This is a genomic window from Microbispora catharanthi, from assembly GCF_006334915.2.
Taxonomy (GTDB): Bacteria; Actinomycetota; Actinomycetes; order Streptosporangiales; family Streptosporangiaceae; genus Microbispora; species Microbispora catharanthi.
The window spans coordinates 401,283-458,256 of the sequence record NZ_VDMA02000003.1 but is presented as its reverse complement, the minus strand read 5'-3'; the positions used below and the strand labels follow the sequence as shown (position 1 = coordinate 458,256).

Below are 56,974 nucleotides of genomic sequence, written 5' to 3'. Positions count from 1 at the left end.
CCGGTAATCCTTGATGTAGTCCTTCGTGGCGGTCGTGCCGGGCACCTGGATGAGCCCGAACTTGGCGGTGATCTCCTCCACGCCGCCGTTGCGCAGCCCGCCCGGCGCGCGGAAGAGCTTCGGCGTCTTGCCCGTCGTCTTCTGGATCAGCCGCTGGGTGTCGCCGATCTTCTTGTTGATCTGGGCGTACGTCAGCTGGGTCAGATAGCTGGCGTCCCACGAGTGGTTGCCGATCTCGTGGCCCGACTTGGCGATCTGCTGAGCGAGCTTCGGGTGCTTCTTCACCTCGGTGCCGATGAGGAAGAACGTCGCCTTCGCCTTGTAGGTGGTGAGGGTCTTCAGCAGGGTCTGCAGGTACGGCCCCGGACCGTCGTCGAAGGTCAGGGCGATGCATTTGTGGGTCGCGCAGTACGGTTCATCGGTCCCGCGAGCCTGCGCAGGGGTGGCGGCGGCCGCGGCGAGGGCGCACGCGACGGCCAGAGGGATCAGACGACGTACAGCCATGGGGTACTCCTCGGGGGGATCTATAACGCGGCATCGTAACGTGCTCCGCGTAACTTCCTCCTCTTCAGTCCGGTTTCGTACTGACCGCAAACCTTCGTCCACCTGGGACGGGAGCGATTAAACCTTCGGCCAAGGAAGGGACTAAGGCCGCCCCCTCGCGAGTGCGGTTCGCGATGCTGGGCCGGTCGGAAGAGGAACCGGGCAGCGTGAGGAGGGCGGGTGACGCGAACCGCCACCCGGTCGGCGTGGGGGACGTGGATCGGGTTCGAGTCCTGTCCCGCGCTGCTCGGCCGCCTCGTCGAGGGCTTCGCCGGTCCCTGGATCCCGCTGGAGGACGTTCCCGTCCCCGATCTCTCGACAGCTCCGGTGGGCGACGCCGACGCGAGCCCGGAAGCGGCGGCGGCGGCGGAGGCGGGGCGGGACGCGGCGCCGGACGGAACCGGCGCGGCCGGATGCGTCGTGCTCGCCGCGCGGTCGCCGGCCGACCTGCGCAGGGCGGTACCGCTGCGCGGCCTGCTGCCCACCACGACGCGGGTGCGCGTCGCCGTCGCCGACGTGCCGCCCTGGGCGGCCCAGCCGCTGCCTGTCGCCGCTCCGGGCGCCTGCTGGCGGCACCTGACCGAGATGCGGGTCTCCCGCCGGGGCCGCGGCTGGCATCTGGAGGCCGCCTTCACCGAGCCGGTGCCGGCCGGTGACGTCGTGGCCCACGTCGCGAACGGCCTGTTCGGCGGATGTGAGGCGGCCACTCCTGTGGCGGGTCTGGAGGGCGGCGTCACGGCCGACTGGCGGCCCGGCGACCCCAACGTGACGCTGTCGCCGCCCGGCGGGCCGGTGCCGGACCGCCGCGACGCCCCGGGCTGCGACCTGCCGCTGCGCCGGGCGGAGGCGGACGGCCCTGTGATCGCCGGCTCTGTTGTCGCCGGCTCCGACGGCTTGCTGCCGCCGCTGGACGAGGCCGTGGTCAACCCCATCGGATTCCGCCAGCATCCCTCGCAGGGGATGGCGGCGCTCGCCGCGCACCGGGACGGGTTCGTCGTCACCCTCGGCGGGAACAGGCTCGTACGGCTTCCGGCCTCCGGACGGGTCACGGACGTGGACGTCGCCCGCCTGCGGGACGTGCGCGGGATCGAGGTGCCCGCGCTCGACCCACAGGCAGGGGAGGGGCGGACGAGTGAGGTCGCCCGCGTCGTGGCCGCCCTCTCGGCCGCCGGGATCCCGGTGCTCGCCGCGCCCGATCCCGCCCGCGACCGGGCGCTGGGCCCCGCGCTCGCCGCCGCGCTCGCCGCCGTGACCGACCAGGCGCTCGTGTCCGACCTGCGCCGCGAGGAGCTGAGCATCCGGCTGCGCAGGGCCGCGCTGTGCGAGCACGGAGCCGTCGCCCGCTGGCGGCGTCTGGCCCTGGCCGCCGGCCTGCCGGTGCCGCCGGACCCGAGGGTCTCGATCCTGCTGTGCACGCGCCGCCCGGAGATGGTGCCGTTCGCGGTCGAGCAGATGGAGCGCCAGCGCGGCGTGAGCGCCGAGCTGATCCTGGGGCTCCACGGCTTCACCGCGCGGGAGGCGGCGATCCCCCGCACACGGCTGCCGGTCACCGTGATCGAGGCTCCCGCCGCGACGCCGTTCGGGGAGGTCCTGAACCGGACGGCGGCCGTCGCCTCCGGGTCGTACCTCGCCAAGGTGGACGACGACGACTGGTACGGGCCCGACCACCTCGCCGACCTCCTGCTCGCCCGGCGCTACAGCGGCGCCGACCTCGTCGGCTCGGCCGCGGAGTTCGTCTACCTGGAGCCGCTCGACGTGACGATCAGGAGGTGCATCGGCACCGAGCGGTTCGCGCCGCTGGTGGCCGGGGGCACGATGCTGGTCACACGGGCGGCGTTCGAGGCGGCCGGCGGCTTCCGGCCCCTGGCGAGGACCGTGGACGGTCAGTTGCTGCAGGCGGTGGAGGCCGTCGGCGGCCGGATCTACCGCACCCACGGCCTCGGCTACGTGCTGCGCCGCCGCAGCGCGTACGGCCACACCTGGCGTCAGCCCGTGCAGTCGTTCCTCGCGTCCTACCAGGAGCAGTGGCGCGGGCTGGTCTTCAACGAACTGATGGAGGACGGTGCCCGATGGCGGGCGGAGGTGAGGACGTGACGGGGGCTACGCGCATCCCGCTCAACGACTACGGGGTGCTCGGAGAGCCGCCCGCGCCGGGGGAGTGGGCCCCCACGCTCACGGTGAGCGTGGTGATCCCCGCATACCGCGCGGAGCGCACGCTGCCGCTGACGCTGGCCAGCCTGGCCCGGCAGACCTACCCGGCGCACCTCATGGAGGTCGTGGTGGTGGACGACGGCGAGCGGCCCATGGAGCCGCCGTCCGAGTCGTCGGCCGGGCCGCTGCCGGATCGGCTGCGGGTGGTACGCCCGCGCGGCGGGACGTGGGGGAGGGCGAGCGCCTGCGCGGCGGGGGCGGAGGCGGCCGAGGGCGAGGTGATCCTCTACCTGGACGCCGACCTCGTGCTGTTCCCCGAGCACGTGGAGGCCCAGATGCGCTGGCACCACCTGGCCGACTACCTGGTCGTGCTCGGGCACCTGCGCTTCGTGCCCGGCCTCGACGAGGTCCCGGCGAGCGAGGTGCTCGCGGCAGTCGAGGCGGATGCGGTGCCCAAGCTCTTCGCCGAGGAGGACGCCACGCCGCAGTGGACCGAGCGGCGCTGGGACCAGACCGACGACCTGCGGGCGGCCGGTTTCAGCGCGTTCTCCGTCATGGTCGGGGCCACCGCGTCGCTGCCCGCCCGCCTGCTGCGCGCCGCAGGAGGGCTGGACGCCTCGCTGGTCCTCGGCGAGGACACCGAGCTCGGCTACCGGCTGGCCCAGGCGGGGGCCGTGTTCGTGCCCGACCGCCGCAGCCGGTGCTGGCACCTCGGCCGGTCCACCGTCATGCGCCGAGAGCCCGACGTGAAGCGGCACAACTGGCCCCACCTCGCCGAGCGCGTCCCGAGCTTCCGGTGGCTGCGCAGGCACCCCCACCGCACCTACCTCGTGCCGTACGTCGAGGTCGTGGTCGAGGTGGGAGACGCGTCGTTCGAGGAGGTCAGGGCGACCGTCGACGCCGTGCTCGCCGGGCGGCTGCCCGACGTGCGGGTGACGGTCGTCGGGCCGTGGGGACGGCTCGGCGGCGGGCGGCGGGACCCGCTCGGCGACCCCTCGCTCGACCTGCGCCTGGTGCTCGCGTGCTACCAGGGTGAGCCGCGCGTGCGGTTCCGCGAGGCCGTGCCGGACGACTGCTTCCCCGTGCCGTTCCGCTTCCACTGCCCGCCCGGCTGGGTGCCGTCGCGCGGCACGATCGGCTCGGTGGTCAAGCACGCCGACCGGCAGCGGCTCGGGATCGTCTCGCTCGCGCTGGACGAGCGCGAGGACGGCCGCGTCGTGCACGCCCGCCTGGAGCGGACCGCCGCGATGAGCCGCGCCCGCCACTGCGCGGGGCCGGGGGACGACCTCGGCGACCTGGTCCACGAGATGTACGGCACGGTGTGGGACGCGGGCGACAAATGGGGGTTCCTGCCCGCCGCGCTCGCCGCGACGACCGCCCCGCCGCTGCCCGGCCGCGCCTGGACGGACACCCCCGGAGAGGCCGGGGCCGCGAGGGCGCTCCGCAGTCCCCGCCACCAGGGCCGGCTGAGCCTGTCCGGGCCCAGGCGGCTGCGCCGCACCGCCCGGCTGCTCCGCAGGCGCCTGCGCGCGCTCGTGCGCCCGGCCTGAGCCGCGCGTGTTTCCCGCTTCGCCGACCCTAAGGACCGCCCGTGCCCCGCCTCAGCGTGATCGTTCCGATCTACGACGTGGAACCGTACGTCGCCGGCTGCCTGGCCTCGGTCGCCGCGCAGACCTGGCAGGACATCGAGGTCGTCATGGTCGACGACGGCTCGCCGGACGGCAGCGCCGAGATCGCCGCCGGCTTCGCGGCGCGCGACGGCAGGTTCCGGCTGGTCCGCCAGGCCAACGCGGGGCTCGGGGCGGCGCGCAACACGGGTGTGCGGCACGCGACCGGGGAGCACCTGATGTTCCTCGACGGCGACGACCTGCTGCCGGCGCACGCCCTCGAATGCCTCCTGGCGTCCCTGCAGCGGTCGGGATCGGACCTCGCCACGGGCAACGTGCTGCGCCTCGACGGGCGCGGCGCCCGCCAGTCGGCCATGCACCGGGCCGTCTTCGCCGACGCCGCCGCGGCCACCCACATCACCCGGGCGCACGCGCTCCTGCGCGATCGGCTGGTCACCAACAAGCTGTGGCGCCGCTCGTTCTGGGACGCCCACGGGTTCGCCTTCCCCGAAGGCGTGCTCTACGAGGACATCGCGGTGGCCCTGCGCGCCCACTTCCTGGCGCGGGCCGTGGACGTGCTGCCCGCGCCGGTCTACCTGTGGCGGCGGCGCGAGGGCGGCGGCCGCTCGATCACGCAGGACAAGACACAGGTCGCGCATCTGAAGGACCGGTTCGCCGCCGTCACCGAGGTCCGCCGCTTCCTCAGCGAGCACAACTTCACCGCGCACATCCACGCCTGGGACCACGCCGTGCTCGACGGCGACCTCACGAACTTCCTCGACGTGCTCGACCAGGCCTCCCCGGCGTTCCGGGAGCGCTTCCTCGACCTCGCCGGACTGTACCTGGAGGACGTGGCGCCGCCCGTGCTCGACGGGCTCCCCGCGCTGCGGCGGCTGCAGTGGCATCTGGTGCGCCTGCGCCGCCTGGCCGACCTGCTGGAGGTCCTGGCCTGGGACCGGGAGGTGAAACCCGACCGGCGGCTCGTCCGCAGGATGGGCGGCCACCACCTGAACGTGCCCCTCGCCCGCTCCGCCGACCGAGAGATCCCCGCCACCGTGACCCGGGCCAGGGACGAACTCGTCCCGCGTCACCGCATCGACGCGGTCCGCTGGGAGAACGGCGTGCTCGTGGTGGAGGGACGCGCGGCCCCGCCGTACCTGCGTCCCACCCGGCGGGTCCACCAGCAGGTCTTCGCCGCCCTCGTTCACGAGCGGACCGGGCGGCGTGTCCGGGTGCCGGCCTCGGTCACCAGGGCCCGGGTGTCCACGAAGTCGAAGGAGCGCGACTGGGGCGGCTTCCGGCTCGCCATCGACCCCGCGACCCTGGCCAGGCCCGGCCGGCTCGGGCGGTGGCACGTCGAGCTGCGCGTGCTCCACCGGGGCGTCCTGCGGCGCGGACGGCTGACCGACCCGCGCGCCACCGCCTCGACCGTCGAGCAGGCGGGGTATCGCACCGTGGGCCCCGACCACTACGTCGCGCCGCTGCTCGGGGAGACCGGCGCCCTCGTGCTGCGGGCCGAGCGGGAGACCGCCCGGGTCGTCACGCGGGAGGTGCGCGACGGCCGCCTGCGCCTGGTGGGCCACGTCGTCAACGACCTCGGCCCCAGCCCGGTGCTCCAGGTCACGCGGCGCCCCGGAGGCGTCCCCCGCGCCTATCCCGTGCACGTCGACCGGCGTACGTTCGAGGCCGTCGTCGACCTGCGGGACCTGCTGCCCGCGTCCCGGACTCCGCCGATCGCCGTGCCGGCGGAGGTCGCCGCGCCCGAGGCGTGGTGGGAGGTCGAGGTGCGGGCCGCCGACGGCACCGTGACGCCCGTGACCGTCGCCGAGGACGTGCCCACCGGCCGCTACGGCCTGGCCGGCCGTGAGATCGTCGTGACCCGCGACCGCACCGGCGGCCTGGTGCTAAGGGACCAGCCCGTCGCGGCGTACGCCGACCTCGCCGAATGGCTGCCCGCGCGCCGAGGGGGAGGCGGCGAGTTGCTCGTCGAGGGCGGCCTCGCGGTGCCGCACGAGATGTCGGCGCTGGTGGTGGCCGCCCTCGACCACGTCGCACCCGCCACGCACGGCACCCGCACGACCCCCCGGCGCGGGGAGTGGCTGCTGCCGATCGAGGGAGCGGGAACCCGCTTCCGGGCGCGGCTGACGCCCGAGCAGGTCGGCTCGCCCGCCGGGCCGCTGCCGCTGCCGCGCGGCCGCTACGCCCTGGCGATCCGGGCACGTGCCGCCGGAGGAGAGTGGACGGACCTGCCGCTGGAGTTCGACACGGACGTGCCGGCGGCCCACCAGACGGCCCGCCGTACGTTCGGGATCGTCACGTCGGGTCCGGGCCGGGCCGTGCTGACCGTGAGCGGCGACCTGACCGCCGACGAGCGTGGCAAGAAGGCCCAGCGGGTGCTGCGCACGAGGACCTATCCCCAGATGAGGGACAGGCCGCTGCGGGACGCCGTCCTGTTCGACGGCGGCGCGGGCACCCGCTTCGGCGGCAGCCCGAGGGCGGTCTGCGAGGAACTGCGCCGCCGGGGGACCGACCTGCCGCTGCTGTGGAACGTGCGGGACGGCCAGGTCGCACTGCCCGGCGACGTCGAACCGGTGCGCACGCTGGGACGGGAACACTACGAGGCCCTCGCCCGGTGCCGTTACGTCGTCACCGACGCGCCGCTGCCGCCGTGGTTCGAGCGCAGGCCCGGCCAGGTGGTCGTGCAGACCTGGCAGCAGCCCGTGTACACGTCGGAGGACGCCGCCGGCGGTTCCGGGGCGGGTCAGTGGACCCACCTCGTCTCCGCGGGCCCGTGGTGGACGCCGCTGCTGCGGCGGACGTTCGGCTTCGAGGGAGAGGTGCTGGAGACCGGCCTGCCCTGCGACGACCTGCTGACCGGACCCGGCGCCCGGGAGCGCGCCGCCGAGGTGCGGCGCCGCCTCGGCCTGCCGGAGCGCGCCCACGTCCTGCTCTACGTCGCGGGGGAGCACGACACGCTCGACGCCGGACGCCTGGCGGCGCGACTGACCGGCGACCACGTCCTGTTGGTCCGTCACCCGGCGTGGGCCGGGACGGACGGCGTCCGCCTGCGGGACGTGAGCGGCCATCCGGACCCGCACGAGTTGTACCTCGCCGCCGACGTCCTGATCGCCGGGGACGTGGCGGCGGTGTTCGACTTCGCCGTGACGGGACGCCCGGTGCTCCTGCACGCCGGCCGGCCGCGGGACCTGTGGCTCCTGCCCGAGGCCCCGGGGCCGGTGCTGCACGGTAACGCCGGGGGTGGCGCCGGGGGAGAGGACGAGGTGCTCGACGCGCTCGCGCACCTCGGCGAGGTCGCGGACAAGCACCGGAACGCGTACGCCGCGTTCCTGGCGAGGTATCGCCCGATGGCCGACGGGCAGGCCGCCCGCCGGGTGGTGGACGCCCTGTTCATCTGACCGCCGCGACGTGTGTGCCGCCGATCAGGTGACGGCGGCGGCGAGCATGACGAGGCCGATCGCGAGGAAGACGCAACCGGCGATCACCAGTCCCACCGATCCGGTCAGGCCGCGCCCCGACGAGGTGTCCATCCGCGCCTTGCGCGGGTCGTCCGGGTCGTACAGCACGACGACCTGTCGGCCCGTGAGGTTGAAGATCTCGAAGGAGCCGCCCCTGGTCTGGCCGACGGTCTCGATCTCGGCGCCGTCGAGCGTGCGGAAGCGCAGGATCGGAAAGTACTCGTGGGAGTCGGTCCTCCATACCCGGTGGCTGCCGACGACGATCCCCGGCACCCGGTGTGCCGAGGCGAGGAACGCCCGGCCGCTCCGGAACCGGTGAATCCCGCCGGCGATGAACGCCACGCCGAACGCCAGGGCGAAAATGCCGAACACCGGTCGCGACCTCCCCTGCGATGCGGACGGCGGCGCCTCCGGCCGCCCAGGCCCGATCCCCCTCGCCGGAATCTACCGGGCCCTGCCGAGCCCGGAAAGATCGGTTGACGATCAGGGGTCGAAGACGTCGATCGCGCCCATGGCGATCCTGGCCCGCACGTCCTCCACCGTCATCGACTGTCCCGAGGCGCCGCGCACCAGCACCGGCCAGTGCGCCGCGGCGGCCTCCACCAGTTCGGCCGCCAGCACCTGCGATCCGGGCGTCTCGAACACCTCCAGCAGCACGCAGGTGCCGGGGGCTTCTCCGAGCGTTTCGCGGGTGACCGAGGCGGGTCCGGGCGGGGTGGCCCGCGCGTCGGCCAGCTGAACCCAGACCCGGGCGGGCCCGCGTTCCAGCAGCGCGTCCGCCTCCTCGCCATCGCCCGCCAGGCCGCCCAGTGACCGGACGAGCCGTTCGACGTGCCGGGGCGTCACATCAGGGGGGAGCGCCATCGTCACGAGGGCGACCCGGCCACGGCGCGCCGCGGCGGGGGACGGGTCGTGCCATGTCGCGGCGTCGAAGAAGCCCGCCCGCCGCTTCGCCAGCCGCCGGTGGAACCGCTCGACGGTGAGGATCTCGCCGCCGAGATCCCTGACGAGCAGCGGCCAGCGATCGGCGGCCGCCAGCACGATCTCGGCCGCGAGCCACTGGCTCCCGGGCTCGCCGGTCATCTCGAGGACCAGGGCGGACCGGGGCGGCAGGTCCAGCGCGGATTCGTACGCGGCCCGGAGATCCTCGTAGCGGAGCAGGTCCGGGTCGAGCCGTGTCCAGACGGTCCCTCCTCCGCGTTCGAGTACCACGTCGTAGTGCTCGGGCGAGCCTTCGCCGGCCTCGCCGCCCAGCGACTCGACCAGTTCCCGTACGTCGCCGGACGTGACGTCCGCACCAAGGACGACGATGACGTTCCTCGACACCCGGTCTCCTTCCCACCGCTCAGTGGATCTCCCGGCCCAGGGCCACGGGTCAAGAGGCTGCAAAGCGACCGTAAGGCAATGGGGATGGGCCGGGTGGCGTGCCGCCGCGCGTCGGCATCCTGACGGCGTGACGGTGTCTGCCAGGCTCTCGGTGGTCGTCCCCCTGCACGGCGGGGAGGAACACGCCGAGGAGTGCCTCGAATCCCTGCGCGACCAGACCCTGGACGACATGGAGGTGATCCTCGTCGGCCGTCCGCGGGGCCTTCGCCCGCCCGACCACAGGTTCACGCTCCTCACGCTCGGCGACGGCGGCGACGACCCCGGCACGGCGCGCAACGCGGGGGCGGCGTTCGCCACCGGGCGCTACCTCGCCTTCGCCGACCCCGGCTCGGTCGTCCCCGCGGACGCCTACCGCGCGCTGGTCGGCGCCCTCGACCGCACCGGGTCCGACCTCGCCTGCGGCCGGATCCGCACCTGGACGCCGTACGCGCCGGACCAGGCGCCCGTCCCGGCGCAGAAGGCCAAGCTGCGCACGCACATCACCCGGCATCAGAAGCTGCTGGACGACCCGCGGGCGGGCGGCACGGTGTTCCGCCGGGAGTTCTGGACCCGGCACGGGTTCGCCTTCCCCGCGGGCCTGGGCGAGGACTTCCCGGTGACGATCCCCGCGCATGTGCTGTCCACCTCGGCCGACGTGCTCGGCGACGTGGTCTGCCTCACGCGAGGGTCCCGGCCGCCGGCCGACCCGCTGCGCCGCCTGGAGGCGATGCTGCAGGTGTCCGACCTGCTCGGACGGCACGCGCCCCAGTTGCGCACGGCCTACGACCTGCGCCTGGCGGAGGGCCCCGACCTCGACGCCGTGCTGGAGGCCGTACGCGACCGGGTTCCCGCCAGGCTCGCCGAGGTCCTGGGCCGCCTGGGCCGCCTGGACCCCGGCGCGGTGGAACGGCTGCCGGTCCTCAGACGGCTCCAGATCCACCTCGCCGCCCACGGCATGACCGGCGAGCTGGCGGAGCTGCGGACGTTCGCCGCGTCGGAGATCAGGCACAGGGGCGTGCTCCGGCGGGGGCTGCGGCCCCGCCGCTGGTATCTCGACTACCCCTTCCGCCGCGACCCCCGGCTCCCGCGCTCGCTGTTCGACGCCACCCGCGACCTGCGGCTCGTCGCCTGCGTGGACGACGTACGCCACGCGGACGACAGGCTCGCCCTGACGGGCCACGCGTACATCGCCCACCTGGACAGCGGACGCAGCCGGATCGAGCTGTGGCTCCAGCGCGGGGAGGAGCGGATCACCCTGCCGGTGCGGCGCACCCGCAGGCCCGACGTGACCGCCGACTCCCGGCAGTCGGTCGCCTGCCACGACGACTCCGGCTTCGAGACCGTGATCGCCCTCGACACCCTGCCCGCCGGCCGGTGGGCGTTGCACGCGCGGGTCCGGGCGCGGGGCGTGACCCGGGCGGGCCGGGCGATCGGAGCCCAGGGCGAGCGCGTCTTCGACGCCGGCAACGTGCGCGTCTCCCTCACCCGCGACCGCGGGCTGACGCTCGGCCCCCGCGCCGGCGGCGGCCCGCATCCCGATCCCGGCGGCCACGTCAGCAGGGTCAGGTGGACGGAGTCCGGCGAGCTGGTCCTGGAGGGGACGGGCCGGTGCCCGGCCGGCCGGATCGTCCTGGAGCGCGGTGCGGAGCGGCACTCCTGGCCGGTCCGACAGGACGAGGAAACGTGGACGGCCGCCGTCGGCAGGACGTCCGAAGGGCTTCCGCTCCGCAGCGGGACCTGGCGGGTGCTCGCCTCGTCACCGGCGGGCGGGGACGCGCGCGTGCGCCTGAGCCCGGCCCTGATCGCCGACCCGCCGCGGCCGCGGGTCACCGGGTTCCACGAGATCTCCGTCCGCACCTCACGCGACGGCGATCTGAGTCTCGCGGTGCGCCCCGCGCTCGGCCCGCACGAGCGTGGGCCGTACGCGACGCGCAGGCGGCGGGCGGCGGCGCCGCGACGCACGATCCTGCGGGACGCGGCGGTGTTCGACAGTTACGGCGGCGGGCAGTACTCGTGCAATCCCCGGGCCGTCTCGGAGGAGCTGGCGCGCCGCCACCCGGACGTGGAGATCGTCTGGGTCACCCGGGACGGGCAGTTCACCGTCCCGCCGGGCGTGCGCCTGGTCCTCTACGGCTCGCGCGAGCACGAGGAGGCGCTGCGCACCAGCCGCTTCGTGGTGGCCAACCGGCGCACGCAGCCGGGGTGGTATCGCAAGCCGCGCGGGCAGACGGTCGTGCAGACCTGGCACGGCACGCCGCTCAAGCGCCTGGGGCTCGACCTTGAGGGCATGCCGTACGCGCAGCGGGTGCCGCGCGACGAACTGGCGCGGCAGGTGGCGACCTGGGACCTGCTGCTGTCGCCGAGCCTCTTCGCCACCTCCGCGCTGCGCGGCGCGTTCGGCTACGAGGGGGAGATCCTCGAGTCGGGCTACCCGCGCAACGACGTGCTGTTCGATCCCGCACGCGCCCGCGCGGCCCGGCGGCGGCTGGGCCTGCCGGACGACCGGCGGATCATCCTGTACGCGCCGACGTGGCGGGACGACACCAACGGACGGCTCGCGCTGGACCCGGTCAGGGCGGCAGGGGCGCTGGGCGACGACGACGTGCTGCTCGTGCGGGCGCACTACCTGGTGGCGCGGGACATGACGATCCCGGACGGCGACCGCATTCGCGATGTCTCCAAATTTCCGGACATGGCGGATCTCTTGGCCGCCGCCGACGTGCTGGTCACCGACTACTCGTCGGCGATGTTCGACTTCGCGTGCACCGGCAGGCCCATGGTGTTCTTCACACACGACCTGGAGCGCTACCGCGACGAGGTGCGCGGCTTCTACTTCGACTTCGAGGCCGAGGCCCCCGGGCCTGTCCTCGGCAGCGCCGACGACGTGCTCGACGTGCTGCGCTACGGCGACCTCGGGCAATTCGCGGCGCGCTACGAGCGGTTCGCCCGCAGATACTGCCCCTGGGACGACGGGCACGCCTCGGCGCGCGTGGTCGCGCGCATGCGGCCATGACCCGCCCGTCCCGGCACGCCGCCGGCCACTCGCCCCGCCGTACGGCCGACGCGCCGTCGCGACGCATCGCGCCCGCGGCCCCCGCGGCGTGCCCGGCCGAGGTGCCCGAGCGGGCCGCCCGACTGGACCTGCCTTCCGTCGTGATCGTCGTGCCTGCCGTTCTCGCGCTGGCCGCCGGGTTGTCGGACCTCGGCGGGCCGCCGCCGTGGCGGGACGAGGCCGCCACCGTCAGCGCGGCCGGCCGCACCCTTCCCCAGCTGGCGCACCTGCTGCAGTCGGTCGACGCGGTGCACGGCCTGTACTACGCGCTGATGCACGTCGTCGCGGAGCTGTCCGGCACCGCCGAGGTGGCGCTGCGGATCCCGTCCGTCGTCGCGGGCGCGCTGGCCGCGGCCGGGACCGGCGCGATCGGCCGCGCGCTCGGCGCCCCTCGGGCGGGACTGTACGGCGGCGTGCTGCTGGCCCTGATGCCCATCTTCTCCAGGTATGTCCAGGAGGCCCGGCCGTACGCGATGACGGCGGCGGCGGCCGTCGGCGTGACCCTGCTGTTCCTGCGCGTGCTGCGGTCGCCCACGTCGGCGGTCCTGGCGGCGTACGCGGCGGCGTTGACCGTGCTGGCCTACCTCAACCTGTTCGCGTTCCTGGTCGTGGGGGCGCACGGCGTCGCGCTGATCCTGTCGAGGGGACCGTTGCTCCGGTGGGCGTGCGCGGCGACGCCGGCGCTGGCCGCCGTGGCGCCGCTGGCCTGGCTCGGCTCCCGGCAGAGCGCGCAGGTGGGCTGGATACCCCGGCCGGGCGTGACCGATGTCGGCAGGCTGGCCGTTCAGCTGTCCGGCGACCTCGGCGGGGCGACGGGACCCGGAGTGGCCCCCCTGACCTGGGCGCTCGCGCTCTTCGGCCTCGCGTATGCCGCGGTCGTGGGCGTCCGCCGCGCTCGCGCGGCCCGTCGCACAAAAGATCCCGCGGAAAAGCCCGCTGAGACGCCGGCCGAAGAGCGTGCCGAGACGCCTGCCGCGCTCGTGCGGCTGGCCCTGCCGTGGCTGCTCGTGCCCGCGCTGGTGCTGCTCACGGTCTCCTGGGCCGTCCATCCCGTGTACGTGTTCCGCTACGTCTTCTGCTGTGTCCCCGCGGCGGCGCTGCTCGCCGGGGCGGGCCTGGCCGCGCTGCCCCCCGGCCTCGCCGCCGCCGTGCTGGCCGCCTGGCTCGGCCTGTCGGTTCCCGGGCAGCTCGCCACGCGCGGCCCGGACGGCAGGCAGGACGACCCGCGGCCGGTCATGGCGCTGCTCGCGGCCGAGGCGCAGCCGGGCGACGGGGTGCTGTTCGTCCCCGCCAAGGTCAGGAAGTACGAAGCGGTCTACCCGTCGGTCTTCGGCAGGCTCCGCGATGTGGCGCTGGCCCGGTCACCCGAGCAGGACGGCAGCTTCCCGGGCCGTGAGGTGGGCACCCGGGTGCTCGCCGCCCGGCTCGACGGGCTGCGCACGCTCTGGGTCGTCGGCCACACGGGCAAGAACGCGATGCCCGCCCGCAGGCGCGCCCTGGTCGCCCGTTCGTTCGCCCCGGCCGGCCGCTGGACCTTCCGCGGCCTGTTCGTGGACAGGTACGTCCTACGGCACGCTCACCGCTCGAACGGCGCCGGGGTGGGGAAGTAGGCATCCAGGAACCGCGCCAGCAGCGCGTCCTGGTCGACGGTCGTGGGGGCGGTGTCGTTGAGGCAGAACACGTCGTGCCTGCGCCGGGCCAGCATGCGGCGCAGCTTGGCCGGCGTCTTCGGCAGCGACAGGTCCACGTAGGTGTAGTCGACCGTGCCGGGGACCGCCCGGCCACTCAGGTAGCCGTAGTAGTGCGCCAGCGAGGACACCACCGAGATGTCCCGCGACGTGCGGAACCTGCTGCGGGCGGTGGCCGCGAACTCCGCCGCGAAACGCCCCTCCAGCTCGTACATGAGCGACCGGCGCAGCGCGTACGGCACGTGCTTGAGCTTCTGCGTGATCGTGCGGCCGGTCAGGTTCTCCAGGATGCGCCGGTTGTTCATGCCCGCGGCGTGGACCGGGGACTCCTCGGTCTCCGGCACGCCGAAGGGCACGTGGACGGTGCTGGGGAAGAAGCGGGTGATCCCGTTGCCCTCGAAGAACGTCCGGGGAGGCAGCGGCCGCCCCAGGAAGAAGTCGTCGTTGAAATACAGGAAGTGCTCGCTGAGCCCGTCGATGTGGTGAAGCTGCGTCTCGATGGCGTGGGAGTTGAACACCGGCAGCATCGACGGGTCGGTGAAGATCTCCTTGTGGTCGACCACCGCGACCATGGGGTGGGTGGTGTCGAGCCACGACGGCGTCTGGCCGTCGGTGACGATCCAGATCCGGTTGATCCAGGGGGCGTACATCAGCAGGGAGCGCAGCGAGTAGCGCAGCTCGTCCCTGCTGGTGAACCGTGCCTCCGTGGTCGCCATCTCGCTCAGCGGGGCGCCGGTGCGCAGCGCCTCGTCGCGCTCGGCCTGGTCGCGGCGCGCCCGCCAGGCCGGGTCGCCGCCGTCGACCCACGTGTAGACGGCGTCGATCGGGAAGTCGATGTCGTCCAGCAGCCGCCGGACGAACTCCGGCCGGGTGCGGTAGGCGCGGGCGCGTCGGGCGGCGCACGCCAGCGGCGTGAACAGCTCCTCGCCGCCGTCCACGTCGGGGCCGTCGGCGGGGACGCGGTCGCAGGCGGGGTTCGGCCTCGGGGCGACCAGCTCGTCGCCCTCCCGGGCCCAGAACTCCAGGTCGCACCCGTTCTCCGGACCGAGCATCAGCGTGCGGGAGGGGCTGGCGAAATACATGGCCAGCCGCACGACCTTGGCGTCGCCGAGCAGCGCCGCCGCCCGCCGCACCGGGCGCATCCGGCCCGCGTCCGCCTGGCGCGCCCGCGCCCCCTGCCTGCCGTACGGCTGCCGCGCGGCGAACAGCGGATGACCGCCGGCCGCGAGCGCGGCGAACGCGCGCGTGCGGTCGTCCTCGGGCACGGCGATCACCGGCGGCCGGTTGGGCAGTGGGCGCACGCAGAAGTACGGCACATTCGCCTCGGTCAGCAGGGCGCACACCACGTCCAGCGTCTCGCGCTGGGCCTGGAGCGGACCCGCGTCCGCCCGGATGAGCGCGGCCCGCGGCGCGGGCTCCCAGGACGGCAGCCGCCCCTGCAGCCGCCGGTACAACGTGACAACGGGCATGGTCTCCCCCTCGAACACGGACTGTAACCGATCGGCGACCGGATTGGCGCATGGTTTACGTAGATGAGGGAGACGGTCAAGAACCGGCAATGAGATGCCCTGCCTGTTACAGAAGAGCAGGCCACGGCTACCGCTTGTAGTCATTCTTGCCTGCATGGGAGGCTTCTCGCTGGACGACATACTCGCGACGCGCAAGCCGAGAGACTCGTGGTGGACCGTCTTCATGGTCGATCCGCTCGCCTGCCGGCTCGCGCTGCTCGTGGCCAATCACACATCGATCACGCCGAACGGGCTGACCCGGCTGTCCATGCTGATCGGCTTCGCCTCGGCGGCCGCCTTCGCGGAGGGCATGCTCGTCGCCGGGGCGGCTCTGTTCTATCTGAGTTTCACGGTCGACTGCATGGACGGCAAGATCGCCAGGCTCAAGGGCACGGGGACGCCCTTCGGCCTGTGGCTCGACTACGTCGGCGATCGGGTGCGGGTGGTCTGTTGCGCCTTCGGGTGGGGGTTCGGCGAGTACACCCGCACGGGCGACACCGACGTGGTGCTCGCGGCCGTCGGCGTGGTCGTGCTCGACCTGTTCCGCTACATCAACGGCCCCCAGCTGAAGCGGGTCAAGGACGCCACCCGCGCGCTGCTCGAGGCGCGGCTGGACGGGCAGTACGTCCTCGCGGAGAGCGTCCTGCGCTCCAGGCCGCGGACCGAGCTGGGGCAGGCCGCCGCGGAGTTCGGCGGGGTCGCCGCCGACGACGGCGCGAGGGTGGTCGACCTGCAGAAGGCGTTCCACGCCCGCTTCCCCTGGTACGACCGGTTCCGCGTCTTCCTGGTGCGGCACCGGGTGCGCACCCACGTGGTGAGCGGCATCGAGTTCCACGCCGCGGTCTTCGTCGTGGGCCCGCTGTTCGGTCCCAAGGCCCTGGCGCCGGTCTCGATCGTGGCCGGCGCGCTGCTGCTGGCGTTCGAGATGAGCCTCGTCTACCGCGTCTGGCTGGCAGCGCGCCAGGTGCCCCGCACCGCCGCCGAGAAACAGAAGATCCTTGTCTGACCGGCCGTCCCGGCCGGATCCGCACGTTCGTACGGCGTGACGCCGTAGGACCCGCGTCACGAGCCGCGCCCGGGGGAGGGCGGCGGCCTGGCGTCTGGCAATTTCACCACGGGGGATAGAACTCATGCATTCGGACAGACCTGTCTTCGTCGTCGGCTGCCCGCGCTCCGGCACCACCATGCTGCAGCTCATGCTGCACTCCCACCCGCGCATCGCGGTCCCGCCCGAGACGCGGTTCCTCGTCCCGGCCTACTTCTCCCGCCGGGCGTACGGCGACATGCGGCTGGCCGACAACAGGCGCAGGCTGGCGACCTGGATCGCCGAGGGCCGGACCACGAAGTTCCACGAGCTCGGGCTGAGCCGCCCCGACTTCGTCCAGGCGGCCATGCTCGGCCCGGGCAGCTTCGGCTCGGTGGTCGGCATGGTCTTCAAGTGCTACGCCGAGCGCTTCGGCAAGCCGCGCTGGGGCGACAAGCGGCCCAGCTACTACCGGCACGTCGAGATGCTGATGCGGATGTTCCCCGACGCGCAGTTCGTCCACCTCGTCAGGGACGGCCGCGACTGCGTGGCCTCGCTCAAGCAGATGCCCTGGTACAAGGCGGACGCCGTGCACGCGATGGCCAACTGGGCCGAGGCCGTCGACTTCGGCCGCCGGCACGCGCGCAAGCTGCCGGCCGACAGCTTCTACGAGCTGCGGTACGAGGACCTCACCGCCGACCCGGAGACCGAGCTGAAGAAGCTGTGCGTGTTCATCGGCGAGGACTACGACCCGGCGATGTGCGATCCGCGCCACATGGCCGAGCTGGCCGTGCCCAAGCACAAGGTGTGGCACAGCAACACGCACGAGGAGGTGACCACCGCCCACTCGGGCAAGTGGGCCTCCCGGCTGGAGCCCTGGGAGATCTCGCTGTGCGAGGAGGTGCTCGGCGAGCGGCTCACCGCGTACGGCTACGAGCTGAGCGGCGCGCGCAAGCCCGACCGCGAGCACGTCGCCGCGTTCAAGGCGGCTGCGGCCAAGCGGCGCGCGGCGCGGCTGCGCAAGTACAACCGCGACCGGCTCACCCGGCTGCGGGAGCCCGGTCCGATCGCCGCGCTGCTGACGGAGGGCCAGCGGCGGCTCGCCGGCCTGCCCCAGCAGCGGTCCTACGAACTGCTTCCCCGCTGACGGCTGGGCCGTGCCGGAAGAGCGGCGGCACAGCAAGAATCGGCCGGAGCACATCGTGTACGCGGTCGGCTCCGGCTGTGCCCGTCGGCGGGTCAGTGCGCGAGCACGTCCGCGAAGCCGAACGTCGCGACCAGCGCGGGATCGTGGAACTTGATCACGCGGGAGATGCCGGTGGCGGTGGGGGCCAGCACCACGACGCCGGCGGCTCGGAGCACGCCGTCGGCGTCCCGGTGGTACACGAGGGCGGAGGATTGGCCGTTGGCGGTAGTCGCGATCATCCGCCAGTCGCCCGGTGCGCCCAGCACGTACGCGTCGAGCATGTGGATGCACCTCGCCCGGCCCGACTGCCAGTCGCGGAACGGGGTCGCCTCCAGCGTGGCGTCCGTGCGCAGCACCTGTTTCAGCAGGCCGACGTCGGAGCGCTCGAAGGCCGCGATGTAGCCGTCGAGCAGCGCGCGTGCCCGTTGGTCGGTCGGTTCGAGCAGCTCGGCGGGCTCGGGCTCCAGCGCGTCGAGCCGGGCGCGGGCGCGCTGCAGGCCGCTCTTCACCGCCGCCGTGGTGGTGCCGAGGATCTCCGCGGTCTCGACCGCCGAGAAGGCCAGCACTTCGCGCAGGATGAGGATCGCGCGTTGGCGGGCGGGCAGGTGCTGCAGGCTGGCGATGAGCGCCAGTCGCAGCGACTCGCGTTCGACGATCACCGCGGCGGGATCGTCGGCGGGCGGGGCGATCCATGCGTCCGGCAGCGGTTCCAGCCACGAGACCTCGCCCGGCGCAAAGGGACTCGGCGGGCGATCGGGTCCGTCGTACGGGCCTGCCAGACCCGAGGGCAGCAGCCGGATCGGGCGCGGCTCCAACGCCGTCAGGCAGGCGTTGGTGGCGATCTTGTAGAGCCAGGACCGGATCGACGCCCGGCCCTCGAATCCGGAGTAGGACCGCCACGCCCGCAGATACGTCTCCTGCACCAGGTCCTCGGCGTCGTGCGCCGAGCCGACCATGCGGTAGCAGTGCGCCAGCAACTCCCGGCGGAACCGCTCAGTCTCGGCGGTGAACCGGTCGTGATTCGGTGCCGCCCGCGGATGCGATGTCACGCCGAGAGCCTCGCGATCTTCGGTCGCCGGTTTCTGTCGATCTCCGTATCCTCTCGCAGAGGCGGCGTCCGCGAATCAGACCTCGTCGAGCTGCAGGATCATGCCGCGTCACCGGCTCGCTACCAGGGGGTTTTCTCAGGGCAGCAGGGCCAGCTTGCCGATGGTGGCTCTGGTTTCCAGTTCCGCGAGCGTTTTCGGGCCGTCGGCCAGTTCGTACGCGGTGGGCCGGCCGGGGGCGAGCACGCCGGCGGCGATGAGCGCGGACAGCTCACCCATGACCTCGCCGAAGATCTGCGGTGCGGCCTGGATCAGCACGCCGATGTTGAGACCGATGACGTGGACCTGGTGCTTGTACACCAGGTCCCAGTTGGTGATCGCGGCTTCGCCGCCTGCGACGCCGTAGACGACGACACGGCCGGTGACCCGCTTTGCGGCGGCCAGGCCGGCGTCGAAGGTGGCGCCGCCCGCCGACTCCAGCACAAGGTCGGCTCCGGCGCCGCCGGTCAGCCGCAGCACCTCGGCGGCGAGGTCGCCGCCGAGGGAGTCCAGGATGTGGTCGGCTCCCAGTGCCAGCACTGTCTCGTGCTTGGCCGGCGAGGCGGTGGCGATGACCGTCGCGCCGTAGTGTTTGGCCATTGTGACCGCGGCCTGGCCGGTCGCGCCCGCCGCAGCGTGGATCAGCACGGTCTGCCCTGCGGTGATTCCGCCCAGAGGCTTGAGAGCGGCCAGCGCGGTGGGCCAGTTCACGGCCAGGCCGAGCGCCTGCTGCTCCGTCCAGCCGGGGGGCACCGGTATCGCCGCGGCCGCGGGCAGCACCATGTACTCGGCGAAAGCGCCGTTTCCGACGCCGGTGACGCGGGTCCCCGGTCGCGGACCTGTCACCGCCTCCCCCATCGCGACGACCTCACCGGCGGCCTCGAAACCGGCCAGGTACGGTGGCCGCGGGCCGTTCAGGAACGTGCCGTGGGACTTCGAGATGTCGGCGAAGTTGACCCCGGCGGCGGTGACGCGGACCAGGACCTCGCCCTGGCCGGGGCTCGGCACTGGTGCGTCGGTGATCAGGCGCATGTCCTGCGGGCCGTTGAGGGAAGTCTGCTGCAGTGCGCGCATGGTCGCGGGAATGCTCATTGACGATCGGCTTTTCTTTCTCGGCGTACATGAAAGAGATCGGCCCGGCGCGCGGGCCGATCTCTCTCATGTAGACCCCGGCCAGCACCAAAAGGAATCGGTGCTCCATCGCCTCGTAGGCCGGATTCAGATGCTCGGTGGGGGGCCTACCGACGACCGCACGATGAGGCGCGAGCGGAGCGTGTGCGTCTCACGGCCGGTTTCGGCCCCCTGCACGATGTCGAGGAGCACCTCGGCCGCCTTCGCGCCGAGCTCGTGCACCGGCTGCGCGATCATCGTCAGCGGCGGATCCATGACCGCCGCCCAGGCGCTGTCGTCGAACCCGATGAGCGCGACGTCGCGCGGATAGGAGAGCCCGGCGGCCCGCAGGGCGCGCAGGGCCCCCGTCACCGCCTCGGTCTCCGTGCAGAACAGCGCGGTGATGCGGTCGGGCAGGCTGAGCATGCGCGCGACCTCCTGGGTCACTCGCTCCTCGACCTTGCGCCCGACCATCACCAACTCGGGGTCGAAGGGGATCCGCGCGTCGTCGAGCGCGTCGAGGTAGCCGCGCAGGCGCTCGCCGTCGGTCCACAGGTTGCGGGACGCCGCCGCCAGCAGCTCCCGCCGGGTCGCCGGCGGCTGCGCCATGGGCGGTCCCCACACGAAGCCGATCCGCCGGTGCCCCGCCGCGATCAGCCGCTCGACCGCCTCACGCGCCGCGTCGCGGTTGTCGATGACGACCGCGTCGAGGTCGAGCGCCGGGATGGCCCGGTCGACCAGGACGACGGGGACGCCGCGCGTCAGCGCCTCCTTGACGTGGCCGACCTCCCGGCCGCTGACCGCGGCGGACGCGATGATCATGCCGTCGACGCGCTTGTCGATCAGCACGTTGGTGGCGGCGACCTCCTCGTCGAGGTCCTCGTAGGTGCTCAGCACGATCGTGTCGAAGCCGCGGGCCCGGGACGCGTCGCAGACGCCGCGGACCAGTCCGGCGAAGAAGGGGTTGCCGATGTCGGCGACGATCACCCCGATGGTGTGGCTCACACCGGTCGACATGCTGCGGGCGAGGGCGTTGGCGCGGTAGCCGAGCTTCTCGGCCGCGGCGAGCACGCGTTGGCGCAGCTCCGGGCTGACGTGTCCATACCCGCCGAGCGTGCGGGCGGCGGTCGCCCGCCCGACTCCCGCCTCGGCCGCCACCTCGGAGATCGTCACCCGCCCGGCGGCCTGGCTCCGCTCAGCTGGCATGGCTGGCGTTCCTCCCTCTCGATCTCAGGGCAGCCTACTGAGAACGGGCCGTCCGTGGCCGAACGCGCCCTCCACCAGGCATTGCTCGTAGGCCGACCGCGCGCCGTCGTGGAGCGCGCGTTCGACGGCGTCGCGGTCCGGGGACGTGCCGGTGGTCCAGCCGCCGCGCAGCAGTGAGACGGCGAACCCGGCGAGGAAGGCGTCGCCGCAGCCCATCGTGTCGACCATCAGGCCGGGGTCCTCCACCCGGCGCGCGGCGGTCGCGACCGTGACCCTGCCGTCGTGCGCGATCGCTCCCTCCACGCCGCGCGTGGCCAGCGCGAGCCGCGCGCCGCGCCGTACGGCCTCGGCCAGCAGCGCCCGCGTGGCGGCCTCGTCGAGGTGTGAGCACGACAGCAGCACCAGGTCGGCGTGCGGGCAGATCCGGTCGAGGTAGCCGGGGGTGCGGAACTCGTCCTCGCTGGACAGGTCGAAGCTCACCACCGGGCCGAGCCCGGCCAGCTTGGGCAGCTCGGTCTCGCTTCGGGAGTACACGCTGGAGTGCACCAGGTCGAAGGTGGCGGCGTACCGCAGCAGGTCGTCGCCGAGGACGAGCGGCTCCCGCAGCGTGACGCCGCCGCCGTTCCAGCCGAGGAAGACGCGGTCGCCGTCGTCCACGCGCAGGGTGGAGACGCCGCTCTCGCCGGTCCGCACGACGCAGTGGTCGATCGCCACTCCCTGGGCGGCGATCGAGGCACGCAGGAAGTCGCCGAGCTCGTCGTCGCCGAACACGCCCAGGTAGGCCGCCCGGAGGCCGAGGCGGCGGGCGTAGACGGCCACGTTGACGCTGTTGCCGCCCGGGTACTCCACGCCGCGGTCGACGAACCGGTCGACGATGTTGTCGCCGAAGCCGAGGACTCTCAAAGGACTCTCCTGTGGACGGGCCCCCGCGCAGGCACGCGCGAGGGCCCGGAAGGGGGGACGGCGGGATCAGTAGTCCATGACGCGGTAGTAGCGGCGCAGGTCGAGCGAGTGGTCGCGCACCCGCTCCAGGTGCTTGCTGACGCGGCTCATGACGGTGTCGAGGACGAGCGGCGCGAGCAGGCCGCGGAACTCGGGGCTGATGCCGTCGAGCGGGTAGTCCTTCGTGTCGAAGACCGTGACGTCCTTGGAGATCCGCTTGGCGAAGGCCTCGGCGCGGTCGGTGAGCGCCCTCGCCTCGTCCTCGCCCTGGAAGACGAGCACGCTGGTGTTCTCTTCGAGCAGTTCGAGCGAGCCGTGGAAGAACTCGGCGCTGTGCACCCGCGTGGTGCGCAGCCACTGCATCTCCTCGAGGATGCACATGGAGTAGAGGTAGGTGAACCCCCACAGGTTCCCGCCGCCGATGAGGAAGTAGTAGTCGCTGTCCTTGTGGGCGTCGGCGAACGCCTCGGCGACCGGCTCGGCCTGCTTGGAGACCTCCAGGAGGATCCGCGGGATGTCGTCGAACTCGGCGGCGAACTTCTCGTAGCCGTCGAACTCGCCCCGCCGCGACAGCAGCCGGCCCATGAAGAGCAGCATCTGCATGTCGAACGGCCACGTCTTGGGCTCGGTCAGCAGCGCGAGGTCGACGTTCTGGGCGATCGGGGAGTCGGGGTAGCCGGTGAAGCCGACGGTGTAGGCGCCCTTCGACTTGCAGAACTCGATGGCCCGGACCACGTCCTCGGTGGTGCCGGAGACCGAGGTGACGATGGCCACCGAGCGCTCGCCGAGCGCCTTCTCGTCCGCGGCGACCAGTTCGGCCGCGATCACCGCGCGCACGTCGAGGGTGGACCGCTGGCGAGCCAGGCGCTCGTACGGCCACATCTGGGCGTAGGTGCCGCCGGCGCCGACGAGGTAGAGGTTGTCGAATCCCCCGTCCACGAGCCGATCGACCAGTTCCTCGATCTGCGGGCGCAGCGCCACCGCGCTCGCCAGCTGGGAGAGGAATTCCGGCTCGTTGAATCCGAGCATTGTCGCGTCCTTTCGGGATCACCTGCGGACCGGCGGCGCCCCTGCTGCCTGATACCGGTATCACGCGGGGGTCACGCTGGCACAGGTGAACGTACGGCGTCAACACCGCGACCTTTTTTCTCGCACCCATGCGGCATCTAGCTGCTGTTTCTGGCCTCTTGCGGTCCCGGAGGCGTCGCGCCGGAAAAAATTCTTGGAACTAGGACTGGTACCGGTATCAGATGCTCTGTACAGTCACCCCACACCAGGCGGGTCGTGCCGCGGCGCGTCCCGGCGGATCCCGATGTCACGGCAACGCGGTGCCCGGCGGCTCCCAGTGCCCCGGCACCGGCGGTCCTCCCTCCGCAGACGGACCAGCCCCCAGACAGACCAGAGAGAGAGGAAGCCCATGCGCCCTCGCGCACTGACGACGTTCGCGGCACTCGCCGGGACGTCGGTGCTCGCCCTCGCCGGGTGCACCGGCGGCGGGCAGGCGGACAAGGCTCCCGCGGCCGACGTGGCCGCCGCCCCCGACTACTCGGGCACCCTGAGCATCCTCACCAAGTTCGCCGGAGAGCCGCTGGAGCCGTACTTCGAGGACCTGGCCGCCGAGTACGAGAAGCTCCACCCCGGGGTGAAGATCCAGCTCATCCAGGAGACCGACCAGAGCATCAAGGACAAGACCAAGACGCTGACCGCGTCGAACGCCCTGCCGGACGTCTACTTCACGTGGACCGGCAACTGGGCGGAGAACTTCGTCCGCGGCGGCCGCGCGGCCGACCTCACCAAGGTCGTCGGGCCAGGCACGGAGTGGGGGAAGACCTTTAGCGAGGGGGCGCTGTCGGCCTTCGCCTACGACGGCAAGTACTACGGGATCCCGCTGTACGGCAACGGCAAGTTCATGGGCTACAACAAGGCCGCGTTCGCCAAGGCGGGGGTGAAGGTGCCGGCCACCTTCGAGGACCTGATCGCCGCCTGCGGCCCATTGCGCAAGGCCGGGTACGAGCCGATCGCGTTCGGCAACAAGGACGGCTGGCCGGCCCTCCACTACCTGCAGCAGATGTTCGCCTACGACGTGCCGTGGGACACCCTGCAGGCCGACCTCAAGCCCGCGACGGCGAAGCTGGACGACCCGGGCTACGTCACCGCGCTGACCCGGTTCAAGACCCTCGTCGACACCTGCACCGACACCAAGAGCGGCACCAACGGCGTGCTGTACAGCTCGGCGCAGGAGAAGTTCGCCGACGGCAAGGCGGCCATGTACTACCAGGAGATCCTGGAGTTCGACAACGAGACCGCCAAGGGCAAGCTCCCCACGGACGACTTCGGCATCTTCCAGTTGCCGGCGCCGCAGGGGGCGAAGGGCGACCCCGCGGTGATCGAGGGCGCGCCCGAGGGATACCTGGTCAACGCCGCCTCCCCGCGCATCCCGCTCGCCGTCGACTTCATGAAGTTCGTCACGAGCGTGAAGAACGCCAAGACCCTGTCGTCCCCGCCGTACGGCCAGCCCAGCACGGTCATCGGAGCCGTCACGCCCGAGACCTCCAGCAAGGCGGTCTACGAGGGCGTCGGGCTGGTCAACAAGGCGCCGAAGCTGGCCGCCTGGCTCGACACCGTCACCGTGCCCGACGTCGCCGACGCCTGGCTGTCCGGAGGCGAGGCGCTGATCACCGGCGGCAAGACCCCCGAGCAGGTGCTCGACAGCGTCCGCCAGGCCTCGGCGTCGGCGAAGTAGCCGGAGGAGAGCAGGTGCGCACCATCGGCAAACGGGCGCTCGGGCTCGCGTGGGTCGTTCCCGCCCTCGTGCTGGTCGGGGTGTTCGTCTACTTCCCGCTGGCCGAGAACCTCGGGTTCAGCACGCTCAAGTGGGACATCTACAGCGGCAGCCAGGAGTACGTCGGCTTCGCCAACTACACCAAGCTCGTCGAGGACCCGGTCTTCTGGCGGTCGCTCGGCAACAACGTGCTGTACGCCGTGGTGTCGATCGTGTTCCAGGTGTTCGGCGCGCTGGTGCTGGCCGCGCTCATCGAAGGTGTGCGCAGCGAGCGGTGGCAGCGCCTCCTGCGGGCGATCTACTTCATCCCCTCCGCGATCTCGCTGACCGTCGCCGGCCTGCTCTTCTACTTCATCTACGAGCCCGACCTCGGCCTGCTCAACCACCTGCTGCAGGCGGTCGGCCTCGGCGGGCTCAGCCACTCGTGGCTGGGCGAGGAGAGCACGGCCATGCCGGCGATCATCGCGATGAGCCAGTGGCAGGGCTTCGGCTACTCCACGCTGCTGTTCGCCGTCGCCATCCAGCGGATCCCCCGCGAGATCTACCAGGCCGCGGCCCTCGACGGCACCGGGCCGGTCCGCCGCTTCTTCCACGTGACCCTCCCCCTGGTGCGAGAGATGACCGGCGTGATGTCGATGGTCACGATCTCGGGGGCGTTCCAGGTGTTCAACGAGGTCATGGTGATGACCAGCGGCGGGCCCGACAACTCGACCCAGGTGCTGGGGACCTGGCTCTACCGCAGCGGCTTCGTCCGCAACGACTTCGGCTACGCCGCCGCGATCGCGACCGTCATCTTCGTGGTCACGCTCGGCATCGCCGTCGCGCAACTGTGGGTCGCGCGCAGGAGAAGGGTGGCGTGGTGAGTCGCATCGGCTTCCTGGGGGCGGTCGCCCGGGTGTTCCTGTGGGCGTTCCTGCTCTGCCTCGCGGCGGTGGTGGTCTATCCGCTGCTGTGGATGGTGCTCAACGGGTTCAAGACCAACGGCGAGATCTTCGGGAACCCCTTCTCGCTGCCCTCCCACTGGAGCTTCGACAGCTACCAGAAGGCCTGGAACCGCGGGGTGAGCAACTACCTCACCACGAGCGTGCTGGTCACCGTGACCTCGACGGTCGCGACCGTGTTCGTCAGCGCGTGGGCCGCGTACGGCCTCACCCGGGTGAACATCCCGTTCTCCAAGCTGACCACCGGGGTCATCCTCGGCGGGCTGATGCTGGCCCCGAGCGTGGCGCTCGTGCCGCTGGTGAAGATGTTCCAGGCCATGGGCCTGTACAACAGCTTCTGGGCGCTGCTCATCCTCTACACGGCCTTCCGGGTGCCGTTCACCACCTTCCTCATCCGGGCGTACATGCTCGACCTGCCGCGGGAGGTGGACGAGGCGGCCGAGATGGACGGCTGCGGCCGGTGGACCGCCTTCTGGCGGATCATCCTGCCCATGTGCAAGCCGATCATCACCTCGACCGTGCTGCTGCACATCCTGTTCGCCTGGAACGAGTACCTGTTCGCGATGGTCTTCACCAGCGGCGCGGGCGTGCAGACCCTTCCCGTCGGCCTGATGAGCCTGATGAGCAAGCACGGCACCGAGTTTCCCGTCGTCTTCGCCGGCATGGCGATCGCGGCCTTCCCGGTCGTGCTGCTGTTCTTCGCCGGGCAGCGTTACATCGTCAAAGGGCTCGCGGACGGAGTCGGAAAATGAGTTCCATGCCCCTCATCACCGGATCGAACTTCTCCTATCAGCACCTGCCGTTCGAGCGGTTCCTCGACGACGCCGCCGACCTCGGCCGCGAGGAAGTGGAGCTGTGGGGGATCGCCCCCCACTTCCACGTGCCGCAGGTGAGCGACGCCGAGGCCCGCGCCGTACGCCGCCGGGCCGCCTCGCGCGGCCTGCGGGTGCGGTGTCTCACGCCCGAGCAGGTGATGTACCCGGTCAACATCGCCTCGGCCGACACGCGGCTGCGCGCCGCCAGCATCGCGATGTTCCGCCGGGCGGCCGAGCTGTGCGCGGAGCTCGGCGCCGAGTTGCTCCTGCTCACGCCGGGCCGGGGCTATGAGGACGAGCCGGTGGAGACGGCGTGGCGCAGGTCCGCCGACGCGCTCGCCGAGATCGCCGGGTATGCCGAGGGGTTCGGGGTGACCTGCGTGCTCGAACCGCTCCAGCGGGTGGAGTCGAACCTGCTCAACGACTCGCGGGCGCTCGCCCGGATGCTGGACGAGGTCGGCGCGCCGAACCTCGCCGCCGTGCTCGACACCGTGGGCATGGCGGTCGCGGGGGAGAGCGTGGACGACTACTTCGACGCGCTCGGCGACCGGGTCCGCCACGTGCACCTCATCGACGGCCGCCCGGCCGGGCACCTGGCGTGGGGCGACGGGGAGCTGCCGCTGGCCGGCTACCTCGCCGCCTTCTCCCGCCGCGGTTATGACGGGTTCATGACGTTCGAGCTGTTCGGCGACGGCACGTACGCCTTCGCCCCCCGGCCCGTCGTCGAACGCTGCCTGTCCGCCGTGCAGGCAGCCCTCACGCACCCCTGACGGGCGGGTTGAACCGGGAGTACTCCTCGAACGCCCAGCGCAGCGGGCTCGCGCCGCCGACCTGGAGCACCTGCTCGACGTCGAACGTGACCAGCCGCTGCGCGCCCGGCACGTCGCCCGGGTCCCACTCGACCCGCGCCCTGCCGGTCAGGTGCAGCGCGTCGCCGGTGGTCCAGTCGAGGAAGAGCAGACCCGCGGCGGGGTTCAGCTCCAGGTTGCCGAGCGTCATGTACATCAGGTTGCCGGCGTAGTCGGGCCAGACGAGCCGCCGGTCGTCCACCACCTCGACGAACCCGGGGTTGCCGCCCCGGTGCGAGACGTCCGAGCCGAGCCCGGGCGCGTGCGTCGCGACGAAGAAGGTGTCGGCGGCCCTGATCCACTCCCGCTGGGCCTCCGACAGGCGGTCCCCGGACCGTGACGTTCGCTCACCGGGCTCCAGGTCCTCGGTGATCGTACGCTTCTGCAGATATTTGGGGCAGTTGGAGTACACCTGCTCGGTCCGTACGGTCAGGCGGTCGCCGTCCCTCCGGGCCCGCCCGTTGACCCGCATCCGGCGCCGGGACCACGGCTCGACGGCCAGCATGCCGATGTCGTGCTCGTCGTCGAACAGTCCCGCGAGCGGCGCGCCGGGCACCGCGTCCACGAGGATCGTGCGGTCGCCGGCCGGCGTGACGAAGCCCGGCCGGCCGGTGAGCGGCGCGGCCCACACCCGGCCTTCACGGTCCTCCGCGCCGATCACGACCATGCGCTGGGACTCCAGGAACCGCGCCGCGACCTCCGGGATCTCGGCCCGTACGCGAGCCGACCCGTGCTCGGCCAGCCGGACGCCCGTGCGGCGCTGGACCGCGACCTCTCCCGCGTGCCGCATCTCTAGAAGAAGCCGCAGGTCGGGGCGTCGGACCGGGGAGCGGGGCGCTCGTCGGCGCCGCTCGGCGCGTAGATCTCCAGCCGGATCCCGTCAGGGTCCTCGAAGAACAGGCCGCCCGAGGAGCCGCCCTCGCGGTGCGGGACGATGCCGCCGTGGTGGATCGTCGCCCCGGCCTCCCGGACGACGGCCTCCGCCCTGCGTACGGCGTCGATGTCCGGCACCTGGAAGGACAGGTGGTGCAGCCCCGGCAGGCCGGGGGCGAACCTGCCCTCGCTCTGCTGCCACAGCGTCAGCACCAGCGTGCCGTCCTGGGCGAGGAACGCGTACCGGCGCGCCTCGTCGGCTGACTCGCCTGCCACGTCGAAGCCGAAGACCTTCCGGTAGAAGCCGACCGACCTGTCGAGGTCGGAGACGTTCAGTCCGACGTGCCCCGTGGTGAAGCTCATCGCCTGCCCCTTCATGACGAGATCTAACGGATGGTCCCGTTAGAAGATGAGAGCAGACTAACGGGATCTCACGGGAAAGTCCATTAGAAGATCAGGTGACCCTTCGCCGGGGGAGTGGCAGCCGTGATCGCGTGAACACCGCGCCGCCGAGCGCGGCCAGCAGGGGAAGCACCACGACCAGCAGGCCGACGAGCGCCCAGGGGATCGCGAACGCGGGCGCGGCGCCCACCGGCACGATCGTCGTCACTCCGTCCGGGCGCAGGAACGCCACCGGATGGGATACGCCCTGCCGGGCCGCGGCGATGCCCGGAGCGAGGCCGGCGAGCACGCCCGTGACCGAGGCCAGCAGTGCGATCACCAGGGCCTGCCCGGCGACGACCGCGCGTTTCACCCGTGGGGCCGCCCCCACGGCCGACATGGTCTCCAGGTCCGGACGCGCCTCGGCGGCGGCCAGCATGGTGGCGACGAACGTCATTCCCAGCACGAGGACGGCCGCGGCGATGCCCAGCACGATCAGGATGATCGTGTCGTCCGGAGCCTCCGGCACTTCAAGTCGCACGGTCGCCTTGCCGGTGATCCGCTCCACCTTCGCGGTGATCCGCTCCGCCGTCGCCCTCGGGGTGCGGAAGTCCGCGGGGTCCACCACGAGCATGGTGGTGACGGTGGCGTACCCGTTCTTCGCGGCCACCTCGGGCGCGACGACCGCACGGGCCCAGCCCTCCCCGTTGGCCCGCACGCCGGCGGCGGGCAGCGTGAGGGGCACCGAATCGCCCGGCCCGGCCACGGGCGTCAAGTCGATCCTCAGCTGTCCATCCCGGATCACGGCCGGGTTGAGCACGACGGCCTTCCCCTCGTGGAGCGCCGCCACCGCCCGGGGGTCGTCGCGCCGCAGCACGTAACGGAGCAGGTCGTCGGTCCCGACCAGGAGGCCCCCGGATTGGCTCGCGTCCGACCACTCCACTCTGCTGACGTTGGGGGCGGTGTCCGGCACCGAGGCGTACATCGGGACGCCGGACCTCGACGTGAGCGTCCGCACCTCCACCAGCGGCACACCGCCGGGCAGTTCCTCGCGTACGGCGGAGCGGACGCGATCCCAGAGCCCGGGAGTGAGGTCCGGCCCGGCGATCCACAGCGCTCCGGCGGGCGCCTTAGGGTAGTCCTGCGCGTACGCCGGTTTCTGCGCGAGCCGGCTCTGCCAGGTCACCCCCACCGCCGTGAGCGCCACGACCGCGGTCATCACCGCGGCGACGGCGGGCGCCGTACGGCCCCTGTTGCGTACGGCGTCCCTGGCGGCGAACCGGAGCGGCAGGGGGAGCCGGGCGGCGAGCCGGGCCACGGCCGCGACGAGCGCGGGCGTCAGGGCGACCAGGCCGAGCTGGGTGACCAGGGCAGAGGTGGCGATCCAGCCGAGCTCGTGACCGCCGCTCACGATGGTCGCCGCCGTGCCCGCGACGACGAGCACGATCCCGAGCAGCGGCCGGCCCGCGCGCTCGCGGCCCCGCTCGCGCCTGCCCGACAGCACGGCGACGGGGTCCGCACGGCTCGCCGCGACGGCCGGGGCGAGGGCGGCCAGCAACCCGGCGACGACGCCCAGCGCCGCGGTGGTGGCGACCACCGCCCAGGGGACGGTCAACGCGGGGAGCAGGTAGCCCGCCCGCCGCTCCAGAGCCGGTCTCGCGAGCCAGGCCGCGCCGACGCCGAGCGCCGCGCCGACCACCGAGGCGGCGACGCCGAACAGCAGGCCGTCGGCGAGCGCGATCGTCCGCAGGTGCGCGGGGGAGCCGCCCTGGACGGCGACCAGCGCGAACTCGCGAGACCTGCGCAGCCGGCCCATGGCGAAGGCCGGCCCGGCCAGCAGGACGACCTCCAGCAGCATGATCGCGACCCACGGCGCGCTCTGCGGGAGGGAGGGCCCGCGCGGTGACGGCTCGTCCGGCCCGGCCCCGTCGAGGACGGCGCGGCTGACGACGGCGAGGCCGCGCGCGTTGAGCCTCCGCACGTCCGCCCACGTCACCGGGCGCGGAGAGTCGACGAGCCAGCCGCGCGACATCAGCAGGGGATTCATCGGCCCGAACGCGGTGTCGGGCAGGCTGCCGGGGAAGACCGTGAGGTCGGGCGGGGTCCCCGTCAGGTCGAACAGGGCGACGCCGACGACCCGGAGCGGCCGGCGTGCCTCCCCGGCGAAGAGCGTGACGCCGGGAGCCATGTCCGGGCGCAGCATCGCGGCGGAAACGACGGCCTCGCCGGGAGCGGCGGGAAGCCTGCCGTCGGTGAGCCGGAAGGTGCCCCTGGACATCGGATCGCGTAGATCGACCTGACGGATCTGTCCTATGCCGTACCCCTCCGGAGTGAGGTAACGGACGTTTCCCTGGGCGACCGGGATGACCCGGCTGCCGGGCGCGAGGACCGTCGTGATCTCGGCCCCGGTGAAGGGCGTGTGCTTGCGTCCTGGCTCCCAGGAGACCTCCTCCGCCCAGGCGTCCTGGCTGAGGTTCGCCCACTCGTGGGCGCCGATCACCAGCGCGTCGGCCTGCCCGAACGGGTATCGCTGACGGTCGGGCACCGGTCCCGGGCCGAGGACGGCGGTCAGCACGAAGGCGGCGAGGGCGACCGGAAGCCCGATCATCACGAGGATCAGCGCACTGCGCCGCTTCGACCGGCGGGCATTGCGGCGGGAGATCCGTAATGACGCTCTCAGCCCACTCATCGGGCGGTCTCCATCCCGGCGGCCGCAGAGTCGACGATCTGCCCGTCCTTGAGGAAGACGACGCGGTCGGCCCAGGCGGCGTAGCGCGGCTCGTGCGTGACCAGCAGCACGGCGGCCCCGGCGTCGGCCCGCTGCCGGAGCACCTGGATGATCTCGTCGCCCGCCCGGGTGTCGAGGGCGCCGGTCGGCTCGTCCGCCAGGAGCAGCCGCCGCTCCCCGACCAGCGCGCGGGCGATGGCGGCCCGCTGGCGCTGGCCGCCCGACAGGTCGTCGGGGAACCGGTCGCCCAGGTCGGCGAGCCCGACCTCCTCCAGCACCGCGAGGGCCTCCCGCCTGGCCTTCGCCGTACGGACGCCGTCGAGCTCGCGCGGCAGCGCGACGTTCTCCGCGACGGTCAGCGACGGGACGAGGTTGAGGTCCTGGAAGACGTAACCGGCGCTCCTGCGGCGCAGCTCCGCCAGTTGCTTCGGTGCCAGATCCCGCAGCTCGCGGCCTTCGAGCGCCACCGACCCCTCCGTCGGGCGGTCCAGCCCGCCCGCGATGTTGAGCAGGGTGGACTTGCCGGACCCGGACGGGCCCATGACCGCGACCAGTTCCCCGGCGGCGACGTCCAGGCTGACGCCCCGCAGCGCGTGGACGGCCCCCGTCCCCTCGCCGTGGACGCGTACGACGCCGGTCATGCGGACGACCGGCTCGCCGTCCGGCGCGGGTAACCGGTCCGGAGATCGGTTTTCGGTCACGGATTCTCCTCGGAGGGACGGGCGAGGACGGCCTCGCAGTGGTCGAGCCAGCGCTGCTCCGCCTCGGCATGGAAGATCATCGAGTCGATGACCAGGCGCTGTGCGGCCTCGGACGACGCGTCGAGGCTCCGCAGGGCACGAGTGAGCTCCTGCAGGCCCCGCATCGTCGCGGACCGCTGGGCCCGGATGACCGCCGCCACGTCCACGCCGGGCGTGGTGACCGCCATCGCGAGCTTGATGACGAGCTCGTCGCGGGGCCGGTCGGCCCGGGAGACGGGTTTGGCGAACCACCGGTCGAGCTCGTCGCGGCCTTCGGGGGTGATGGCGTAGCGGACCCGGCCCTGCTCGTCCTGGTCGCCCTGGTCGTCGCGGGACACCAGGCCGTCGCGTTCGAGGCGGGACAGCGTCGTATAGACCTGTCCGATGTTCAGTGGCCAGGTCGTCGCCGTGGACGCCTCGAACTCGGCCCTGAGCTGATAGCCGTAGCGCGGGCCTCGGCTCAGCAGGGCGAGCAGGCCGTGTCGTACCGACATGAATACTCAGTATGCATACTGAGTATGCCCCTGTCACCGCCGGGATCGGAAAGGGTGGATGTGGAGGGGTTCAGGCGTTCTTGTGCTGGCGGTAGTGACGGGCCGCGCGGGCGCGGTTTCCGCAGGCCACGGAGCACCACTCCTGGCGCGGGTGCTCCCTGACGAAATACAGCACACACCGGGGGGCCGGGCAGGCGCGGAGTTGCTCCCGGTGCGGCCCGCCCAGCAGGTCGACAGCGGCGGCCGCGAGGGCCGCCCGCAGGCGGGCGGAGTCGCCGGCGGCCCGCGCGGGCAGGGTCCGGGCGCGGGGCGCCTCGTCCGGCGGCCATTCGAGCCGGGGGGCGACGGGCACCGCCGCCGCGGTGGCGTTCACGAGATCGAGGGAGGGCTCGAAGGCCGGCAGCCGGGCCGCGTCCGCGCCGCTCGCCGGCCCGGGGGACACGGCCCGGGCGAACAGTGCGCGGATCGCCTGTCGCAGCGCCACGACCTCGTCACGCATCTCGGGAGTGGCGACGAACGTGGCGGGGTCGATGTCGAGCTCGGGGGCGTGGTCGCCGACCCAGGCGGTAAGGCCGCCGACGTCCTCCAGTGCGTCCACCGGGCCGGACCGGTCCGCGCGGATGGTGCTCACGAATTCCAGGGCCAGCAGCGAGGACATCGGTTCAGTCTAACGCGGCCGGCCGGGCGTACCCGTGAGGGCGGGAGGCTGCCTGGCGGCTTCAGCGGCGGATGGCCTTGGCGAGGATGGCGACGAAGGCCGCGAAGCCCAGCCCCCCGACGAGGACGGGCGCCATGATGACGGCGTCGGGGTCGGGCCCGGTCAGGTAGCGGATGCCCATGCCGATGAACAGCAGGCCGCACAGCAGGCACATCCAGTTCGTACGGTGCACCCGGCGCGGGCGCTCGGGTCGCGACTCAGGCCGCACGGCGCACCTCCACGTCGCCGACCCCGGCCTTGACGTGCAGCTCGATCGTCGGCACGTCGCCCTCGAGGGGCGTCTCCGGCTCGAGGACGCGGTCGAACCGCACGTCGCTGCCGTCCTCGACCTTGTGGTCGATCTTCACCTCGCCCAGCTTGGCGGAGCCGTGCACCTCCACGCGGGCGGTCGTCGGGACGATCACCGTGAGCTGCCCCATCGACACCGAGGCGTCGAACCTGACCCGGCCGCCCGGTGTGAGCGTCACGTCGCTCAGGTCGAGCTTCCCCTCGCCGATGCCCAGTTCGTAGGCGCCGGGCGACTGGACGGAGCCGACAGGGTGCCAGACGAAGCTGCCGACCTTGCGGGGGATGCCGTTCACCGTCGAACTTCCGACCAGCACGAGGGCCACGATCGTCCCCGCCGCGATCAGCGCCGCGCCCCGGCCGAACCACGCCGCGACCAGCAGGCCCGCCCCGATCGTGACGAGAACCGCCCCGCCGACGACCGGCAGGCCGACCGAGCCGGAGCCGGTCCGCTGCATGGTGACCATGATCCCTCCAACGATCAGGGCGAGGCAGATGGTGAGGCCGCCGACGAACGACCTGGGACGCTTCGGCTTCGCCGGCCGCGCGGGCGGCGGCGTGGGCGGCGGCGTGGGCAGGGCGTAGGGGCTCGGCGGAGGGTAGGGCGCCCCGTAGGGCTGGTACGGCTCCCGCCTCGTGTAGGGGCCGTGGGGGGCGAAGGGCTCTCCGGCTCCGTAGCCGTGCCCTCCGGCTCCCCGCATGCCGTGCCGGTGGTCCTGGGCGCCGCTGTCACCGTACGCGCCCGCCCGGGCCTCGCGGGCCAGGTCGGACAGCCGCCGGTAGCCGTCGCCGGCGGGAGGCGCGGAGACGGAGGGCCCAGGCGCTCCGGGAGCCCAGCCGGCCGGCGTCCCGTGGACGTCCGGTCCCACGGCGTTCGGGTCCGGGGTGTACGACGTGCCGGGCGCGGGCTCCGCGGCCAGCCGGTTGACGGGTTCGAAGGGCCGGGTCGGCGGGTCGCCGTCGGCCCGCCCCGCCGGTGCCGCCGTGTCCCCCGCGACTGCCTCCTGGACGAGCGTGTCGTCCACGGCCTTCGGGGGTGCTGCCACCGGGTCCTGGATGACCGTGTCCTGGATCGCGGTGTCGTGGATCGCCGTGTCGTGGATCGCGGTGTCGTCCACGGCCGCGGGCTGCACCATCGTGTCCTGGATCGCGGTGTCGTCCGTGACTCTGTCCGTGGCCGGGCCGGGGGCTGCGGTTTCCGCCGCGGGCGCCTGCGCTGTGGCTCCCTGCGGCGCCTGCGCGGTGTCCTCCTGCGGCGCCTGTGCCTGCGGCGCCGGGGTCTCCCGCAGCGGCGTCTCCGCCATCGGCGCCTGCGCCCCGGGGGCGCCGGCCGATCCGTACGGCTCCCTCGCGGGCGGCGGGGTGAAGGGCGCGAACGTCGCGAAGTTCGGGGCGGCCCGGGTCATGCCGCGCCGTCCGGTCGCCCGCTCGGGCATCGACTTGGCCATCGTCAGCAGGTCGACGCCGCGCGCGTGGGCGGCCATCAGCACGATGGCCAGCAGCGTGCCGACCACGATCGTGCCGCGGTTGATCCCGCCGGAGGCGACGTTGATGATCAGGCCGAACGCGAAGACCGCGGCCAGCAGCGCGAGCACGGTCTCGGCGTCGAACAGCCGCCGGGTCCACTGCTCCAGGTGACCGGGGCCGCCGCCCGGCTGGCGCATCAGCAGGAACGCCGCGACGTACAGCATGACGCCGATGCCGGAGGCGAGCACAAGCACGGCGAAGCCGACCCGGAAGAGCACGGGGTCCATGCCCGTGAACCTGCCGAGGCCCGCGCAGACGCCCGTGATCATGCGCCCGTCCCTCGAGCGGCTCAGCACCTTCTCGGGCTCGGGCATGCCGGCGGAGTCGGGAGCAGGGGTCGGTGGTGCCTCGGTCATGGTCCCATCCTGGCCTCGCCCGCCGTACCCCTGCCATCGGGGGAACCCCTGACTCGTCCCCGACCCCTCAGGGATGGCGTCAGGGCATGCCCTGATGCGCTCATCGTCGGTGACGTGTGACGATGCTTCCCGAGATGTCTGAGATGACTAACGCCCCCGCGGCGTACCCCCGGATGGTCCGGCCCGCCTCGGGCCGGGTGGTCGCGGGCGTCGCGCAGGGTGCCGCCGCCCAGCTGCGGCTCGACCCCGTCGTGCTGCGCCTCGCGTTCGTGCTGCTCACCGTCGTCGACGGGCTGGGCGTCGTGGCGTACGCCGCGCTGTGGATGTTCACCCCCAAGGAGGAGGTGAAAGGCCGCGAGCCGGCCCGCGAGTGGGGCCAGCTCGCCGCCTACGGCGTGCTGTGGCTGGCGCTGGCGGGCTTCGCCTGGATGACGGGCGCCTCCAGCGGCGGGTTCGGCACGTGGCCGATCGCGGTCGGCGGCATCGGCGCGCTGATCCTGTGGCAGCAGGCCGACCCGGGACGGCGGCAGCGGTGGATGTCGGGCGCGGTCAAGCAGGTCAGCACGACCTGGGTGCGCACCGGCATCGGAGCGCTGCTCGTCGTCGTCGGTGCGATCGGCTTCCTGGCCGCGAGCGGCGAGCTGGCCAAGGCCGGGACCGGGCTCGTGTTCACCGCGGTCGTCGTCGGCGGCATGCTGATGATCGCCGCGCCCTGGCTGGCCTCGCTCGTGAAGGAGCTCCAGCGGGAGCGCACCGAGCGCATCAGGCAGGAGGAGCGGGCCGAGGTGGCCGCCCACGTCCACGACTCGGTGCTGCACACGCTGACCCTCATCCAGCGCAACGCCCACGACGCGCGGGAGGTCGCCAGGCTCGCCCGGTCGCAGGAGCGTGAGCTGCGCAACTGGCTCTACCAGCCCAAGCAGGACGCCGACGCCACCCTCGCCGCCGCCGTGCGGCGGGTCGCGGCCGAGGAGGAGGACGCCCACGGCGTGCAGATCGAGGTGGTCTGCGTGGGCGACTGCGAGCTGAACGAGGGCCTGGGGGCCCTGCTGCAGGCCGCCCGGCAGGCGATGGTCAACGCGTGCAAATACAGTGGGGCTCCGGTGGTCTCCGTCTACGCCGAGGTCGAGCCCGACGAGGTGACGGTGTTCGTCCGGGACCGGGGCAAGGGCTTCGTGCTCGACGACGTCGCCGGGGACCGGATGGGCATCCGCCAGTCGATCATCGGCAGGATGGAGCGCAACGGGGGAAGTGCCCGGGTCAGGACCGAACCGGGCGACGGAACCGAGGTCATGCTGACCATGAAGAGGGAGCATTGACTTCCTCCCCTCCCGGAAAGGTGGGGAGTCCAACCGTCACCGGCTGGGCTTCCTGCTTCGCTGCCGGTCGCCCGCCCGAGAGGATTCTCGTTGAGGTCTCACACCAGCTCCACAGGCGTTTCGCCTCTCCGCCAGCCCGGCGGCGAGGATGTTCTCGGCGGCGTTGACGTCCCGGTCGTGGACCGCACCGCAGGCGCATCGCCACTTCCTGACGTGCAGCGGCAGGGATCGTTGGAGCGTGCCGCACGCCGAACACAGCTTGGAGGAGGGGAACCACCGGTCCACGACCAGCAGTTCCCGTCCGTACCAGGCCGCCTTGTACTCCAGCATCGCCCGCATTTCCCGCCACGATGCGTCGGATATGGCGCGGGCGAGTCTCCTGTTCTTCATCAGGTTGCGGACGGTGAGGTCCTCGATCACGACCGTTTGGGTCTCACGGACGAGCCGAGTGGTCGACTTGTGCAGGTGGTCCCGGCGTCGGTCGGCGATCCGGGCATGGATGCGCGCCACCTTGAGACGGGCCTTGGCATGGTTCGCCGATCCCTTGGCTTTGCGGGCGAGCGCCTGCTGCGCCCTGGCCAGCCTGCGCCGGTCGGCCCGCTCATGGCGCGGGTTGGTGACCTTCTTCCCCGTGGACAGCGTCACCAGAGCGCTGATCCCCGCGTCCACACCGACCGCGTCCCCGTTGGGGGCGAGCGGGCGGATCCTCTCCTCCACCAGGATCGACACGAACCACCGTCCCGCGCTGTCGCGGGACACGGTCACCGTGGACGGTCGGGCGCCGTCCGGGAGCGGCCGCGACCACACGACGTCCAGCGGGGTGTCCATCTTGGCCAGCGTCAATTGGCCGTTGCGCCAGCGGAAGCTCGAGCGGGTGTATTCCGCCGATGCCCGGGATCGCTTGCGGGACTTGAACGCAGGGTAGTTGGCCCGCTTGGCGAAGAAGTTCCCGAACGCCGCGTACAGATGGCGCAGCGCCTGCTGCAGCGGCATCGACGACACTTCGGAGAGAAACCCAAGCTCGGGGGTCTTCTTCCACGCGGTGAGAGCGGACGAGGACTCCATGTAGGAGACGCGGCGGCCTTCGGTCCCATAGGCACGGATGTGCTGCTCCAGCGCCTTGTTGTAGACCAGGCGGACGCAGCCGAACGTCCGCGCAAGCTTGTCGGCCTGCTCATGGGTCGGGTAGAAGCGGTACTTGTAGGACCGCTTCACGATCTGCGCCACAGCGTCACACTCAGCGACGGATCGGTCGCGCACTGGCCGGTTGCGGTAGATGGCGGTTTGCCTTTGGGACAATCGTCTGTCCCTGCGCTACTCCGCAGAGCTCTGATTCCTCCCGCCCGCAGGCGGAGTTTCCTCGGAGGTAACTGATGAAGACCGTACGCGTGCTGATCGTCGACGACCACCGGCTGTTCCGGTCCGGCGTGCGGGCCGAGCTGGGGCCGTCGATCCAGGTGATCGGCGAGGCCGAGGACGTGGAGTCGGCGGTGACGGCGATCGGCGAGCTGCAGCCCGACGTGGTGCTGCTCGACGTGCACATGCCGGGCGGCGGCGGCCAGGAGGTGCTGCGGCGCGTGCTCGGCTCCGGCTCCCAGGTGCGCTTCCTCGCGCTGTCGGTGTCGGACGCGGCCGAGGACGTGATCGGGGTCATCCGGGGCGGCGCCCGGGGCTACGTGACCAAGACGATCAGCGGCGCGGAGCTGACCGACGCGATCAACCGGGTGTCGGAGGGCGACGCGGTGTTCTCGCCGCGGCTGGCCGGGTTCGTCCTCGACGCGTTCGCCTCGACGGAGGCCCCGCCCATCGACCCGGAGCTCGACTCGCTCACCCAGCGGGAGCGTGAGGTGCTGCGGCTGATCGCCCGGGGTTACGCCTACAAGGAGATCGCCAAGGAGCTGTTCATCTCGGTGAAGACCGTCGAGACGCACGTGTCGAGCGTGCTGCGCAAACTGCAGCTGTCCAACCGCCACGAGCTGTCGCGCTGGGCCACCGCCAGACGTCTGGTCTGAACCCGTCTGTGCGGACCCGTCTGGTGCGATCGCCCCTTGACGTGCGACGCTCAGTGGATGGGCCGTGACGTACCCTCCGTCTCCTTCAGCCGGGAGGACCGCCGTCGCTATCGGGACAAGGTGAAGCTGTCGCTGGACGTCCTGGCCGAGATGCTGCGGGAGTCGCGGTTCGGGTTCGACCGGCCCCAGATGGGCCTGGAGATCGAGCTGAACCTGGTCGACTCCCGGGGCGAGCCGGCGATGAAGAACGCCGAGGTCCTGGCCGCCATCGCGGAGCCCGACTGGGCGACGGAGCTGGGCCAGTTCAACGTCGAGATCAACATTCCGCCGCAGGTGCTGTCCGGCGAGGGCAGCCGCCTGCTGGAGGAGTCCGTACGGCTCCGCCTCAACCGGGCGCAGGAGCGGGCGGCGCGTGTCGGCGGGCAGCTCATGCTGGTCGGCATCCTGCCGACGCTGCGCGAGAGCGACGTCAGCGAGGGGACGCTGTCGGCCAACCCCCGCTACAAGCTGCTGAACGAGCAGATCTTCGCCGCCCGTGGCGAGGATCTGCACCTCATGATCGAGGGGGTGGAGCGGCTCGACACCTACGCCGACAGCATCACCCCCGAGGCGGCGTGCACGAGCGTGCAGCTCCACCTGCAGGTCAGCCCCGAGACGTTCGCCGACCACTGGAACGCGGCCCAGGTCATCGCCGGTCCGCAGGTCGCGGTCGCGGCCAACTCGCCGTTCCTGTTCGGCAAGGAGCTGTGGCGCGAGACCAGGATCAGCCTGTTCGAGCAGGCCACCGACACCCGGCCCGAGGAGCTGAAGGCTCAGGGCGTGCGGCCGCGCGTCTGGTTCGGGGAGCGGTGGATCACGTCGGTCTTCGACCTGTTCGAGGAGAACGTCCGCTACTTCCCCGCGCTGCTGCCCCTGTGCGACGAGGAGGACCCGAGGCGGGTCCTCGACGAGGGCGGGGTGCCCGAGCTGCACGAGCTGCGCCTGCACAACGGCACCGTCTACCGATGGAACCGGCCCGTCTACGACGTCTCGGACGGCGTCCCCCACCTGCGGGTGGAGAACCGCGTGCTGCCCGCCGGGCCGACGGTGGCCGACATCGCCGCCAACGCCGCGTTCTACTACGGGCTCATGCGCGTGCTCCCGGCGGCCGAGCGGCCCGTGTGGACGCACATGTCCTTCGCCGCCGCGGAGGACAACCTCCGCAACGCCGCGCGGCACGGCCTCGATGCCCGCCTCTACTGGCCGGGCCTGGGGGAGGTGCCCGCCGCCGAGCTGATCCTGCGCAGGCTGCTGCCCATGGCCTACCACGGGCTCGACCTGTGGGAGGTCGACCCGGTCCAGCGCGACCGGCTGCTCGGCATCATCGAGCGGCGCTGCGTGACCGGCCGTACGGGGGCGGACTGGCAGGTCAGGACGGCCCGCGCGTTCGGCGGGGACCACGAGGCGCTGCGCCGCATGACGCTCCGCTACCTGCAGCACATGCACACGAACGAGCCCGTCCACACCTGGGGAATGTAAAACTCTCGCGTTCGGCGAAAAGCGCAGATCTTTGCCGCCTAAATGGGTATTCACATTGAAATGAACCGCCGAACACTGGCCGTGCTGCTGCTCCTGGCGGTCCTCGTCGCGTCCTGTGGCACCGGCTCCCCGCCCGACCGGGCCCAGCCGGGGGACGCGGCGTCCCGAGGGACGCCGTGCGAGGGCACCGGCGACGACTTCCCCGGCGACGTCAAGCTGGCCCGGTGCCTCACCGAGTGGTTCTGGTCGCAACGCTTCCAGGAGAACGGCGGGACCTATCGCCCGATCACCCGCTTCGTCGCCTATCAGGGCGCCAACGGCCCCGACTGCGGTGGGCAGGCGGCCGTGCCGGAGAACGCCTTCTACTGTCCGTACGGCCATTTCATCGCCTACGACGCGGCCTGGCTCAAGGCGATGTACGACCAGATGGGCGACGGGGCGGTCTATGTCGTGATCCCGCACGAATTGGGGCACGCCGTGCAGGCCCAACTCGTCGAGGACTTCCGCTTCAACGTGGAGCGGGAACTCCAGGCCGACTGCTACGCGGGCGCCGCGCTGAGCGGCCTGATCCGGGTGGGAGTGCTGAACACGGAGCAGGGCGACGAGGAGGAACTGCTCGCCAACCTCCAGGCGGCGGGCGACCCCACCGACATCTGGCTGGCGCCGGACGCCCACGGCACCCCGCAACAGCGCCAGCAATACTTCGCCCACGGCTACACCGAGGGAATGGGGACCTGCTGAGGCCGGCTCCTCACGGCCGGTCGAGCTCGGCGAGCTCGTCGGCGGTGAGCGTCAGCTCGGCAGCCCCGGCGGAGTCGCGGATCGACGCGGGACGGCTGGCGCCGGGGATCGGGACGACCCGCGGGGAGCGGGCCAAGTGCCAGGCCAGGCAGACCCGCTGCGGGCTCACGCCGCGTCGGCGGGCGATCGCGTGGAACGCCGTCCCACCGGCGGGGCCGCCGGGGCCCGGAAAGCTGTCCAGGGCACTGCGGGAGACGCCGCCGAGGGGGCTCCAGGGCAGGAAGGCGACGCCGAGCGCGGTGCACAGGCGCAGTTCGGGCTCGCTGTCCCGCACGGCGGGGGAGTAGCGGTTCTGGACCGAGGCCAGACGGCCGCCGAGCTCCCGGTCGGCCTCGCGGATCTGCCGGACGTCGACGTTCGAGATCCCGGCCATCCGGATCTTGCCCGTGTCGAGCAGGTCGCGCAGCGCGCCGACCGACTCGGCGAAGGGGACGTCCGGGTCGGGCTTGTGGAGCTGGTAGAGCCCGATGGACTCGGCGCCGAGTCGCTCGAGCGACGCCTCGCAGGCCCGCCTGATGTGGCGCGGGTCGCCGTTCACCGTCCACGAGCCGTCTCCGGGGCGGCCGCGGCCGCCCTTGGTGGCGACGAGGACGTCGCCGGCGTCGCCTCCGTAGGAGGCGAGAGCGCGGGCGATCAGCTGTTCGTTGTGGCCGGTCTCGCCGGCGTGCCAGTGGTAGGAGTCGGCGGTGTCGATCAGAGTGACGCCCGCGTCGAGGGCGGCGTGGATCGTGGCGATCGCCCTGGCCTCGTCGGGCCGGCCCTCGATGGACAGCGGCATGGCGCCGAGGCCGACGGCGCTCACCGGGACGTCTCCGATCAGGCGGGTGCGCACGTCCGCTCCTCCCCGGCGAGCGCCTCCCGGACGACCGACGGCAGCCAGTCGGCGACGTGCGAGAAGCGGAAGCCGAGAGCCGTGGCCCGCCCGTTGTCCATGGCATGGCAGCGGTCGAAGGAGAACGGCGAGGTGTCCTCTCCGACGGCTCCTCGATGCCAACTACGGCGAGGGCAAGCGCCAGGCGGAGGCGGTCTTCACGCGTGACAAGGCGTTCGACTTCGTCAGCGTCCGGACCGCGCACGTGCTCGGCGGCGCGGACTTCACCGGCAGGCTCGCGCACTACGTCCGCAGGATCCGGGCCGGCCTTCCGGTGATCGTGCACGAGGATCCCCGGCCGGCGTCGTTCATCCACGAGCGGGAGATCGCGCGGTTCCTCGCCTGGGCCGCGCGGGCGGACTTCACCGGCCCGGTCAACGCCGCCTCGCACGGGACCCTGGACGTACGGCAACTGTGCGCGGCCGTCGGTGAGCCCGTGTACAACGCCGGGTCGTCCCACGGCCGGTCCGTGCGCACCGGCCAGGCCTTCGGATCGACCACGTGTTCCGCGTGCGGCGGGTCGTCGAGGCCGGCGTACACCTCGACGGTCGAGGTCATGACGTAGCGCCTGGTCCTGTCCGCGAACACCCGCAGCGCGACGGCCGCCTGCACGGGCGTGTAGCAGACCTGGTCGATCACCGCGTCGAAGTGACGGTCGTCCAGGACGCGGCGCAGGGAGTCCTCGTCGTTCCGGTCGGCCCGCAGGTGCGTCACGCCCTCGGGCGCCGGAGCCGATCCCCGGTTGACGACCGTGACCGCCGTCCCGGCGTCCCGCAGGTTCTCGATCAGCCGCCTGCCGAAGTATCGGCTCCCGCCGATGATGCACATCTCGCTCACGACCACCAGAGTGTCCACGTATAGTCGTCAGCGGTAGTGGCGATCTTCTTAGTCAGTCGTAAGGAAAACTGTTGATCGACGTGCACCGGCTCGGCGTTCTGCGTGAGGTCGCCCGCCACGGCAGCTTCAACCGCGCGGCCGCCGCCCTGCGGTTCACCCCTTCGGCCGTCTCACAGCAGATCGCCGCACTGGAACGCGGCCTCGGCGTCCCCGTGGTGCAACGCAGCACGCGAGGAGTGGTCCTCACCGAGCCGGGGCGCATGCTCGTCGATGCCGCCGAGGCCATCGCCGCAGAACTGACCGACGCCCAGGAGCGCATCGACCGGCTCTCCACCGCGCGGGCCAGGTTCACGATCGCGGCGTTCGCCAGCGGGGGCCGCCGCCTCCTGCCGCCGGCGCTCACCCGTCGCCGAGCACCCCGAGGCCGAGCTGACGATCCTCGAACGCGAACCGGAGGACAGCCTGCCCCTGGTCCGGGAGGGCCGTGCCGATCTGGCCCTCGCCTACCACTTCGACGGGCCCCCGCCCGTCCGTTCCGGTGACCGCTCCGGCATGAACTGGACCCCGCTGATCGCCGACCCGCTCCGGGTCGTCCTCCCGCGTACGCATCCTCTGGCCGGGCGCGCCCGCCTCCATCTGGCCGAGCTCGCCGCCGAACGCTGGATCCTCGGATGCCTGAAGACCGTGGACCTCCTTCGCCGCTACGCCGAGCTGGCCGGCTTCGAGCTGCGGATCTCGTGCAGCGCCACCGACTACTTCTTCGCGCAGTCCCTGGTCACCGCGGGCGTGGGCGTCGCGCTCATCCCGGAGATCTCGCTCACGCCGGGCCTCGACGTGGTCGCGATCCCCCTTGAGTCGCCCAGCCCGTCCCGTTTCATCGGCATCGCGACCTCCCGTCGCCACCGCGGCCCCGCCCAGCCGTACGTCGACGCGCTGCGCGGGCTCCTGTCGGAGGGGGCCGGTCATGAGTGAGGTGGAGGACGGATGAAGCCTGCGACGGTGGCCTGTCTCGGGGTGCTCACGGCCGCGAACGTGCTCAACAACCGGGTCGCCCGGCGGTGGGCGCCGCTGACCTCGGCGGCCGCGACCGGCACGCTGCTGCTGATCGTCCGCGGGGAGGGGCTGACCTGGCGGGAGCTGGGCTTCCGCCGCGCCCGCGCCGGCGCCGTGACCGGGGGCGCGCTCGCCGCCGGCGTCGCGGCCGTCTACGCGGCGGGCGTCGCCCACCCCCGCACCCGCGCGCTGTTCCACGACGAGCGCGCGCTGGCGCTGTCGCGCCGCCGGGTGCTGGAGGAGGCCCTGGTCCAGGTGCCCTTCGGGACCGTGCTGCTGGAGGAGGTGGGCTTCCGCGGCGCGCTGCCCGCCCTGCTCGGCCGCTCGCTCCCGCCGCGTACGGCCGTCGCCGCCTCGGCCGCGCTGTTCGGACTGTGGCACGTGTTGCCCGCCATGGACATGGCCAGGGCCAACCCCGCCCTCGGCCGGCTGACCGCCGGGGAGACCCCGGGCGAGGCCGCCGGCCCCATGAAGACGGCGCGGCTGGAGACGGCGCGGCTGGAGACGGCGCGGCTGGTGGCGGGGACGGTGACGTCCACCGCGGTCGCCGGGCTCGTGTTCCACGGGCTGCGCCACCGCGCCGGGCTGCTCGCGCCCGCGCTGCTCCACCTGGCGACGAACTCCCTCGGCTACGCCGCCGCCCGGGTGGCCCGCCGCCTGGATCAGCCCTCGCCGGGGTCGGCCAAACCGGTCCGGTAGGCGTACGCGACCGCCTGGGCGCGGTCGCGCACCCGGACCTTGGCGAAAAGGTTGTTGATGTGCGTCTTGACCGTGGCCTCGCTGATGAACAGGCCGGCGGCGATCTCGGCGTTCGACAGGCCGCGCGCGATGAGCCGCAGGACCTCCGCCTCGCGCGGAGTCAGCCCGTCGGGCGGTGTACCGGCGCTGGACGACGGCCCGGCGTTCGGCGACGTCCCGGTGTCCGGCGGCGTCCCCGCTCCCGGCCTCCGGCCCGCCCTGGCCGTCTCGCGGGCGTGGCGCGGCGAGAACCGCGATCGGTGAGCCGGCGCGGCGGCCGGGCCGGGCGTCTCGCCGGGTTGTGCGGTGCCGGTGTCGCCGCCCGTGCCGGTGACGGTGTTCAGAAGGCGGCGCTGCACGCCGGGGTCGAGCTGCGCGTCGCCGTTCATCACGGTGGTCACGGCGCGGGCGATCTCCTCGGCGTCGGCGCTCTTGGTGAGGAAGCCGCGCGCCCCGGCGCGCAGCGCGGCGAAGACCGACTCGTCGTCGGTGTACGTCGTGAGCACGACGACCTGGGTGTCCGGGAACTCGGCGCGGATCCTGCGGGTGGCCTCGACCCCGTCCATCCGGGGCATGCGCAGGTCCATGAGCACCACGTCGGGCCGTTCGTCCGCGACCAGGCGGAGCGCGGCCTCGCCGTCGGACGCCGACCCCACCACCTCGATGTCCGGCAGCAGGCCGAGCAGCAGGACGAGCCCGTCGCGCACCACGGCCTGGTCGTCGACCACGAGCACGCGGGCGGTCACGCCGGCACCCGCAGCCGGACCAGGAAACCGTCCTCGGTCTCGCCGGCCTCCAGGGTGCCGCCCAGGAGTTCGGCGCGTTCGCGCATGCCCACGAGACCGTATCCTCCTCCCGGCGTCCCGGGCGCGTCACCCGGGGGGTTGACGACCTCCAGTTCGCACTCCCGGTCGCCGAAGTTCAGCCTCACGGTGGCGGGGGAGCCCGGGGCGTGCCGCCGCACGTTGGTGACGGCCTCCTGGGCGGTGCGGATCATCGCCAGCTCGGTCTCGGGCGGCAGGCGGCGTTCGACCCCGGAGACGACGACGGCGCACTCCTCGCCGGTCGCGTCGCGGAAGTCCTCGGCGAGCGCGTCCAGCGCGGCGGGCAGCGGCTGGGCGTCGTCGCGGAGCGCGGCCACGGCTCTGCGCGCTTCTTCGAGGCCCTGCTTGGCCAGCTCGCGGGCGCGTTCGACCCGGTCGAGGGCCTCCTGCGACCGGTCGGCGCGCAGCAGCAGCCGGGCGCCTTCGAGGTGCACGATCTGCGCCGACAGGGAGTGCGCGAGGATGTCGTGGATCTCCCTGGCGATCCGGGTGCGCTCGGCCAGCACGGCCTCGCCCGCCTGGGCGGCGGTGGCGGCCCTGCGCTGCCTGATGGCGTAGGCGACCGCGAAGACCACGCAGATCGACACGCACAGGCTGAGGTCGCGCTGGTGGGCTTCGGGGGTGATCGGCGGCGGTAGCAGTCCCGTGACGCTCGATCCCAGGCCCGCGAGCGCCAGCAGCAGGAGCGGCAGCGACCGGCTGAGCGGGTGCCGTACGGCCGCGGCCCCGACGCTGAACATGAGCACGGCGACGGCCGGGCCGCTGTCCGAGACCATGTCGAGGGCGATGGTCGCCACGAGGGTGAGGCCGATGAGGACGGCCTCCGCCGGGCCGTCGTTCCAGCGTCCGGGGAGGATCGGCCGCAGCCGGATGACGACCATGAGGGTCAGCGTGACGGCGATCGCGGCGGTCAGCGCGGTGACGGCGAGCCGGTCGCCGGTCAGGCCGAACCCCGGCGGGCTGGTCGCCTGCCCGCCGACCAGCAGGGCGATCACGGCCAGCCGCAGGCACGCGCCGGCGATCGCGTTCCTGCGGCGGGATTCCGGGCCGGCCTCGGCATGTCCGTCACGACTGGGCACGCCCCGACGTTAGCGGGCCGTCTGGACACCCGGCACGGGAACGGTGGGCAGGGCGCTCGCCCGCCGGGCGACGACGAGGAACTGGACACCGAGGGTCACCCCGACGAACAGGAGCACGGAGCTCTGCGACGAGGCGAGGCCGAGGAGGGAGGTCAGGGCGATCATCGCGACCCGCACGGCGACGGAGCCCACCCAGGCGATCAGGGTCGCGACGCCGCCCTGCGACCACGCCACGCCGTGCTGGTCGCGCCACACCCGCGTCGTCATGGCCCGCAGCACACCGAGGCCGGCGGCCACGAGGAGCTCCGCGACGAGCACGGCGAGGCTCAGCGCCGTGTGACGGGGGTCGACGAGCCCGCCGCCGCCGAGGCCGGCCAGGACCATCACGGCGGCGATGATCAGGCCCACGGGCCTGGCGACGGGCCTCGGCCTCATCTGCCGGTAGATCACGAAGGCGACGACGGCGAGGGCGAGGACGACGATCTGCGTGGTTTCCATGCGCACGACGGTAGGAAGACCGGGCGCGCACCGGATCGGCGCGCGGGTGGAGAACCGGGGTGGAGATCAGGCGATCTCCACCCCGGGGTGGAGGACCCCGTCCGCCCGGCTCAGGCCGTGATCACCCGCTGGAACGCCTCCGCGTACGAGCCCTCGGGGAGGCCCGCGGCGGCGGCGTGACCGGAGAGCATGCCCCTGATCATGCCGTCCAGGTCGGGGATGTGCGAGGTCTGGCTCTCGTGCGCGCGCAGCGCGGCGATCTTGCGGTCCACGGTCAGGGTGACGTCGACGTAGTGGTCGGGGGTCATGCCGCCGGTGAGCCACACCTCGCGGACGGTCCAGGCCTCCAGGCCCTCGTCGGCGAGCAGTTCGGGGAAGGCGTAGGGGTTGCGGGCGTCGGGGTAGACGGCGTCGAGGGTGGCGCCGCCGACCGCGCGGTGGTCGGGGTGGCTCGGACTGATCCGCGCGTAGTTGCGCTCGGGGGTCGAGGTGACGACCAGGTCCGGTCGCACCTGGCGGATCACCCGGGCGATGTCCCGCCGCAGGCCGAGCGTCTGCTCGACCGCGCCGTCCCGATAGCCGAGGAAGCGCAGGTCGCTCACGCCCACGCACTTGGCCGCGGCCGTCTGCTCGGTCCGGCGCAGCGCCGCCATGCCGCCGTTGTCCATCGCACGGTCGAACCCGCCCGCGTCGCCATCCGTGACCAGGCAGTACGCCACCTCGGCCCCCGCCTCGGTCAGCCGGGCGACCGTGCCCGCCGCGCCGAAGTCGATGTCGTCGGGATGTGCGACGACCACCAGCACCTTCTTGATATCCGCCTCGTCCAGCACGAGCAGCCCCTCCTCATGGTCCGGCACATCACCTTAAACGTGACTTGCCGGGCGAGTGGGCCCCGAATGTCGGCGCGCGGCCATAACCTAAGGAGAGTGTCCACCCGAGCCGCCACTCATCCGTTGCTCGACGGCCTCAACCCGCAGCAGCGGGACGCCGTCACCCACCAGGGCAGTCCGCTGCTGATCGTCGCCGGGGCCGGCTCCGGGAAGACCAGGGTGCTGACGCATCGCATCGCCTACCTGCTGGCGGAGCGTGACGTCCAGCCGGGGGAGATCCTCGCGATCACCTTCACCAACAAGGCCGCCCGGGAGATGAAGGAGCGGGTCGACAAGCTCATCGGGCCGCGGTCCAGGGCCATGTGGGTCATGACGTTCCACAGCGCCTGCGTGCGGATCCTGCGGCGCGAGGCGAAGCGGCTGGGTTTCTCCTCCAGCTTCTCGATCTACGACCAGGCCGACTCCCAGCGGCTCATGGCGATGGTGTGCCGTGAGCTCGACCTCGACCCCAAGCGCTACCCGCCGCGGTCCTTCTCAGCCCAGGTCAGCAACTTCAAGAACGAGCTGATCGACTACGAGACGGCGGCCGACCGGGCCTCGACCCATCTGGAGCGGACGCTCGCCGAGGCGTACCGCACCTACCAGCGGCGGCTCACCGAGGCCGGCGCGATGGACTTCGACGACCTGATCATGCTGACGGTCACGCTGTTCCAGCTCTTCCCCGACGTGGCCGAGCACTACCGGCGGCGGTTCCGGCACGTGATGGTCGACGAGTACCAGGACACCAACCACGCGCAGTACATGCTGATACGTGAGCTGGTCGGGCGGCCCGAGGTGCGCACCGCCGACGGCGACGTGGTGCGGGAGGGCGTCGAGCCCTCCGAGCTGGTGGTCGTCGGCGACGCCGACCAGTCGATCTACGCCTTCCGCGGCGCGACGATCCGCAACATCCTGGAGTTCGAGCGCGACTATCCGGACGCGCGGACGATCCTGCTGGAGCAGAACTACCGCTCCACGCAGACGATCCTGAACGCCGCCAACTCCGTCATCTCTCGCAACGAGGGCCGCAAGCCGAAGAACCTGTGGTCCGACCAGGGCGCGGGCCCGAAGATCATCGGCTACGCGGCCGACAACGAGCACGACGAGGCCATGTTCGTCGCGCAGGAGGTCGACCGGCTCAGCGACGACCACGGCGTCACCCCCGGCGACGTGGCGGTCTTCTACCGCACGAACGCCGCGTCCCGCGTGTTCGAGGAGATCTTCATCCGCACGGGCCTGCCGTACAAGGTCGTGGGCGGGGTGCGGTTCTACGAGCGCAAGGAGGTCAAGGACCTGCTCGCCTACCTGCGGGTCCTGGCCAATCCGAGCGACACGGTGTCGCTTCGGCGCATTCTCAACGTGCCCAAGCGCGGCATCGGCGACCGCGCCGAGGCGATGATCGAAGCGTTCGCCAACCGGGAGCGCATCGCCTTCTGGGAGGCGCTGCGCCGGGCCGACGAGGCGCCGGGGGTGGCCACCCGCTCGCTGAACGCGATCCGCGACTTCGTCACGTTGCTCGACGAACTGCGCGCCAAGGAGCTTCCGCTGTCCGACCTCGCGGAGGAGGTGCTGAGCTCCACCGGCTACCGGACGGAGCTGGAGACCTCGGGCGACCCACAGGACGAGAGCCGGCTGGAGAACCTCAACGAGCTGATCTCGGTGGCCGCCGAGTTCGAGGAGGCGAACCCGGAGGGCACGCTCGTCGACTTCCTCGAGCAGGTCTCGCTGGTCGCCGACGCCGACCAGATCCCCGACGGCGACGACAGCGGCGGCGTGGTCACGCTGATGACCCTGCACACCGCCAAGGGCCTGGAGTTCCCCGTGGTGTTCCTCACGGGCATGGAGGACGGCGTCTTCCCCCACATGCGCTCGCTGAGCGACCCGAAGGAGCTGGAGGAGGAGCGCAGGCTGGCGTACGTCGGCATCACCCGGGCCAAGGAACGGCTCTACCTGTCCAGGTCGGCGGTCCGCTCGGCGTGGGGCGCGCCGTCGTTCAACCCCGCCTCGCGCTTCCTGTCCGAGGTGCCGGGCGACCTGGTCGAGTGGCGCGGCGACCCGGGCAAGACCGCCTGGTCCGCCGCGACCTCCCGCCCGGCCGCCCGTACGGCTCCCGCGCAGAAGACCGGCGGCCGGCAGATCCCGAACCTGTCGCCGGGCGACCGGGTCACCCACGACACGTTCGGGCTCGGCACCGTGGTGGCGGTGGACGGTCAGGCCGAGAAGACGCGGGTGAAGATCGACTTCGGCAGCGAGGGCGAGAAGACCCTGCTTCTCGCCTACGCCCCGATCGACAAGCTCTGATCGACAAGCTCTGATCGGCCCCACGGCCCCCGGGTGGCGTATCACCCGGGGGCCGGCCGCCTCTGTCTCACGCCGCGCGGGGGGCTCGGCCGCGCGATGCTCACTCGTGCCTGATCGGCCCCGCCCGGTTCAGTTGTTGGGCAGGATGACGGTGCCCGTCGTGTCCGGCACGTCGCCGTCGAGGTCGGTCAGCTTGGCGACCTGGCTCTTCGGCGGCGCCTTGACCGTCACCTTCCTGCCCCAGCCGGCGAACGTGGCGACTTCGGACAGGGTGAAGGTGAAGGAATCGCCCTCGGCCTTCATCTTCAGGTCGACACTGGCCGAGGCGCGGCGGACGAGCTGGTCGTCGCCGACCCACAGCTTCCAGGACACCACGGTCTTGCCGGGGTTGGACGCCAGGCCGGCGAGGCTGTCCTTGACGCTCGGGCTGGCCTTCATGAGCTGGCTCAGCGTGATGGTGCCGCGGTAGAGCGTGGTCTTCGCGCCGTTGACGCTGCCGCCCGGCCCCTTGGCCTTGGTGGTCGCGAGGACCGCCTTGAGGTTGCGCCAGTCGGTGGGGTTCACCGGGTTCGACGAGGAGTTCGGCCGCAGCCCGGGGAGCCGCAGCCAGGTCTTTCCCTCGGGCAGCATGCTCGTGTAGACCCCGCCGGAGAAGTAGCCCGTACTGCCGATGACGATCATGCGGAGGGGCTTCTCCGCGTCCTTCAGGTCCTCGTCCTCGTCCTTCAGCAGGTCGCTGTATTTGGCTTTCTGCGTGCTGTCGGAGGCGATGACGCCGGACCGGCCGAAGGCGTAGCCGCCGTTCGCGGTGAATTTGACGGCCGTGACGCCGGCCATGCTCAGCGTGCCCGAGGACACGAATCGCACGCCGTGGCCGGCGGCGAACTGCTGGCGCAGCGCCGCCACCGGGTCGGCGGCGGGGGCCTGCGCCTGAGTAGAGGGCTGAGCCTGCGCGGGGGCGGCGACGGCGGGCGCCACGAGGGCGGCCGTCGCGGCGCACGCCAGCGCCATGAGTGCTCGCTTCAAGGTGATTCCTCCCGTAAGTGCCCTCATGATCATGAGGGCAGCCGGGGAATCTTCTCGAACCATGATCACAGGAAAGTCACGATAATCCATATTTCCTGTGAGTCTTCAGCTAGTGGCCCGTTATGCCAGTTGATTATCAATTCGCCGCCACGAAACGTTTGATTGCGGGCCATCGAACTCCTCGCCGTATCGAGAGCCGGGACTCGTGGACGGTCTGCATGCGCTGCGGCGGGAGCGGCCGGTGGGCGGCCGACGCGGGGCCGTTCGGGGGCCGGGCCCCGGGCGGCGGTTACGCTTCGGGCAGCGGGCACCGTAGGGAGGTCTCATGGCAGGCAGGATTCGGGTCGTCGTCGCGAAGCCGGGGCTCGACGGGCACGACCGCGGGGTCAAGGTGGTGGCGCGGGCGCTGCGCGACGCGGGTATGGAGGTCATCTACACGGGGCTGCATCAGACCCCGGAGCAGATCGTCCGTACGGCGATCCAGGAGGACGCGGCGGCGATCGGGCTGTCCATCCTGTCCGGCGCACACATGACGCTGTTCGCCCGGCTCTTCGAGGTCCTGCGCGAGGAGGGCGCCGAGGACATCGTCGTGTTCGGCGGGGGCATCATCCCCGAGGCCGACATCCCCGAACTCGCGAAGATGGGGGTCGCCAGGATTTTCACGCCCGGGTCCACGACGCAGGAGATTGTGGAATGGGTCCGTTCGGCGGTCCCAGCCACCGTTTAGGTATTTTGCCCAACCTTGCCGTACATGAGAGTTGTTGGCAAGGCTCCAGTGGGACCCGACGACGCGCCCACGCTCGTACGGGGACTAGGCTTCATGCGCGGAAACGCCGGGCGGGACGACGGCGCCCGGCCTCGGACATCAAAAGGGACGGACCCTCGTGGACCTGTTCGAACATCAGGCGAAGGAGCTCTTCGCGGAGTACGGCATCCCGGTGCCGCGCGGAATCGTCGCGCACACCGTGGAGGAGGCGCGGGCGGCTGCCGAGCAGCTCACCGGACGCGTTGTCGTCAAGGCCCAGGTCAAGACCGGCGGGCGCGGCAAGGCCGGCGGCGTGAAGGTGGCCGACGACGCCGCCGACGCGCAGGCGAAGGCGACGCAGATCCTCGGCATGGACATCAAGGGCCACACGGTCCACAAGGTCCTGATCGAGGAGGCCAGCCAGATCGCGGAGGAGTACTACTTCTCCTTCCTTCTCGACCGTGCCAACCGCACCTTCCTCGCCATCTGCTCCGCCTCCGGCGGCATGGACATCGAGGAGGTCGCGCACACCGCGCCGGAGAAGGTGGCGAAGGTGCCGGTCAGCCCGCTGACGGGCGTCGACCGCGCCAGGGCCCGCGAGATCGCGGTGGCGGGCGGCCTGCCGCAGCAGGCGCTGGACGGCGCCGCCGAGCTGATCGAGAAGCTCTGGGCCGTCTTCGTCGACGAGGACGCCTCGCTCGTCGAGGTCAACCCGATGATCCTGTCGGCCGACGGCCAGGTGAAGGCGCTCGACGGCAAGGTCACCCTCGACGACAACGCGAACTTCCGCCAGGCGGAGCACGCCGCGTACGTCGACAAGGCCGCGGAGGACCCGCTGGAGGCCCGGGCCAAGGAGAAGCACCTCAACTACGTCAAGCTGGACGGCAACGTCGGCATCATCGGCAACGGCGCGGGCCTGGTCATGTCCACGCTCGACGTCGTGGCGTACGCGGGCGAGGAGTTCCCCGGCCAGCCCAAGCCGGCCAACTTCCTCGACATCGGCGGCGGCGCATCGGCCGAGGTCATGGCGAACGGCCTGGAGATCATCCTGTCCGACCCGTCGGTGAAGTCGGTCTTCGTGAACGTCTTCGGTGGAATCACCGCCTGCGACGCCGTCGCCAACGGCATCGTCTCGGCCTTCCAGCTCTTGCAGAGCCGGGGCGAGGAAGTGACCCACCCGCTGGTCGTCCGCCTGGACGGCAACAACGCCGCCCTGGGGCGGCAGATCCTGGCCGACGCCGCGCTGCCGCGGGTCGAGCTGGTCGACACCATGGACGAAGCGGCCAAGCGTGCCGCCGAGCTCGCCGCGGTAGGTGCGTAATGGCTATCTGGCTCACCGAGAACAGCAAGATCATCGTGCAGGGCATGACCGGTGGTGAGGGCACCAAGCACACCCGCCGCATGCTCGCCGCCGGCGTGAAGGTCGTGGGAGGCGTGAACGCCCGCAAGGCCGGCATTACCCACGAGGGCCTTCCGGTCTTCGGCACGGTCAAGGAGGCCATGGAGCAGACGGGCGCCGACGTGTCCGTCGTCTTCGTGCCCCCGGCCGCCACCAAGGCCGCCGTCCGCGAGGCCATCGACGCCGAGATCCCGCTGTGCGTGGTCATCACCGAGGGCGTGCCGGTCCACGACACGACCGAGTTCTGGGCGTACGCCGTCTCCAAGGGCAACAAGACCCGCATCATCGGCCCGAACTGCCCCGGCATCGCCTCGCCGGGCGCCTCCAACGCGGGCATCATCCCGGCCGACATCACCACCAAGGGCCGCGTCGGCCTGGTGTCGAAGTCCGGCACGCTGACCTACCAGCTCATGTACGAGCTGCGTGACATCGGCTTCTCCACCTGTGTCGGCATCGGCGGCGACCCGGTCATCGGCACGACGCACATCGACGCTCTCCAGGCGTTCCAGGAGGACCCGGAGACCGACGCGATCGTGATGATCGGCGAGATCGGCGGCGACGCCGAGGAGCGCGCGGCGGCCTACATCGACGAGCACGTGACCAAGCCGGTCGTCGCCTACGTCGCCGGGTTCACCGCGCCCGAGGGCAAGACCATGGGCCACGCCGGCGCGATCGTGTCCGGCTCCGCCGGCACCGCCCAGGCCAAGAAGGAGGCCCTGGAGAAGGTCGGCGTCCGCGTCGGCCGCACGCCCAGCGAGACCGCCCGCCTGATGCGCGAGATCATGTCCAGCCGCTGATCGCGCGTACATCCGACTGTCGTCCGCGACCTTGCGCTCCTACCGCCGCGGTGGTGCGAGCGCAAGGTCGCGTCGTTTTCGGGCCCGGCCGGTACGCGTGCCAATGCGTCCGGATTGCGTACTCCTCGGCGTGGCGACGTGGAGGGAGGCCGCGGGGCTGGGATGATGCGGTAGCGTGACGGGCCTTCTCGATCAGTTCAGGACCGCTCCCCGCGCCGTGCTCGGCCGCATGGGCGGCGGCGACGACGAGGAGACCCGCCGTCCGCTCCCCGTCTCCGGCATGCTGGCCGCGGTCGGGACGCTCGGCGTCGGCCTCGCCGTGCTCACCACGCTCACGCTCATCGGCTGGATGGCCGCGCCCCGCGGGCCGTTCGGCGAGGGCCTGCCCGGCGTCTTCCGCACGGCCTGCCAGCTCTGGCTCGCCGCCCACCACGCCGGTTTCGCGATTCCCGGCGGCCGGGTGGGCCTGCTGCCCATCGGCCTGATGATCCTGCCGGGGGTGCTGCTCTACCGGGCCGGACTGTGGATGGCGCGGGACGCCGACCTGCGGGTGCGGATGCCGGCCCGGCTGCCCAAGGGCACGCCGCGCGACCTCGAGAACGCCCGGCGCCGCGCCCAGCTCGCGCTCATCGCCCAGGCCGGAATCTCGCTGGCCGCGCCGTACGCGCTGCTCGCCGGGGTGATCGCCCTCGTCTCCGGCAACGAGGTCATGCAGCCGTTCCTGGGGGAGGCGTTGATCAGCCATCTGCTGCTGGCCTTCGTCACCGGCTCGGTGGCCACCGCCCGCACGATCGGGCCGTGGCGGTCGATGCTGCGCCTGCTGCCCGAGCGCCCGCGGTCGCTCGTGGTCGGCACGGCCGTCGCGACCTCGCTGATGCTCGTGGCCGGGGCCGTGCTGGTCCTCGGGTCGGTGGTGGTCAACTTCGCCCGGATCCAGCAGATGTCGGAGGTCCTCAGCCCCGGAGTGGTCGGCGGCCTGCTGCTCCTGCTCCTGGAGGTCCTCTACTTCTTCAACGCCGTCATCTGGGGCATGGCATACATCTCGGGGCCCGGGTTCGCGGTGGGCGCCGGGACGCTGGTCGCTCCCACCGGGGTCAAGCTGAGCGCGGTGCCCATGCTGCCGCTGCTGGGCGCCCTGCCGTCGTCCGGCGCCGCGCCCACCTGGGTCATGGGCGTGATCGCGGTGCCGTTCGCGGCCGGGGCGGTCGCCGGCGTGGTGACGGCCCGCGTCGCGCCGACCCCGTCGATCGAGGCCGCGCCGCTGTGGGGGTTCGTCTGCGGGATCACCTCCGGCCTCGTCGCGGGAACGCTCGCCGCGCTGTCGGGCGGCCCGCTCGGCGGGGCGGGCCTGGCCGCGGTGGGGCCGTCTCCCTGGGAGGTGGCGCTGTCGGTCACGCTCGAGGTCGGCGTGGCCGCCGGCATCTCGGCCGGCATCGCGAACTGGTGGCTGATCTCCCGGCGGCCGGCCACCCCGCCCGAGCCGGTGCGGAAGGCCGGCGCCGTGATCGCCAAGGCGGCCGGGCGGGTGCGGCCCGCCCGCGGCGCCCACCTGCCCGGCCACTGGCTGGACGCCACCGAGGCGGACACCCAGCCGATCCCGGTCATCAGGGACGACTGGACCGACGAGCACGCCGCGGCGGCGGCGGAGACCTTCGACGACATGGGCGCGCGGCGGGCCGACGTCATTCCCCCTGTAGCCGACATCCCGCGCAAACCGGCCGCGAAGCGTCGTGCCCCGAGCCCCCCGCCGAAGCCGCGCAAGGACATCGTGGACGAGAGCGACGACCGCGGGGGTCACGTCATCTACGTCGATCCCTACGCCTGGGACCGCGACTGACTCCGAGGCGGCTCGGCGACGGCCGAGGCGAGGCGGTCCCGCAGATCCGTCAGGCGGGCGATCTCGGCGTCCAGGGCGGCGATCCGGCGTTGCACGACACCGCTTCCGCTTCCGCTGCCGCCGGAGCAGCCGGGGCTGCCGTACGGCGGGAGCGTGTCGCCCTCCAGCAGGTCCAGGCGGTCGGCGCAGCGGGCGACGTCCTCGAGGGTCAGGCCGAGGGTGAGCAACTGGCGCACCAGGCGGATGCGGGCGATGTCCCGCGGGCCGTACTCCCGCTGGCCTGACGAGGTCCGCGGGGGCGGCAGGAGCAACCCGCGCTGCTCGTACAGGCGCAACGCGCGTGGCGTGGTCCCGGCCGCCGCCGCGGCGTCGCCGATCCGCATGAGACCTCCTGTGCCGTGCTCAGGCTTCTACGACGACCGTTCCCACGTGCCGCCCCTCGAACAACTCACGCAACGCCTGCGGCGCGCGTTCGATGCCCGCGATCCGCGTGTGCGGGAAGACGACGGCGCCCGAGCGGAGCCAGGCGCCGAAACGCTCCGTCCACTCCGCGTGGATCTCGTCGCCGACGCCGGTGAGGCCGCGGAGGGTGATGTTCTTGGCGATGAGCTGGAAGGCGTCCAGCTCCACCGGGGCCGTCGTGCCGCCGGACGCGGCCGACAGCTGCGTGGCCAGGGTGCCGACCACGACGAGGCGGGCATCGGGCCGCGCCGCGGCCACCGCCGCCTGAAGCTGCTCTCCGCCGACGGTGTCGACGACCACGTCGACGCCGTCGGGCGCAGCCTCGGCCAGCCGCCCGGCGATCGGGCTCCCGTCGCGGAGCACCACCGCGTCGTAGCCGAGTTCGGCGGTCATGCGCTCGGCCTTCGCCGGTGAGCCGGTGGTGCCGATCACGCGTGCCGCGCCCAGCAGCCGGGCGACCTGGCCGGCGAGCGACCCGACGCCTCCGGCGCCCCCGGTGACGAGCACCGTCTCGCCCGCACGCAGGCGGGCGATCCGGGTCAGGGCGGCGTACGCGG

The 56,974-nt window shown here is 72.4% G+C and carries 49 protein-coding genes and 1 pseudogene (2 of these 50 only partly in view); 23 read left to right on the top strand and 27 right to left on the bottom strand.

Annotated features, from left to right (window positions below; translation table 11 throughout):
- Positions 1-504: the 5' portion of a polysaccharide deacetylase family protein gene (locus FH610_RS07780; RefSeq protein ID WP_139573590.1), read on the bottom strand. 234 nt of this gene lie to the left of the window's left edge; only the first 504 of its 738 coding nucleotides appear in the window; the start codon lies at positions 502-504; its stop codon lies off the left edge, out of view.
- 219 nt (positions 505-723) lie between these two features.
- On the opposite strand from FH610_RS07780, the gene FH610_RS07775 reads away from it, so the two are divergent.
- Genes FH610_RS07775 through FH610_RS07765 form a run of 3 tightly spaced genes read left to right on the top strand, consistent with a single transcriptional unit; the run spans position 724 to position 7,717 of the window.
- Positions 724-2,637: a glycosyltransferase family 2 protein gene (locus tag FH610_RS07775; protein ID WP_139573589.1), complete on the top strand. Its 1,914-nt coding sequence runs from the start codon at positions 724-726 to the stop codon at positions 2,635-2,637.
- Positions 2,634-4,244, top strand: coding sequence for a glycosyltransferase family 2 protein (locus FH610_RS07770; protein ID WP_161627939.1), 1,611 nt, complete (start codon positions 2,634-2,636; stop codon positions 4,242-4,244). The genes FH610_RS07775 and FH610_RS07770 overlap by 4 nt, the downstream gene beginning before the upstream one ends.
- A gap of 41 nt (positions 4,245-4,285) precedes the next feature.
- On the top strand, positions 4,286-7,717 hold the full coding sequence (locus tag FH610_RS07765; RefSeq protein ID WP_139573587.1) for a bifunctional glycosyltransferase/CDP-glycerol:glycerophosphate glycerophosphotransferase: 3,432 nt from the start codon (positions 4,286-4,288) through the stop codon (positions 7,715-7,717).
- Positions 7,718-7,741: 24 nt separating this feature from the next.
- Here FH610_RS07765 and FH610_RS07760 read toward each other — a convergent pair whose 3' ends face one another.
- On the bottom strand, positions 7,742-8,149 hold the full coding sequence (locus FH610_RS07760) for a DUF3592 domain-containing protein (protein ID WP_161627938.1): 408 nt from the start codon (positions 8,147-8,149) through the stop codon (positions 7,742-7,744).
- Positions 8,150-8,260: 111 nt separating this feature from the next.
- Positions 8,261-9,103 (bottom strand): hypothetical protein, encoded by an 843-nt coding sequence (locus tag FH610_RS07755; RefSeq protein WP_139573585.1) that lies wholly within the window; start codon positions 9,101-9,103, stop codon positions 8,261-8,263.
- Positions 9,104-9,230: 127 nt separating this feature from the next.
- On the opposite strand from FH610_RS07755, the gene FH610_RS07750 reads away from it, so the two are divergent.
- The gene (locus FH610_RS07750; protein ID WP_161627937.1) at positions 9,231-12,155 is read left to right on the top strand and encodes a bifunctional glycosyltransferase/CDP-glycerol:glycerophosphate glycerophosphotransferase; all 2,925 of its coding nucleotides are present in this window, start codon (positions 9,231-9,233) and stop codon (positions 12,153-12,155) included.
- A complete protein-coding gene (locus tag FH610_RS07745; protein WP_139573583.1) occupies positions 12,152-13,804 on the top strand; it encodes a glycosyltransferase family 39 protein in 1,653 nt (550 codons plus the stop codon). Before FH610_RS07750 ends, FH610_RS07745 begins: the two co-directional genes overlap by 4 nt.
- Here FH610_RS07745 and FH610_RS07740 read toward each other — a convergent pair.
- A complete protein-coding gene (locus tag FH610_RS07740) occupies positions 13,771-15,351 on the bottom strand; it encodes a stealth family protein (RefSeq protein ID WP_139573582.1) in 1,581 nt (526 codons plus the stop codon). The two genes, FH610_RS07745 and FH610_RS07740, sit on opposite strands and share 34 nt — an antisense overlap.
- Positions 15,352-15,505: 154 nt before the next feature.
- Here FH610_RS07740 and FH610_RS44270 point away from each other — a divergent pair, with 154 nt between their 5' ends.
- A complete protein-coding gene (locus tag FH610_RS44270; RefSeq protein WP_139573581.1) occupies positions 15,506-16,396 on the top strand; it encodes a CDP-alcohol phosphatidyltransferase family protein in 891 nt (296 codons plus the stop codon).
- A gap of 124 nt (positions 16,397-16,520) precedes the next feature.
- Positions 16,521-17,561: a sulfotransferase family protein gene (locus FH610_RS07730; RefSeq protein ID WP_139573580.1), complete on the top strand. Its 1,041-nt coding sequence runs from the start codon at positions 16,521-16,523 to the stop codon at positions 17,559-17,561.
- A 92-nt stretch (positions 17,562-17,653) separates the two neighbouring features.
- Here FH610_RS07730 and FH610_RS07725 read toward each other — a convergent pair whose 3' ends face one another.
- The 5 genes from FH610_RS07725 to FH610_RS07705 form a co-directional block, all read right to left on the bottom strand.
- Positions 17,654-18,649 (bottom strand): RNA polymerase subunit sigma-70, encoded by a 996-nt coding sequence (locus FH610_RS07725; protein WP_139573579.1) that lies wholly within the window; start codon positions 18,647-18,649, stop codon positions 17,654-17,656.
- 135 nt (positions 18,650-18,784) lie between these two features.
- Positions 18,785-19,759 (bottom strand): zinc-binding dehydrogenase, encoded by a 975-nt coding sequence (locus FH610_RS07720; RefSeq protein ID WP_240808822.1) that lies wholly within the window; start codon positions 19,757-19,759, stop codon positions 18,785-18,787.
- A 144-nt stretch (positions 19,760-19,903) separates the two neighbouring features.
- Positions 19,904-21,001, bottom strand: coding sequence for a LacI family DNA-binding transcriptional regulator (locus FH610_RS07715; protein WP_139573577.1), 1,098 nt, complete (start codon positions 20,999-21,001; stop codon positions 19,904-19,906).
- Positions 21,002-21,025: 24 nt separating this feature from the next.
- Complete coding sequence (locus FH610_RS07710) at positions 21,026-21,904, bottom strand: PfkB family carbohydrate kinase (protein ID WP_139573576.1); 879 nt, start codon at positions 21,902-21,904, stop codon at positions 21,026-21,028.
- Between the two features lie 66 nt (positions 21,905-21,970).
- The gene (locus FH610_RS07705) at positions 21,971-22,972 is read right to left on the bottom strand and encodes an SIS domain-containing protein (protein WP_139573575.1); all 1,002 of its coding nucleotides are present in this window, start codon (positions 22,970-22,972) and stop codon (positions 21,971-21,973) included.
- 388 nt (positions 22,973-23,360) lie between these two features.
- Between FH610_RS07705 and FH610_RS07700 the strand changes: the two genes are divergently transcribed.
- The 4 genes from FH610_RS07700 to FH610_RS07685 are packed head-to-tail and all read left to right on the top strand — an operon-like array spanning position 23,361 to position 27,251.
- The gene (locus FH610_RS07700; protein ID WP_139573574.1) at positions 23,361-24,686 is read left to right on the top strand and encodes an ABC transporter substrate-binding protein; all 1,326 of its coding nucleotides are present in this window, start codon (positions 23,361-23,363) and stop codon (positions 24,684-24,686) included.
- A gap of 14 nt (positions 24,687-24,700) precedes the next feature.
- On the top strand, positions 24,701-25,588 hold the full coding sequence (locus tag FH610_RS07695; protein WP_139573573.1) for a carbohydrate ABC transporter permease: 888 nt from the start codon (positions 24,701-24,703) through the stop codon (positions 25,586-25,588).
- Positions 25,582-26,418: a carbohydrate ABC transporter permease gene (locus tag FH610_RS07690; RefSeq protein WP_139573572.1), complete on the top strand. Its 837-nt coding sequence runs from the start codon at positions 25,582-25,584 to the stop codon at positions 26,416-26,418. The genes FH610_RS07695 and FH610_RS07690 overlap by 7 nt, the downstream gene beginning before the upstream one ends.
- On the top strand, positions 26,415-27,251 hold the full coding sequence (locus tag FH610_RS07685; protein ID WP_139573571.1) for a sugar phosphate isomerase/epimerase family protein: 837 nt from the start codon (positions 26,415-26,417) through the stop codon (positions 27,249-27,251). Before FH610_RS07690 ends, FH610_RS07685 begins: the two co-directional genes overlap by 4 nt.
- Here the strand turns inward: FH610_RS07685 and FH610_RS07680 are convergent.
- The 8 genes from FH610_RS07680 to FH610_RS07645 all read right to left on the bottom strand — a co-directional run bounded on the left by FH610_RS07680 (position 27,238) and on the right by FH610_RS07645 (position 35,431).
- Positions 27,238-28,119 (bottom strand): pyridoxamine 5'-phosphate oxidase family protein, encoded by an 882-nt coding sequence (locus tag FH610_RS07680; protein ID WP_139573570.1) that lies wholly within the window; start codon positions 28,117-28,119, stop codon positions 27,238-27,240. The genes FH610_RS07685 and FH610_RS07680 overlap by 14 nt on opposite strands.
- Positions 28,120-28,121: 2 nt before the next feature.
- Positions 28,122-28,565, bottom strand: coding sequence for a VOC family protein (locus FH610_RS07675; protein WP_139573569.1), 444 nt, complete (start codon positions 28,563-28,565; stop codon positions 28,122-28,124).
- 91 nt (positions 28,566-28,656) lie between these two features.
- Positions 28,657-31,272 (bottom strand): FtsX-like permease family protein, encoded by a 2,616-nt coding sequence (locus tag FH610_RS07670; protein ID WP_139573568.1) that lies wholly within the window; start codon positions 31,270-31,272, stop codon positions 28,657-28,659.
- Complete coding sequence (locus FH610_RS07665; RefSeq protein ID WP_139573710.1) at positions 31,269-31,952, bottom strand: ABC transporter ATP-binding protein; 684 nt, start codon at positions 31,950-31,952, stop codon at positions 31,269-31,271. The genes FH610_RS07670 and FH610_RS07665 overlap by 4 nt, the downstream gene beginning before the upstream one ends.
- Positions 31,953-32,008: 56 nt before the next feature.
- Complete coding sequence (locus FH610_RS07660) at positions 32,009-32,545, bottom strand: PadR family transcriptional regulator (protein ID WP_139573567.1); 537 nt, start codon at positions 32,543-32,545, stop codon at positions 32,009-32,011.
- A gap of 70 nt (positions 32,546-32,615) precedes the next feature.
- Entirely contained in the window at positions 32,616-33,203 is a 588-nt protein-coding gene (locus FH610_RS07655; RefSeq protein WP_139573566.1) for a CGNR zinc finger domain-containing protein, read from the bottom strand.
- A gap of 61 nt (positions 33,204-33,264) precedes the next feature.
- Entirely contained in the window at positions 33,265-33,471 is a 207-nt protein-coding gene (locus tag FH610_RS07650; RefSeq protein WP_139573565.1) for a hypothetical protein, read from the bottom strand.
- On the bottom strand, positions 33,461-35,431 hold the full coding sequence (locus FH610_RS07645; RefSeq protein ID WP_139573564.1) for a PspC domain-containing protein: 1,971 nt from the start codon (positions 35,429-35,431) through the stop codon (positions 33,461-33,463). Before FH610_RS07645 ends, FH610_RS07650 begins: the two co-directional genes overlap by 11 nt.
- Before the next feature lie 143 nt (positions 35,432-35,574).
- Here FH610_RS07645 and FH610_RS07640 point away from each other — a divergent pair, with 143 nt between their 5' ends.
- On the top strand, positions 35,575-36,750 hold the full coding sequence (locus FH610_RS07640; protein WP_420813662.1) for an ATP-binding protein: 1,176 nt from the start codon (positions 35,575-35,577) through the stop codon (positions 36,748-36,750).
- Here FH610_RS07640 and FH610_RS07635 read toward each other — a convergent pair.
- A pseudogene (locus FH610_RS07635) lies at positions 36,722-37,977 on the bottom strand (RNA-guided endonuclease InsQ/TnpB family protein). The gene FH610_RS07640 and the pseudogene FH610_RS07635 overlap by 29 nt on opposite strands.
- A 146-nt stretch (positions 37,978-38,123) precedes the next feature.
- On the opposite strand from FH610_RS07635, the gene FH610_RS07630 reads away from it, so the two are divergent.
- The 3 genes from FH610_RS07630 to FH610_RS07620 are packed head-to-tail and all read left to right on the top strand — an operon-like array spanning position 38,124 to position 41,021.
- Positions 38,124-38,762 carry a response regulator gene (locus FH610_RS07630; RefSeq protein WP_139573562.1) on the top strand — a complete coding sequence of 213 codons (639 nt, stop codon included), beginning with the start codon at positions 38,124-38,126 and terminating at the stop codon, positions 38,760-38,762.
- A 57-nt stretch (positions 38,763-38,819) separates the two neighbouring features.
- Positions 38,820-40,280: a glutamate-cysteine ligase family protein gene (locus FH610_RS07625; protein WP_139573561.1), complete on the top strand. Its 1,461-nt coding sequence runs from the start codon at positions 38,820-38,822 to the stop codon at positions 40,278-40,280.
- A gap of 60 nt (positions 40,281-40,340) precedes the next feature.
- Positions 40,341-41,021 carry a neutral zinc metallopeptidase gene (locus tag FH610_RS07620; protein ID WP_139573560.1) on the top strand — a complete coding sequence of 227 codons (681 nt, stop codon included), beginning with the start codon at positions 40,341-40,343 and terminating at the stop codon, positions 41,019-41,021.
- Between the two features lie 10 nt (positions 41,022-41,031).
- Here FH610_RS07620 and FH610_RS07615 read toward each other — a convergent pair whose 3' ends face one another.
- Both FH610_RS07615 and FH610_RS07605 read right to left on the bottom strand, forming a co-directional pair.
- Positions 41,032-41,913, bottom strand: coding sequence for an aldo/keto reductase (locus FH610_RS07615; RefSeq protein ID WP_139573559.1), 882 nt, complete (start codon positions 41,911-41,913; stop codon positions 41,032-41,034).
- A 282-nt stretch (positions 41,914-42,195) separates the two neighbouring features.
- A complete protein-coding gene (locus FH610_RS07605) occupies positions 42,196-42,780 on the bottom strand; it encodes an NAD-dependent epimerase/dehydratase family protein (protein ID WP_240808833.1) in 585 nt (194 codons plus the stop codon).
- A gap of 89 nt (positions 42,781-42,869) precedes the next feature.
- Here FH610_RS07605 and FH610_RS44265 point away from each other — a divergent pair, with 89 nt between their 5' ends.
- From FH610_RS44265 to FH610_RS07595, 3 genes are read left to right on the top strand one after another with little or no spacing between them, the layout of a single operon-like run.
- Positions 42,870-43,331 carry a LysR family transcriptional regulator gene (locus FH610_RS44265; RefSeq protein WP_240808832.1) on the top strand — a complete coding sequence of 154 codons (462 nt, stop codon included), beginning with the start codon at positions 42,870-42,872 and terminating at the stop codon, positions 43,329-43,331.
- Positions 43,219-43,761: a LysR substrate-binding domain-containing protein gene (locus FH610_RS44260; RefSeq protein ID WP_338104522.1), complete on the top strand. Its 543-nt coding sequence runs from the start codon at positions 43,219-43,221 to the stop codon at positions 43,759-43,761. The genes FH610_RS44265 and FH610_RS44260 overlap by 113 nt, the downstream gene beginning before the upstream one ends.
- A 12-nt stretch (positions 43,762-43,773) precedes the next feature.
- Complete coding sequence (locus tag FH610_RS07595) at positions 43,774-44,541, top strand: CPBP family intramembrane glutamic endopeptidase (RefSeq protein WP_139573558.1); 768 nt, start codon at positions 43,774-43,776, stop codon at positions 44,539-44,541.
- Here the strand turns inward: FH610_RS07595 and FH610_RS45105 are convergent.
- The 4 genes from FH610_RS45105 to FH610_RS07575 all read right to left on the bottom strand — a co-directional run bounded on the left by FH610_RS45105 (position 44,505) and on the right by FH610_RS07575 (position 47,811).
- Entirely contained in the window at positions 44,505-45,326 is an 822-nt protein-coding gene (locus FH610_RS45105) for a response regulator transcription factor (protein ID WP_139573557.1), read from the bottom strand. The genes FH610_RS07595 and FH610_RS45105 overlap by 37 nt on opposite strands.
- Positions 45,323-46,483 carry a sensor histidine kinase gene (locus FH610_RS07585; RefSeq protein ID WP_139573556.1) on the bottom strand — a complete coding sequence of 387 codons (1,161 nt, stop codon included), beginning with the start codon at positions 46,481-46,483 and terminating at the stop codon, positions 45,323-45,325. The genes FH610_RS45105 and FH610_RS07585 overlap by 4 nt, the downstream gene beginning before the upstream one ends.
- Positions 46,484-46,492: 9 nt before the next feature.
- A complete protein-coding gene (locus FH610_RS07580) occupies positions 46,493-46,981 on the bottom strand; it encodes a hypothetical protein (RefSeq protein ID WP_139573555.1) in 489 nt (162 codons plus the stop codon).
- A gap of 110 nt (positions 46,982-47,091) precedes the next feature.
- The gene (locus FH610_RS07575; protein ID WP_139573709.1) at positions 47,092-47,811 is read right to left on the bottom strand and encodes a PIG-L deacetylase family protein; all 720 of its coding nucleotides are present in this window, start codon (positions 47,809-47,811) and stop codon (positions 47,092-47,094) included.
- A 66-nt stretch (positions 47,812-47,877) separates the two neighbouring features.
- Between FH610_RS07575 and pcrA the strand changes: the two genes are divergently transcribed.
- A complete protein-coding gene (pcrA, locus tag FH610_RS07570) occupies positions 47,878-50,151 on the top strand; it encodes a DNA helicase PcrA (RefSeq protein WP_139573554.1) in 2,274 nt (757 codons plus the stop codon).
- Positions 50,152-50,280: 129 nt separating this feature from the next.
- Here pcrA and FH610_RS07565 read toward each other — a convergent pair whose 3' ends face one another.
- Positions 50,281-51,177, bottom strand: a complete 897-nt coding sequence (locus FH610_RS07565) for a hypothetical protein (RefSeq protein WP_139573553.1) — start codon at positions 51,175-51,177, stop codon at positions 50,281-50,283.
- Between the two features lie 325 nt (positions 51,178-51,502).
- Between FH610_RS07565 and FH610_RS07560 the strand changes: the two genes are divergently transcribed.
- From FH610_RS07560 to FH610_RS07545, 4 genes are all read left to right on the top strand, one after another.
- Positions 51,503-51,904, top strand: coding sequence for a coenzyme B12-dependent isobutyryl CoA mutase small subunit (locus FH610_RS07560; protein ID WP_076433118.1), 402 nt, complete (start codon positions 51,503-51,505; stop codon positions 51,902-51,904).
- A gap of 157 nt (positions 51,905-52,061) precedes the next feature.
- On the top strand, positions 52,062-53,243 hold the full coding sequence (sucC, locus tag FH610_RS07555) for an ADP-forming succinate--CoA ligase subunit beta (RefSeq protein WP_139573552.1): 1,182 nt from the start codon (positions 52,062-52,064) through the stop codon (positions 53,241-53,243).
- Positions 53,243-54,118 carry a succinate--CoA ligase subunit alpha gene (sucD, locus tag FH610_RS07550; protein WP_079318281.1) on the top strand — a complete coding sequence of 292 codons (876 nt, stop codon included), beginning with the start codon at positions 53,243-53,245 and terminating at the stop codon, positions 54,116-54,118. Before sucC ends, sucD begins: the two co-directional genes overlap by 1 nt.
- A gap of 175 nt (positions 54,119-54,293) precedes the next feature.
- Positions 54,294-55,955 (top strand): cell division protein PerM, encoded by a 1,662-nt coding sequence (locus FH610_RS07545; RefSeq protein WP_139573551.1) that lies wholly within the window; start codon positions 54,294-54,296, stop codon positions 55,953-55,955.
- On the opposite strand, the gene FH610_RS07540 is transcribed toward FH610_RS07545, so the two are convergent.
- On the bottom strand, positions 55,934-56,338 hold the full coding sequence (locus FH610_RS07540) for a MerR family transcriptional regulator (protein WP_139573550.1): 405 nt from the start codon (positions 56,336-56,338) through the stop codon (positions 55,934-55,936). The genes FH610_RS07545 and FH610_RS07540 overlap by 22 nt on opposite strands.
- Positions 56,339-56,357: 19 nt before the next feature.
- Positions 56,358-56,974 carry the 3' portion of an MDR family NADP-dependent oxidoreductase gene (locus tag FH610_RS07535; protein WP_139573549.1) on the bottom strand. 418 nt of this gene lie beyond the right edge of the window, so 617 of the gene's 1,035 nt are visible here — the last part of the coding sequence; its start codon lies beyond the right edge, outside the window; it ends in the stop codon at positions 56,358-56,360.

What these genes read in the sequence shown, in the direction of transcription:
- FH610_RS07745 (WP_139573583.1), top strand. Translation starts at nt 12,152, where the DNA reads ATGACCCGCCCGTCCCGGCACGCCGCCGGCCACTCGCCCCGCCGTACG.
- FH610_RS07740 (WP_139573582.1), bottom strand. Translation starts at nt 15,351, where the DNA reads ATGCCCGTTGTCACGTTGTACCGGCGGCTGCAGGGGCGGCTGCCGTCC.
- FH610_RS44270 (WP_139573581.1), top strand. Translation starts at nt 15,506, where the DNA reads ATGGGAGGCTTCTCGCTGGACGACATACTCGCGACGCGCAAGCCGAGA.
- FH610_RS07730 (WP_139573580.1), top strand. Translation starts at nt 16,521, where the DNA reads ATGCATTCGGACAGACCTGTCTTCGTCGTCGGCTGCCCGCGCTCCGGC.
- FH610_RS07720 (WP_240808822.1), bottom strand. Translation starts at nt 19,759, where the DNA reads ATGCGCGCACTGCAGCAGACTTCCCTCAACGGCCCGCAGGACATGCGC.
- FH610_RS07715 (WP_139573577.1), bottom strand. Translation starts at nt 21,001, where the DNA reads ATGCCAGCTGAGCGGAGCCAGGCCGCCGGGCGGGTGACGATCTCCGAG.
- FH610_RS07705 (WP_139573575.1), bottom strand. Translation starts at nt 22,972, where the DNA reads ATGCTCGGATTCAACGAGCCGGAATTCCTCTCCCAGCTGGCGAGCGCG.
- FH610_RS07700 (WP_139573574.1), top strand. Translation starts at nt 23,361, where the DNA reads ATGCGCCCTCGCGCACTGACGACGTTCGCGGCACTCGCCGGGACGTCG.
- FH610_RS07685 (WP_139573571.1), top strand. Translation starts at nt 26,415, where the DNA reads ATGAGTTCCATGCCCCTCATCACCGGATCGAACTTCTCCTATCAGCAC.
- FH610_RS07680 (WP_139573570.1), bottom strand. Translation starts at nt 28,119, where the DNA reads ATGCGGCACGCGGGAGAGGTCGCGGTCCAGCGCCGCACGGGCGTCCGG.
- FH610_RS07675 (WP_139573569.1), bottom strand. Translation starts at nt 28,565, where the DNA reads ATGAGCTTCACCACGGGGCACGTCGGACTGAACGTCTCCGACCTCGAC.
- FH610_RS07670 (WP_139573568.1), bottom strand. Translation starts at nt 31,272, where the DNA reads ATGAGTGGGCTGAGAGCGTCATTACGGATCTCCCGCCGCAATGCCCGC.
- FH610_RS07665 (WP_139573710.1), bottom strand. Translation starts at nt 31,952, where the DNA reads ATGACCGGCGTCGTACGCGTCCACGGCGAGGGGACGGGGGCCGTCCAC.
- FH610_RS07660 (WP_139573567.1), bottom strand. Translation starts at nt 32,545, where the DNA reads ATGTCGGTACGACACGGCCTGCTCGCCCTGCTGAGCCGAGGCCCGCGC.
- FH610_RS07655 (WP_139573566.1), bottom strand. Translation starts at nt 33,203, where the DNA reads ATGTCCTCGCTGCTGGCCCTGGAATTCGTGAGCACCATCCGCGCGGAC.
- FH610_RS07645 (WP_139573564.1), bottom strand. Translation starts at nt 35,431, where the DNA reads ATGACCGAGGCACCACCGACCCCTGCTCCCGACTCCGCCGGCATGCCC.
- FH610_RS07640 (WP_420813662.1), top strand. Translation starts at nt 35,575, where the DNA reads ATGACTAACGCCCCCGCGGCGTACCCCCGGATGGTCCGGCCCGCCTCG.
- FH610_RS07630 (WP_139573562.1), top strand. Translation starts at nt 38,124, where the DNA reads ATGAAGACCGTACGCGTGCTGATCGTCGACGACCACCGGCTGTTCCGG.
- FH610_RS07625 (WP_139573561.1), top strand. Translation starts at nt 38,820, where the DNA reads ATGGGCCGTGACGTACCCTCCGTCTCCTTCAGCCGGGAGGACCGCCGT.
- FH610_RS07620 (WP_139573560.1), top strand. Translation starts at nt 40,341, where the DNA reads ATGAACCGCCGAACACTGGCCGTGCTGCTGCTCCTGGCGGTCCTCGTC.
- FH610_RS07605 (WP_240808833.1), bottom strand. Translation starts at nt 42,780, where the DNA reads ATGTGCATCATCGGCGGGAGCCGATACTTCGGCAGGCGGCTGATCGAG.
- FH610_RS07595 (WP_139573558.1), top strand. Translation starts at nt 43,774, where the DNA reads ATGAAGCCTGCGACGGTGGCCTGTCTCGGGGTGCTCACGGCCGCGAAC.
- FH610_RS07580 (WP_139573555.1), bottom strand. Translation starts at nt 46,981, where the DNA reads ATGGAAACCACGCAGATCGTCGTCCTCGCCCTCGCCGTCGTCGCCTTC.
- pcrA (WP_139573554.1), top strand. Translation starts at nt 47,878, where the DNA reads ATGTCGGCGCGCGGCCATAACCTAAGGAGAGTGTCCACCCGAGCCGCC.
- FH610_RS07560 (WP_076433118.1), top strand. Translation starts at nt 51,503, where the DNA reads ATGGCAGGCAGGATTCGGGTCGTCGTCGCGAAGCCGGGGCTCGACGGG.
- sucD (WP_079318281.1), top strand. Translation starts at nt 53,243, where the DNA reads ATGGCTATCTGGCTCACCGAGAACAGCAAGATCATCGTGCAGGGCATG.
- FH610_RS07540 (WP_139573550.1), bottom strand. Translation starts at nt 56,338, where the DNA reads ATGCGGATCGGCGACGCCGCGGCGGCGGCCGGGACCACGCCACGCGCG.